53 protein-coding genes are annotated in these 57391 nt (G+C 39.5%); 22 read left to right on the top strand and 31 right to left on the bottom strand.

Features of this window, described 5'->3' with window-relative positions; translation table 11 throughout:
* Positions 1–414: 414 nt before the first annotated feature.
* Both H5160_RS17885 and H5160_RS17890 read right to left on the bottom strand, forming a co-directional pair.
* Positions 415–2208, bottom strand: coding sequence for a choice-of-anchor I family protein (locus tag H5160_RS17885; RefSeq protein WP_182692427.1), 1794 nt, complete (start codon positions 2206–2208; stop codon positions 415–417).
* A gap of 83 nt (positions 2209–2291) precedes the next feature.
* Positions 2292–3521, bottom strand: coding sequence for an acyltransferase family protein (locus H5160_RS17890; protein WP_182696218.1), 1230 nt, complete (start codon positions 3519–3521; stop codon positions 2292–2294).
* A gap of 144 nt (positions 3522–3665) precedes the next feature.
* Here H5160_RS17890 and H5160_RS17895 point away from each other — a divergent pair, with 144 nt between their 5' ends.
* Positions 3666–4508: a LytTR family DNA-binding domain-containing protein gene (locus H5160_RS17895; protein WP_182696217.1), complete on the top strand. Its 843-nt coding sequence runs from the start codon at positions 3666–3668 to the stop codon at positions 4506–4508.
* Between the two features lie 28 nt (positions 4509–4536).
* Here the strand turns inward: H5160_RS17895 and glmU are convergent, their stop codons facing one another.
* The 20 genes from glmU to rpmH all read right to left on the bottom strand — a co-directional run bounded on the left by glmU (position 4537) and on the right by rpmH (position 23618).
* Positions 4537–5895, bottom strand: a complete 1359-nt coding sequence (gene glmU / locus H5160_RS17900; protein ID WP_182696216.1) for a bifunctional UDP-N-acetylglucosamine diphosphorylase/glucosamine-1-phosphate N-acetyltransferase GlmU — start codon at positions 5893–5895, stop codon at positions 4537–4539.
* A 304-nt stretch (positions 5896–6199) separates the two neighbouring features.
* Positions 6200–6622: a F0F1 ATP synthase subunit epsilon gene (locus tag H5160_RS17905; protein WP_004335277.1), complete on the bottom strand. Its 423-nt coding sequence runs from the start codon at positions 6620–6622 to the stop codon at positions 6200–6202.
* 13 nt (positions 6623–6635) lie between these two features.
* A complete protein-coding gene (gene atpD / locus H5160_RS17910; protein WP_004335274.1) occupies positions 6636–8021 on the bottom strand; it encodes a F0F1 ATP synthase subunit beta in 1386 nt (461 codons plus the stop codon).
* Between the two features lie 33 nt (positions 8022–8054).
* Entirely contained in the window at positions 8055–8915 is an 861-nt protein-coding gene (gene atpG / locus H5160_RS17915) for a F0F1 ATP synthase subunit gamma (protein ID WP_024597176.1), read from the bottom strand.
* A 60-nt stretch (positions 8916–8975) separates the two neighbouring features.
* A complete protein-coding gene (gene atpA / locus H5160_RS17920) occupies positions 8976–10517 on the bottom strand; it encodes a F0F1 ATP synthase subunit alpha (protein ID WP_004335270.1) in 1542 nt (513 codons plus the stop codon).
* A gap of 14 nt (positions 10518–10531) precedes the next feature.
* Complete coding sequence (atpH, locus tag H5160_RS17925) at positions 10532–11065, bottom strand: F0F1 ATP synthase subunit delta (protein WP_182738224.1); 534 nt, start codon at positions 11063–11065, stop codon at positions 10532–10534.
* 16 nt (positions 11066–11081) lie between these two features.
* A complete protein-coding gene (atpF, locus tag H5160_RS17930; protein ID WP_004335264.1) occupies positions 11082–11552 on the bottom strand; it encodes a F0F1 ATP synthase subunit B in 471 nt (156 codons plus the stop codon).
* Between the two features lie 41 nt (positions 11553–11593).
* A complete protein-coding gene (gene atpE, locus H5160_RS17935; RefSeq protein WP_007585980.1) occupies positions 11594–11836 on the bottom strand; it encodes a F0F1 ATP synthase subunit C in 243 nt (80 codons plus the stop codon).
* Positions 11837–11897: 61 nt separating this feature from the next.
* Complete coding sequence (gene atpB, locus H5160_RS17940; protein WP_024597178.1) at positions 11898–12755, bottom strand: F0F1 ATP synthase subunit A; 858 nt, start codon at positions 12753–12755, stop codon at positions 11898–11900.
* A 14-nt stretch (positions 12756–12769) separates the two neighbouring features.
* Complete coding sequence (locus H5160_RS17945; protein WP_004335240.1) at positions 12770–13150, bottom strand: ATP synthase subunit I; 381 nt, start codon at positions 13148–13150, stop codon at positions 12770–12772.
* Between the two features lie 142 nt (positions 13151–13292).
* Positions 13293–14219 (bottom strand): ParB/RepB/Spo0J family partition protein, encoded by a 927-nt coding sequence (locus H5160_RS17950; protein WP_182738225.1) that lies wholly within the window; start codon positions 14217–14219, stop codon positions 13293–13295.
* Between the two features lie 20 nt (positions 14220–14239).
* Positions 14240–15025: a ParA family protein gene (locus H5160_RS17955; RefSeq protein WP_004335235.1), complete on the bottom strand. Its 786-nt coding sequence runs from the start codon at positions 15023–15025 to the stop codon at positions 14240–14242.
* Between the two features lie 14 nt (positions 15026–15039).
* Positions 15040–15660 (bottom strand): 16S rRNA (guanine(527)-N(7))-methyltransferase RsmG, encoded by a 621-nt coding sequence (gene rsmG, locus H5160_RS17960; protein WP_182738227.1) that lies wholly within the window; start codon positions 15658–15660, stop codon positions 15040–15042.
* Between the two features lie 15 nt (positions 15661–15675).
* Positions 15676–17565 carry a tRNA uridine-5-carboxymethylaminomethyl(34) synthesis enzyme MnmG gene (mnmG, locus tag H5160_RS17965; protein WP_004335230.1) on the bottom strand — a complete coding sequence of 630 codons (1890 nt, stop codon included), beginning with the start codon at positions 17563–17565 and terminating at the stop codon, positions 15676–15678.
* Between the two features lie 428 nt (positions 17566–17993).
* Positions 17994–18443, bottom strand: a complete 450-nt coding sequence (gene mioC, locus H5160_RS17970; protein WP_182738229.1) for an FMN-binding protein MioC — start codon at positions 18441–18443, stop codon at positions 17994–17996.
* Positions 18444–19503: 1060 nt separating this feature from the next.
* The gene (gene mnmE / locus H5160_RS17975; protein ID WP_007584209.1) at positions 19504–20868 is read right to left on the bottom strand and encodes a tRNA uridine-5-carboxymethylaminomethyl(34) synthesis GTPase MnmE; all 1365 of its coding nucleotides are present in this window, start codon (positions 20866–20868) and stop codon (positions 19504–19506) included.
* A gap of 134 nt (positions 20869–21002) precedes the next feature.
* Entirely contained in the window at positions 21003–22640 is a 1638-nt protein-coding gene (gene yidC / locus H5160_RS17980; protein ID WP_182738231.1) for a membrane protein insertase YidC, read from the bottom strand.
* Between the two features lie 8 nt (positions 22641–22648).
* Positions 22649–22924: a membrane protein insertion efficiency factor YidD gene (gene yidD, locus H5160_RS17985; RefSeq protein ID WP_004335219.1), complete on the bottom strand. Its 276-nt coding sequence runs from the start codon at positions 22922–22924 to the stop codon at positions 22649–22651.
* 129 nt (positions 22925–23053) lie between these two features.
* Positions 23054–23476: a ribonuclease P protein component gene (gene rnpA / locus H5160_RS17990; RefSeq protein WP_004335217.1), complete on the bottom strand. Its 423-nt coding sequence runs from the start codon at positions 23474–23476 to the stop codon at positions 23054–23056.
* 7 nt (positions 23477–23483) lie between these two features.
* Positions 23484–23618: a 50S ribosomal protein L34 gene (gene rpmH / locus H5160_RS17995; protein ID WP_004335215.1), complete on the bottom strand. Its 135-nt coding sequence runs from the start codon at positions 23616–23618 to the stop codon at positions 23484–23486.
* Positions 23619–24136: 518 nt separating this feature from the next.
* Here rpmH and dnaA point away from each other — a divergent pair.
* The 7 genes from dnaA to H5160_RS18030 all read left to right on the top strand — a co-directional run bounded on the left by dnaA (position 24137) and on the right by H5160_RS18030 (position 33824).
* Positions 24137–25519: a chromosomal replication initiator protein DnaA gene (dnaA, locus tag H5160_RS18000; RefSeq protein WP_004335207.1), complete on the top strand. Its 1383-nt coding sequence runs from the start codon at positions 24137–24139 to the stop codon at positions 25517–25519.
* Between the two features lie 13 nt (positions 25520–25532).
* Positions 25533–26636 carry a DNA polymerase III subunit beta gene (gene dnaN / locus H5160_RS18005; protein ID WP_004335206.1) on the top strand — a complete coding sequence of 368 codons (1104 nt, stop codon included), beginning with the start codon at positions 25533–25535 and terminating at the stop codon, positions 26634–26636.
* 15 nt (positions 26637–26651) lie between these two features.
* Positions 26652–27746 (top strand): DNA replication/repair protein RecF, encoded by a 1095-nt coding sequence (gene recF, locus H5160_RS18010; protein WP_182738233.1) that lies wholly within the window; start codon positions 26652–26654, stop codon positions 27744–27746.
* 12 nt (positions 27747–27758) lie between these two features.
* Positions 27759–30185 carry a DNA topoisomerase (ATP-hydrolyzing) subunit B gene (gene gyrB / locus H5160_RS18015; RefSeq protein WP_024597183.1) on the top strand — a complete coding sequence of 809 codons (2427 nt, stop codon included), beginning with the start codon at positions 27759–27761 and terminating at the stop codon, positions 30183–30185.
* 140 nt (positions 30186–30325) lie between these two features.
* Complete coding sequence (gene glyQ / locus H5160_RS18020) at positions 30326–31228, top strand: glycine--tRNA ligase subunit alpha (protein WP_004335201.1); 903 nt, start codon at positions 30326–30328, stop codon at positions 31226–31228.
* Between the two features lies 1 nt (position 31229).
* Complete coding sequence (gene glyS / locus H5160_RS18025) at positions 31230–33299, top strand: glycine--tRNA ligase subunit beta (protein ID WP_182738235.1); 2070 nt, start codon at positions 31230–31232, stop codon at positions 33297–33299.
* A gap of 75 nt (positions 33300–33374) precedes the next feature.
* Positions 33375–33824 carry a hypothetical protein gene (locus H5160_RS18030; protein ID WP_024599956.1) on the top strand — a complete coding sequence of 150 codons (450 nt, stop codon included), beginning with the start codon at positions 33375–33377 and terminating at the stop codon, positions 33822–33824.
* A 20-nt stretch (positions 33825–33844) separates the two neighbouring features.
* Here the strand turns inward: H5160_RS18030 and H5160_RS18035 are convergent, their stop codons facing one another.
* The 5 genes from H5160_RS18035 to fadB form a co-directional block, all read right to left on the bottom strand.
* Complete coding sequence (locus tag H5160_RS18035; protein WP_182738237.1) at positions 33845–34504, bottom strand: RloB family protein; 660 nt, start codon at positions 34502–34504, stop codon at positions 33845–33847.
* Positions 34504–35904, bottom strand: a complete 1401-nt coding sequence (locus H5160_RS18040; RefSeq protein WP_182738239.1) for an ATP/GTP-binding protein — start codon at positions 35902–35904, stop codon at positions 34504–34506. Before H5160_RS18040 ends, H5160_RS18035 begins: the two co-directional genes overlap by 1 nt.
* Positions 35905–35988: 84 nt before the next feature.
* Positions 35989–36237, bottom strand: a complete 249-nt coding sequence (gene tusA / locus H5160_RS18045; RefSeq protein ID WP_182738241.1) for a sulfurtransferase TusA — start codon at positions 36235–36237, stop codon at positions 35989–35991.
* Positions 36238–36529: 292 nt separating this feature from the next.
* Positions 36530–37699, bottom strand: a complete 1170-nt coding sequence (gene fadA / locus H5160_RS18050; RefSeq protein ID WP_024597185.1) for an acetyl-CoA C-acyltransferase FadA — start codon at positions 37697–37699, stop codon at positions 36530–36532.
* A gap of 4 nt (positions 37700–37703) precedes the next feature.
* Complete coding sequence (fadB, locus tag H5160_RS18055) at positions 37704–39863, bottom strand: fatty acid oxidation complex subunit alpha FadB (RefSeq protein WP_138489862.1); 2160 nt, start codon at positions 39861–39863, stop codon at positions 37704–37706.
* Positions 39864–40055: 192 nt separating this feature from the next.
* Between fadB and H5160_RS18060 the strand changes: the two genes are divergently transcribed.
* From H5160_RS18060 to H5160_RS18095, 8 genes are all read left to right on the top strand, one after another.
* Positions 40056–41942, top strand: coding sequence for a transglycosylase SLT domain-containing protein (locus H5160_RS18060; RefSeq protein ID WP_149601906.1), 1887 nt, complete (start codon positions 40056–40058; stop codon positions 41940–41942).
* Between the two features lie 317 nt (positions 41943–42259).
* Complete coding sequence (gene pepQ, locus H5160_RS18065) at positions 42260–43582, top strand: Xaa-Pro dipeptidase (RefSeq protein WP_182738243.1); 1323 nt, start codon at positions 42260–42262, stop codon at positions 43580–43582.
* 86 nt (positions 43583–43668) lie between these two features.
* Complete coding sequence (locus tag H5160_RS18070; protein WP_182734642.1) at positions 43669–44283, top strand: YigZ family protein; 615 nt, start codon at positions 43669–43671, stop codon at positions 44281–44283.
* Between the two features lie 96 nt (positions 44284–44379).
* Positions 44380–45831, top strand: a complete 1452-nt coding sequence (locus tag H5160_RS18075) for a TrkH family potassium uptake protein (RefSeq protein WP_004335179.1) — start codon at positions 44380–44382, stop codon at positions 45829–45831.
* 45 nt (positions 45832–45876) lie between these two features.
* Positions 45877–46536 (top strand): flagellar brake protein, encoded by a 660-nt coding sequence (locus tag H5160_RS18080; RefSeq protein WP_024597190.1) that lies wholly within the window; start codon positions 45877–45879, stop codon positions 46534–46536.
* A gap of 464 nt (positions 46537–47000) precedes the next feature.
* Positions 47001–47213, top strand: coding sequence for an EF-hand domain-containing protein (locus H5160_RS18085; protein WP_004335175.1), 213 nt, complete (start codon positions 47001–47003; stop codon positions 47211–47213).
* A gap of 140 nt (positions 47214–47353) precedes the next feature.
* Complete coding sequence (locus tag H5160_RS18090) at positions 47354–47566, top strand: calmodulin (RefSeq protein ID WP_004335174.1); 213 nt, start codon at positions 47354–47356, stop codon at positions 47564–47566.
* 75 nt (positions 47567–47641) lie between these two features.
* Positions 47642–47857 (top strand): EF-hand domain-containing protein, encoded by a 216-nt coding sequence (locus tag H5160_RS18095; protein ID WP_024597191.1) that lies wholly within the window; start codon positions 47642–47644, stop codon positions 47855–47857.
* Between the two features lie 81 nt (positions 47858–47938).
* Here the strand turns inward: H5160_RS18095 and trkA are convergent, their stop codons facing one another.
* The 4 genes from trkA to def all read right to left on the bottom strand — a co-directional run bounded on the left by trkA (position 47939) and on the right by def (position 52171).
* Positions 47939–49315, bottom strand: coding sequence for a Trk system potassium transporter TrkA (trkA, locus tag H5160_RS18100; RefSeq protein ID WP_154904167.1), 1377 nt, complete (start codon positions 49313–49315; stop codon positions 47939–47941).
* An 86-nt stretch (positions 49316–49401) separates the two neighbouring features.
* A complete protein-coding gene (rsmB, locus tag H5160_RS18105; protein ID WP_182738244.1) occupies positions 49402–50697 on the bottom strand; it encodes a 16S rRNA (cytosine(967)-C(5))-methyltransferase RsmB in 1296 nt (431 codons plus the stop codon).
* Positions 50690–51643 carry a methionyl-tRNA formyltransferase gene (fmt, locus tag H5160_RS18110; protein WP_182738246.1) on the bottom strand — a complete coding sequence of 318 codons (954 nt, stop codon included), beginning with the start codon at positions 51641–51643 and terminating at the stop codon, positions 50690–50692. Before fmt ends, rsmB begins: the two co-directional genes overlap by 8 nt.
* A gap of 21 nt (positions 51644–51664) precedes the next feature.
* Positions 51665–52171, bottom strand: coding sequence for a peptide deformylase (gene def / locus H5160_RS18115; protein WP_004335162.1), 507 nt, complete (start codon positions 52169–52171; stop codon positions 51665–51667).
* Positions 52172–52289: 118 nt separating this feature from the next.
* Here def and H5160_RS18120 point away from each other — a divergent pair, with 118 nt between their 5' ends.
* From H5160_RS18120 to hemF, 6 genes are all read left to right on the top strand, one after another.
* Complete coding sequence (locus H5160_RS18120) at positions 52290–53408, top strand: LysM peptidoglycan-binding domain-containing protein (RefSeq protein WP_182696205.1); 1119 nt, start codon at positions 52290–52292, stop codon at positions 53406–53408.
* Positions 53409–53439: 31 nt separating this feature from the next.
* Positions 53440–54531 carry a DNA-processing protein DprA gene (dprA, locus tag H5160_RS18125; protein ID WP_182738248.1) on the top strand — a complete coding sequence of 364 codons (1092 nt, stop codon included), beginning with the start codon at positions 53440–53442 and terminating at the stop codon, positions 54529–54531.
* A 1-nt stretch (position 54532) separates the two neighbouring features.
* Positions 54533–55006 carry a DUF494 family protein gene (locus tag H5160_RS18130; RefSeq protein WP_004335158.1) on the top strand — a complete coding sequence of 158 codons (474 nt, stop codon included), beginning with the start codon at positions 54533–54535 and terminating at the stop codon, positions 55004–55006.
* Positions 55007–55120: 114 nt separating this feature from the next.
* The gene (locus H5160_RS18135; RefSeq protein ID WP_182738250.1) at positions 55121–55696 is read left to right on the top strand and encodes a type I DNA topoisomerase; all 576 of its coding nucleotides are present in this window, start codon (positions 55121–55123) and stop codon (positions 55694–55696) included.
* 25 nt (positions 55697–55721) lie between these two features.
* Positions 55722–56285 carry an L-threonylcarbamoyladenylate synthase gene (locus H5160_RS18140; RefSeq protein WP_004335153.1) on the top strand — a complete coding sequence of 188 codons (564 nt, stop codon included), beginning with the start codon at positions 55722–55724 and terminating at the stop codon, positions 56283–56285.
* Position 56286: 1 nt separating this feature from the next.
* On the top strand, positions 56287–57237 hold the full coding sequence (hemF, locus tag H5160_RS18145; RefSeq protein WP_182716734.1) for an oxygen-dependent coproporphyrinogen oxidase: 951 nt from the start codon (positions 56287–56289) through the stop codon (positions 57235–57237).
* Positions 57238–57391: the final 154 nt, after the last annotated feature.

Below are 57391 nucleotides of genomic sequence, written 5' to 3' on the forward strand. Positions count from 1 at the left end.
GATTGCTTTATATTGTTAAAGAACGTTGCGATTATAAAGTTGAACTTTATCTCGCTAGGGCTGCGCATATTACGCTTTCCTATTTTTTTGTCAACACTTAAATTTAAACTTTCTAAAAAGATTCACTCTAAGTTTTACTTAACACCCTGAGTTGTTCGTGCCTCGCTATGCGTTGCTGTTTCCCGTCTCAGTGGGGTCGCATTATAGGGAGATTCGAGCGGGGGTCAATGTTTTATTTCAGCTTTTTGACAATTAAATGAATTTAGTATGAAAGCTATACAAATAAAGGGCTACAGGATACTTTTAGTTTAAAAAACACGCACAATATAAGTATCTATTGATGAGGTATTAGTAAGGTTTAAACTAAGCTGTATGTTAAACAAACAACACACAGCTTTATTTTAAATTAAAGGTTTATTTAGATGCTATTTCCCATACGGCAATAGAGCCTGATATTTCATTTCCAACGATTAAGAGTGGGTTTCCTGTAGCACTTTGCTCAGCTGGAACGAATACCATTCCTTCAGGCGCTAAATCGCCTGTAATATTAGCGTCTTTAATTAAGCCTCTATTATAGAAGTAGTCTTCAAACTGCACATTATATGGATTGGTAATATCATAAACCATAATCCCACCCATACGCTCAAGCCCTATAAAAGCAAATGTACGATCGTCAATTTTACCAATAGTCAGCGCTTCTGGCTCTGCGCCTTTATCATCTGAGCGTGAGTCACCTTTGTTTTCATCTTCATTGTTGTTAAATGCTTCACCATGAACCGATGCAGTAATTCGACCTATATCATCGCCTGAATCAAACACCACCAGCCCATTGCTGTCCCAAATGGTAAACGAACGTGCACCATAAGCATAAAGCGATTCGTATTGACCATCATTATTAGTATCGCCTTTTATTGTTGTTACTTTTAAGCGACCAATATCGTTATCGTCGTTATTTAAGTAATCAAAATTAGCTGCAAGCGTTAAGTCTTCAACGCGGCTCTCATCTATATAAGCTAAGCAGCCGTCGTCTTTATCGTAATCAAGTCCGCCCTTTGCTATACAGTCTGCTTCATCCGTTGTATCAAAAAAGTATTCTCTTGCGTCACCTTCGTTGGCAGTAACTATAAAGTTAGCGCCTTTCCAACTAAAGCTTGAGATAGTATCGGGCTGGTACATACCATAGAGCCCTGGGTATGATTTAAAATTAACGCCGCCATCTTTATCTGAGGCATCAAGTTGTAAGCTTGACCAATCTTTAAAGCCTAAGCCCTTTAGCTCAAGGCTGTTGTCTTGTAGGTTAACTATTGCAAGTGCATTGTTTTCTTGAATAGATACATAAGCATATTTGTTATCTTTAGAAATGCTAACGTACTCGGGCTCTAAATCCATAGCTACTGTGGTATTTATCAGATTACCGTTAATAGTACGACCATTTGGGTTTGCAAAAACGACCCCTTGCCCTTCTAGTTCCGTTTGTTTGTTGTTATAGGCTTTAAAATCAATATTTATTGCTGTATCGGCTATTACATTATTTGTTATATCGATAATACTAATAGAACCTTCAGGATCTACGCTGTAGTCGCCACTTGGTTCACCTTCGTTAGCAACCACTGCCTTTGCGCCATCATGGGTGAACGTCACCATGTCTGGTAAAAATCCGACTGTAACATTTTTAATAAATACAGGTGAGTCGCCGCTTATATCGTAAAAAGCAATTTGACCTGCATCACCCGTGCTTTTAGCAGCCATTGCGACCGCTAGTAAATTATTATTTTCATCAATAGCAATGCTGTTTGCATCGCCTTGGGTATGCTCGTTTAAAGACAACGTAATAACGGACGTTAAATTTGTGGCGCTGATAACCCCTTCGTTATCTTTAACGAGTGCGGCAGTATCAAAGGTGTCGGCGGGTAAAATATTAATAACAGCGTCATCGCCTGAACTGTTAATAGCGTAAATCCATTTTTTAGATGCTTGGTAAGCAACTATTTCAGCGGCACCTTCTGGACTTTGTGCATTTAATACTCCTCTTCCTACGAGGCTAATATTTAATACTGAATTAGCATTTACACCATTTATCCCATTAATGCCATTTGCGCCTTGTTCTCCCTGTAATCCTTGAGAGCCGTTTTGGCCATCGTCACCATCAAGTGAGCAACCAGTAAGAACAGATATAAGTGACAGCGTAATAATTGATTTTTTAAACATGTGATTTTCCTTAGTATTGTATTTGCTAAATATCAACACACAGGCATGACAAGATTATGGCAATTTTAATACAGCCCCTTAGCCTAAGTAATTAGCTTATACGCTAGCGGAGTTATTAAAATTAAAGCAGCCGTATAGCCAAGTATTTTTACAGTCGGGGAATAATCTCGTTTAATTGCAACCCCTAGCAAAGGTCTAAGTACATCAATACGTGTAATACCCCATGTAATAACACCGCAAAAAGACCAAGTCCCTGTAATAATGATGAATGGTTCAGCACCAGGCCCTAAACCTAAAGGCTGTAGTAAAAAACACAAAATAATCAAAATGCTTTGATGCAATAAATAAAAGGGAAACACCCATACATTGAGCTGTTTTAAATAGTAAGTATTAAAATTTAAGAATCGGTGAGCGAGCGCAAGTACAAAAAATACACCTACAACACGTTGAATATTGTAGCTAGCGCTTAAAATAAAATGAGGAAGAGTAAACACCTTCTGATAACTTAATATTATAAGTACAAACAAAACCGCAAAACTCAAAGCTAGTAATACTAATTTTTTATTTAAGCAGTTCCAAAAGTAAGTGTTTTTGGCAAGTATGTATCCTGTGAGTAGCAGTATTAAGCCATTAGTCTCTCTAATTGAATCGCCAGTTAAGTAATGGCTTGTAAATAGTACGGCAATAGTGAGCAAGGTAATTAAAAGCCCAAATGACATATCCCCTTTAACAAAGGTTTTTAAAGGCGTAATAAAAGGCAAGCGTGCAAAAAGAGTTAAAACAATAATGATCAGCATAAATTGCCACAACGAGCGCAAATACCATAAGTGATTTACATCCACATTCGGCCACACTCCAGACTGATAATTAATAAAAAGCGTATTGTTAGTCTCTATAAAAGCTAAATAAAATTGCCAATAGCTAATATCAATAACACCTTGCTGTGACATTTCTGCAAACAGCTGTAAAGGCACTATTAACCATAACCCCACCAGCAAGGGTAACAGTAAAAAAATAGAGCGGTATAAGGTGAAATGTAACCAAGACTTAAAGCTGCGTACTTTATCAATCATAAAACGCAGTGCTACGCCCGATATAAACCAAATGAGCAACATGCGCCAAGGTGAAAACACCAACATTAAATATTCAACATACTGTGATGTATAATTACTTTTAAAATGAAATCCCCAGTTTTCACTATACAACATGCCAATGTGATAAAAAATTAGCGACGCAAATGCGATTATCCTAAGCCAATCAAGATAATATTTACGCGAATTAACTAATGAAGGTTGTTGTACTTGAGTGCTCATGCTTTTACTACTTTATGTATGTTATGCGTTATTCATACCTAAAGCTCTCGCTAAAACTATCTATAAGTGCTTATATTACAAGCAATAGTGATAAAAGGTGGTATACAGGGATAAGCGTGCCACGTCAGCAATAAGCATATATTTATGAACCTACAGCACTTTCAACGTTTTCAAAGCATTTACGCATCAGTATTACTGTGTGCTTACGTATTAATTAATAATACAGTAAACGCTACAACCCAAATAATGGAAGCCCAAAGAGAAGGAGCTTTAACTTTTTTAATGTGGGAGCCATTTATTTGGGAGTATTCAAGTGCCTTGAGTACTTTGCTTATATTCCCTATTTTAATTTGGTTTTTAAGACACTTATCTTTTAATTGGCAAAATATTACGGCCTCATTAGGTATGTACTTTGCTGCCTCTATTATATTTAGCGTGTTACACGTTGGTATTATGGTAGGGGTTCGTAAATTCATATATTTGTTGAATGATGGGTCTTACAACTTTGGACTTAGCTGGTTTGAGCTTATTTATGAATACCAGAAAGACGCTATAAGCTTTGTGTTTTTCATCGTACTTATCAAAGTATATCAATATGTGGTGCAGCAGTTACTAGGTGAAGCCTCTTCAATTGAAGAAAGTGAGCAGCAAACAACATCGACCATAAACCGCCTATTAGTTAAAAAGCTCGGAAAAGAATTCATTATAAAAATAGAGGATGTTGATTGGCTTGAATCGTCGGGTAATTATGTAAACCTACATATAGGCTCACGTATATATCCGTTAAGGGCAACGCTTACAGCATTAAGTAAACAACTTGAAGTGCAGGGGTTTTGTAGAATTCACCGCAGCCATGGCGTAAAACTCGATAAAGTGGAGTCTATTACACCACTATCCAGTGGCGACAGTGAAATAAAATTAACTACAGGTAAAGTACTAAACCTATCTAGACGCTATAAAGAGCAATTTAAACTTCAACTAAAATAAAAAAGGCTACCTAAGTAGCCTCTAATTGTTATTTTTTAACTGGGCGTTTCCAACCCGTTAAATTACGCTGTTTAGAGCGTGCAATTGCTAATTGGTCATCTTCAACGGTACTGGTGATCACAGAGCCTGCACCAATTGTTGCAGTTGCACCTATATTTACTGGGGCAACAAGTGATGAATTAGAACCAATAAAGGCGTTATTCCCAATAATAGTTTTTGCTTTATTAACACCATCGTAGTTACAGGTAATAGTGCCAGCGCCAATATTCACTTTTTCACCAATTTCAGCATCACCTAAATAACTTAAGTGGTTGGCTTTAGAGCCTTTACCTAATCTGGTTTTTTTCATCTCTACAAAGTTACCAATGTGTGAGTCTTCTTCCATAACAGCGCCAGGGCGAAGGCGAGCATAAGGACCAAGCGTACATTTATCAGCAACTGTAGCATCTTCAATCAGAGTATTAGCTTTAATGACAACGTTATCGCCAATACTACAATTTTTAAGTACGCAGTTAGGGCCAATTTGTACATTGTTACCAAGCGTGACTGTGCCTTCAAAAATAACGTTTACGTCGATAAGTACATCTTCACCGGTAGTAACTGTTCCACGCACATCTATACGGGCAGGGTCGGCAAGTGTTGCGCCATTTAACATTAACTCTTCTGCTTGCCATGCTTGGTAAGCGCGCTCTAAGCCTGCAAGTTGTACGCGGTTATTTGCGCCTTCAACTTCCATTGCATGATCTGGTTGCGCTGAAGTGATCTCTACGCCTTCACTGTGAGCCATTGCAACGATATCTGTTAAGTAGTACTCGCCTTGTGCATTATTGTTAGATAAGTTACCTAACCATGTTTTTAATAGCTTACCGTTAACAGCCATAATGCCTGTATTTACTTCGTTAATAAGTAACTGCTCTGAGCTTGCATCTTTTTGCTCAACAATACCGACTAACTTACCACCAACACGAAGCATGCGACCATAGCCATTTGGGTTTACCAAATTTACCGTTAATACCGCTAAACCATTTTTAGGTGTTGCAGCTAATAAACGCTCTAGAGTTGATTGTTTTGTTAGCGGTACATCGCCGTATAAAATCAATACTGTGTCTTCATCGTTAATATGAGAGTTGGCTTGCGCTACTGCGTGGCCAGTACCGAGTTGTTCTGCTTGAAGTACCCAATTTACATCGTTATCGGCAAGTTGTTGTTGTAATAGATCGCCGCCGTGTCCGTAAACTAAGTTTGTAGTCGTTGCACCTAATGCCATCGCATTATCAATAACGTGCTGTACCATTGGTTTACCTGCAACATTGTGCAAAACTTTAGGTAGAGCAGAGCGCATACGAGTACCTTTACCCGCAGCAAGAATAACAGTTGTTAGAGCCATTAAAACAATTTCCTTTTTCCGTTGTTTTAGCTAAATAAGTATTATGTTTGTGCAGAAGATTACGTAAATCACTTCTTGTGCAGATACTCAGTAGGTTAGTTTATTCGTACTGAATCTTGACTGAAAAACACACTTAATTGGATGACGTTATTGTAGCGAGGATTGGTGAAGGATATAAGTGATAAAGCACAGATAATAGTCTGATAGACCTGTTATTTAACAATTATAAATAAGCGATACACCATGTTTAAATTACAGACACAAAAAAGCCCACATAAAGTGGGCTTTTCAAAACCGGATAGGCTTACTTGTGACGTAATTGCTGAATTACGCGTAACTGAGCAACTGCTTCTGCCAGTCGCGTAGCCGCTTGTTGATAATCAAACTCAACAGCTGACGAATTCGCCATATGTTCTTCAGCTTCACGTTTAGCTTTTTGTACAGAATCTTCATCTAAATCTTCACCACGAACCGCAGTATCTGCAAGAATCGTGATGTGATTTGGTTGAACTTCTAATGTACCGCCAGCAACATATAACACATCTTCGTGACCATATTGCTTAACTAAACGTACCATACCAGGTTTAAGGGCAGTTAGTAGTGGAGCATGACCTAGGTTTACACCCAGCTCGCCTTCACTACCAGATACTTGAATCGATTCAACAAGACCAGAGAACAAGCTCTGCTCTGCGCTTACTACGTCAAGATGTACAGTCATAGCTGTCATACTACCCTCCTAGTTACATGCCTTTGGCTTTTTCTTGAGCTTCTTCGATAGAGCCAACCATGTAAAACGCTTGCTCTGGAAGCTCATCAAACTCGCCGTTTAAAATGCCTTTGAAGCCAGCAATTGTATCTTTCAGTGATACGTATTTACCAGACGCGCCTGTAAACACCTCTGCCACGAAGAATGGCTGAGATAGGAAACGTTGGATTTTACGTGCACGAGATACAAGTTGCTTATCTTCGTCAGAAAGCTCGTCCATACCTAGGATTGCAATGATGTCTTTAAGTTCTTTGTAACGCTGAAGAACTGTTTGAACGCCACGTGCTGTATCGTAGTGCTCTTGACCAATTACTTGTGGGTCAAGTTGACGCGAAGATGAATCAAGTGGATCTACCGCTGGGTAGATACCAAGTGATGCGATATCACGTGAAAGTACTACTGTTGCGTCTAAGTGAGCAAAGGTAGTTGCTGGAGATGGATCCGTTAAATCATCCGCAGGTACGTATACCGCTTGGATTGATGTAATTGAACCCGTCTTAGTTGAAGCGATACGCTCTTGAAGCACACCCATTTCTTCAGCAAGTGTAGGCTGGTAACCTACCGCTGACGGCATACGACCAAGAAGTGCAGATACTTCAGTACCAGCAAGTGTATAACGGTAGATATTATCTACGAAGAAAAGTACATCGCGACCTTCATCACGGAACTTTTCAGCCATAGTAAGGCCTGTTAACGCCACGCGTAAACGGTTACCTGGAGGCTCGTTCATCTGACCGTATACAAGCGATACTTTATCAAGTACGTTTGAATCGTTCATCTCATGGTAGAAATCGTTACCCTCACGTGTACGCTCACCAACACCTGCGAATACTGAGTAGCCGCTGTGCTCGATTGCGATGTTACGGATAAGTTCCATCATGTTTACAGTTTTACCAACACCGGCACCACCGAATAAACCAACTTTACCACCTTTAGCAAACGGACATACAAGGTCGATAACCTTGATACCAGTTTCTAAAAGCTCAACTGAACTTGATTGCTCTTCGTATGAAGGCGCTGCACGGTGAATAGACATACGGTCTTCTTCGCCGATTGGACCCGCTTCATCGATTGGCTCACCAAGTACGTTCATGATACGACCAAGTGTTGCTTTACCAACTGGAACTTGAATCGATTCACCTGTATTCATAACTAAAGCACTACGACGTAAACCATCAGTAGTACCCATAGCGATAGTACGCACTACACCGCCACCTAGCTGTTGTTGAACTTCTAAAGTCAAACCAGCTAAATCGCCATCTGTTACTCTTAGTGCGTGGTATACCGCTGGCACGCTATCTTGTGGAAATTCAATATCCACAACGGCGCCGATAATTTGGACGACCTTACCTAAACTCATGTCTATTCCTCTCGTTAATCTTTACCCGAAGCATTAAACTGCTGCTGAGCCAGAACAAATCTCACTAATTTCTTGTGTGATTGCTGCTTGGCGAGCCTTGTTATAAACAAGCTGTAGCTCGTCCATAAGGTCACCTGCGTTATCAGTTGCAGCTTTCATTGCAACCATACGAGCAGCCTGTTCTGAGGCAGCATTTTCTACCACACCTTGGTATGCTTGAGACTCAATAAAGCGTACTAACAAAGACTCTAAAATAGCCTCTGGGTTTGGCTCGTATAAGTAATCCCATGTGTGAGCAGATACTTCTTCTTCAGCTTTTGGCAAAGGGAGTAACTGATCTATAATTGGCTCTTGCTTCATGGTATTAACGAATTTGTTATATACCAAGAATAAACGGTCTATTTTGCCTTCAGAAAATGCATCAAGCATAATTTTTACAGGACCAATAACGTCTTGTACTGAAGGTTTATCTCCTAGGCCCGCTTTTTTAGCGAGTAGTTGACCACCAAAACGTTGAAAGAAGCCTGCTGCCTTACTACCTAAAGTAGCAAATTCAGCATCAACACCTTTCTCTTTCCACGCTTTAACATCAAGTGCAACTTTCTTAAACTCGTTTGAGTTTAGACCGCCACACAGACCACGGTCTGTAGAGATAACAATATAACCAACTCGTTTCACTTCACGTTCTTTTAAGAACGGGTGAGTAAAATCAAGATTTGCTTGAGCAACACGACCAATTACTTCACGTAATTTATTAGCGTATGGACGGCTTGAAGCAACGCGTTCTTGCGCCCTTTTCATTTTAGACGCAGCAACCATTTCCATTGCGCTAGTGATCTTTTGAGTATTTTTAATACTCCCGATCTTGCTTTTAATCTCTTTTCCGCTGGCCATGACTCTCTCTCCGAATCAAGGTGTGCTTTAGTTTCCTAAAGCGCACCATTAATAACTAAATTACCAAGTTTGCGTAGACTTGAACTTCGTAAGAAGTTCTTTAAGCTGCGCTTCGATCTCGGCATTCAAGTTACCAGTTTCATTGATTTGAGCCACAAGCTCTGCGTATGTGCTAGTTGCATAAGAAAGTAAAGCTGCTTCAAAGTCACCGATTTTCGCGATTTCGATGTCTTGAAGGAAGCCTTTTTCAGCAGCAAATAACGATAAAGACATTTCAGCAACAGACATTGGCGCGTACTGTTTCTGCTTCATTAGCTCTGTTACACGCTCACCATGCTCAAGTTGAGCACGAGTTGCATCATCAAGGTCAGACGCGAACTGCGAGAACGCAGCTAATTCACGGTACTGAGCTAGGGCTAGACGAATACCGCCACCTAGTTTCTTAACGATTTTAGTTTGTGCAGCACCACCAACACGCGATACCGAGATACCAGCATTTACTGCCGGACGGATACCTGAGTTGAATAAGTCAGTTTCTAAGAAGATCTGACCATCGGTGATAGAGATAACGTTAGTCGGTACGAACGCAGAAACGTCGCCGCCTTGAGTTTCAATGATTGGCAATGCCGTCAATGAACCAGTTTTACCTTTCACTTCACCATTAGTGAACTTTTCAACGTAATCTGCGTTTACACGCGATGCACGCTCTAAAAGACGAGAGTGAAGGTAGAATACGTCACCTGGGTATGCTTCACGGCCTGGTGGACGCTTAAGTAGTAATGAAATTTGACGGTAAGCAACTGCTTGCTTAGACAAATCATCATATACGATTAATGCGTTTTCACCACGGTCACGGAAGTATTCACCCATAGTACAGCCCGCGAACGGTGCTAAGTACTGAAGTGCCGCAGATTCAGAAGCAGATGCAACAACTACGATAGTATTTGCTAGTGCACCATGCTCTTCTAATTTACGAACTACATTTGCAATAGTAGATGCTTTTTGACCAATCGCAACGTACACACACTTAACGCCTGTGTCTTTTTGATTGATGATTGCATCGATTGCTAGTGCAGTTTTACCTGTTTGACGGTCACCGATGATAAGTTCACGTTGACCACGACCAACTGGAATCATCGCATCGATAGATTTATAACCAGTTTGAACTGGCTCATCTACTGATTTACGCTCGATTACACCTGGTGCAATTTTTTCTACAGGTTCAAACCCGTCGTTATCTAAAGCGCCTTTACCATCGATTGGAGCACCTAGTGTGTTTACAACACGACCAAGTAGACCAGGACCAACAGGAACTTCTAAAATACGACCAGTTGTATATACTTTTACGCCTTCAGTAAGGTCAGCGTACGGACCCATTACTACTGCACCAATTGAGTCGCGCTCAAGGTTTAGTGCGATAGCATAACGGCTGCCAGGAAGCTCAATCATTTCACCTTGCATACAGTCAGCAAGACCGTGGATGCGGATGATACCGTCAGTAACAGATACAATAGTACCTTCGTTACGAGCTTCACTTACAACTTCGAACTTCTCAATACGTTGTTTGATCAGATCTGAAATTTCAGTGGAATTAAGTTGCATGCTCTTTTTCCCAATTACGATTGTAGTGTTGTAGCTAAGCGGCTTAATTTACCGCGAATAGTACCGTCGATTACAGTGTCGCCAGACCTAATAATAAGTCCACCAACCACTGACGCGTCTTCACTACAATTCAGCTTAACTTTGCGTGCGAAACGTTTTTCAAGTGCCGCTACCAATGACTCTTGTTGCGCAGCAACAAGAGGAGTTGCAGAAATCACATCTACTTCGATTTCTTTATCGTATTCTGCTTTAAATTCAGCAAATAACTCAGCAACGTCAGGTAGAGCTGTCAAACGTCCATTTTCAGCCATCACCTTAACTAGGTTCTGACCTTGTTCGTTGAGCTGCTCAGCACAAAGTTGAATAAATAATTCAGCTTGTGCAGAAGCTGTAGGCATACCTGCTAAAGCAGATGATGCTTGTTCATTGCTGGCTACGTGGCCTGCAAAGAACAACATATCATTCCAGCTTTCTAGAGTGCCTTTCTCAACGGCAAGTTCAAAAGCCGCTTTAGCGTATGGGCGAGCGATAGTAGTCAAATTAGACATGCTCATACCCTCCTAATTACAGCTCAGCGACAAGTTTTTCAACGATGTCACTATGTGCGGCTTGATTAATTTCACGCTCTAAAATACGTTCTGCACCAATCACTGCCAGAGTTGCTACTTGCTTACGTAGCTCTTCTGTTATGCGATTACGTTCAGACTCAACTTCAGAGTGCCCTTGAGCAATGATACTTTCACGCTCTTGCTGACCACGAAGTGTTTCTTCGTCAACAATTAGCACTGCACGCTTTTTAGCTTGATCAATGATATCAGCCGCTTGAGCTTTTGCATCTTTAAGCTGTTCAGCAGCTTTCTTTTGCGCAAGTTCTAAGTCTTTTTCGGCTCTATCAGAGGCAGCTAAACCATCTTCGATTTTTTTCTGGCGAGCTTCAATTGCACCGTTTAGTGGTGGCCATACGTATTTCATACAAAATAATACGAACACCGTAAACGCAATCAATTCACCGATAAGAGTGGCGTTTAAATTCACAACCGCTCCTCCTTAAATAGTAAGCTGTTCAAAAAATAAAATTAAAGTACGAACAACAATACCATAGCGATACCAACACCAATCATTGCTACAGCATCGATTAGACCAGCAAGAATAAACATCTTAACTTGTAGCGAAGGTGCAAGCTCAGGTTGACGCGCACATGCTTCAAGGAATTTACCGCCCATGTTACCAAAACCGATTGCTGTGCCGATTGCACCAAAACCGATTAGTAAAGCTACTGCGATGTATTTTAAGCCTGTTAATAATTCTAAAGCTTCCATTTATTTCTCCAAAGTTTCAATTGTAAAGTTAAAAGTAAAAGTAAAATTGTAAATCTAAAAATTAGTGATTATCTGAGCTTGCCATACTTAGGTATACAATCGTAAGCATCATAAATACGAATGCTTGCAATACAATTACTAAGATGTGGAATACAGCCCAAACAAAATGCAATGGTAATTGCATAAATCCGATAGCGCCGATCAAGATGAAAATCAATTCACCTGCATATAAGTTACCAAACAAACGTAGCGCTAATGAAAACGGTTTAGAAACCAGCGCAATCAGTTCAAGTAATAAGTTAAACGGGATTAAAAGGATTTGTAGTGCAGTATTATTTGAACTAAACGGGTGAAGTGTTAGCTCTTTAATAAAACCACCGATGCCTTTTATTTTAATTGAGTAGCCTATCATTAAAATAAATACACCCAGCGCTAGCGCTGCAGTCATATTAATGTCTGTCGTTGGTACAATTTTCATGTACACATCGTGTGAATCCATACCAAACGCAGTTTCACCAACAAAACCAGCTAATGCAGGTAAAAAGTCAACCGGTATTAAATCCATTAAGTTCATTAAAAATATCCAAACGAATATTGTTAATGCTAATGGTGCAATAAGCTTGCTTTTACCATGGAAAGTATCACGTACGTTGTCACCAACAAACTCTACTACCATTTCAATGAAACATTGAAATTTTCCAGGTACACCTAGTGTTGATTTTTTAGCGGCACTACGAAAGATCCATAAAAATATAAGACCTAAACCGATAGACCATGCGAGGGTATCTATATGCCATGTCCAGAAACCACTATCCGTACATGCTTTATTGAAGGCGAGACCTGTATCGGTCGAACACATCTTAGCATTGGTCAAATGGTGCTGGATATGGCCAGATAGAGTAACTTCTTCTGCTGCCATGTTATATCCCAAAGTTAATGTTTAAAAAAAACGGGTGCGAACAATCCAGTAAAGAGCGCCAGTATATAAGTACTAAAAAAGGGTAATAAAATTACCGGAAAATGCTTCAGTACTAGCGCAAACAATACAATTGTTAGCATAAATTTTAATCCGTTGCCGCGTTTCAACGAGGCATACGCTTGATTTGCTCGACTTGCACCCATATGTCGGAATGCATAAAGACCAAATACAAAGTGCGGAAGTACTGCGACAACTCCACCAGCGAGTGATGAAAGCGCTGCATTGACTCCCGAACTAAAACAAATAATTACAGCAGCAACTAATGCTACAACACCCTGAAGGCAAATTAACTTTAATACGGCAAGTCGATATGGACTCGCTAACTTATCAGTCACGTTTAGTTAACCTTTATTGCGTTCTAATTGTTAGGGTGTGAAAACTGGCGAAATTATACTTAATCCTGCCAGTTTTGCAACTTGAGTAGACGCTTTGTAACACGAAATAGCTACAAATGTCCCTTTTTAGACATGTAGAAAACTAATGGTGGGTATTGTCTTGATTAATGCGATTTAAAATGCCGTCAAGTTCGTCCAAATTAGTATAAGAAATAACAAGCTTACCTTTGCCTTTTTTGTTGTAATTTATTTCTACTTTGGCACCTAGGTTTTCAGCGAGTTGTTGCTCTAACTGTTTAACATCTGGATCTTTTTCAGCTATTTCTTTAGCTGGCACGGGTTCTAAAATTGAACGAACTAACTTCTCGGTTTCACGAACGGTTAGTGCTTTAGCAACAGCTAAACGAGCAGCATCTGATTGTGCTTCTCCCTCAAGGGCTAATAAACAACGAGCGTGCCCCATTTCAATGTCGCCATGTTCTAACAGAATTTTTACATCACTGTTTAAATTATTTAAACGAAGTAAGTTAGTTACTGTAGTGCGTGATTTGCCAACCGCATCTGCTACTTGCTGATGTGTTAGTTCAAATTCACTAAGTAAGCGATTTAACGCAACCGCTTCTTCCATGGCATTTAAGTCTTCACGTTGAATATTTTCTATTAGCGCAATAGCAACTGCAGCTTCATCTGGTACGTCTTTAATAATACAAGGTACTGTTTCAAGCTTAGCTATTTGCGCTGCACGCCAACGACGCTCACCGGCGATAATTTCAAAACTATTTTGTGCAATAGGGCGCACGACTATAGGTTGAATAATACCTTGTGAGCGAATAGAACTAGCAAGCTCTTCTAGTGCCTCTTCGGACATGTCTTTACGAGGTTGATATTTACCAGAGTGTAAAAACTCTATTGGGAGTTTTTGTAATTCACTGTTATTTGGCTCAGCCGCATTTTTTACAGCTTCAGTCACGTTTGATGTGTCTTTTTCCTTGCTTGCGCTCGGTGTAGGCTTTGACGAACTTAAAAGTGCATCGAGTCCTCGGCCTAAACCTCGTTTTTTAGCAGACATGTTATTTTTTTACCTCAAAGTTAGGCGACAACGGACGCTGTTTTTTCTTTTCTACGTAACATTTCACCAGCGAGTGCTAAATATGCTTTAGCGCCACTTGATGCCCGGTCATAATACATAGCAGGTGTACCAAAACTAGGTGCCTCTGCTAAACGAACATTACGCGGGATCACCGTACGGTATACTTTGTCGCCAAAATGTTGTTTTAATTGTTCTGATACGTCATTCGCTAAACGGTTACGCGGATCGTACATAGTACGAAGTATGCCTTCAATTTGTAAGCTAGGGTTTACTAACTTAGCAAGCTGCGTAATCGTATCCATTAATGCGGTTAACCCTTCAAGTGCATAATACTCACACTGCATTGGCACTAAAATAGAATCAGCTGCGGCCATTGCGTTAACAGTTAACATATTTAAAGAGGGTGGACAGTCGATAAAAATAAATTCGTACTGATCCTGAATTTTTTCAAGTGCGTTACGTAAGCGCACTTCACGGGCAAATAATTCCATAAGTTTAACTTCTGCAGCGGTTACATCACCGTTTGCAGCAATCATATGGTATTCGCCAGACGTTTCTTTGATAATAACGTCTTCTATAGGTTTATCTTCAATGAGTAAGTCGTAAATTGTTGGTACGTCGCCGTACTTATCTACGCCACTTCCCATAGTCGCATTGCCTTGCGGATCGAGATCAATTAACAGCACTTTACGTTTCGTTGCAGCCATAGACGCAGCGAGGTTTACAGCGGTTGTAGTTTTACCCACTCCACCTTTTTGATTTGCTAATGCGATGACTTTTGCCACAGTGTCTCTGATCCCTAGTCTTTAGAAAGAATAATTAAATGTCGTTGTGCATCTAACTTAGGTACTTCTAATGCAATTTTTTGCTCAAACTTAACGCCAGTAGGTAATGACTCTAGCTCTTCACTAGGGAACACACCTTTAAGCGCTATAAATTTACCCGAATGATCAATTAAGTGCGAACACCAGTCAACCATATCTTGTAATGAAGCAAATGCACGACTGAGTACGCCATCTAATTTAACACTTGGCTGATATTCTTCAACTCTTGACTGAACAGGTGTTACGTTATCAAGGCCAAGCTCATGTTTAACATGCATTAAAAAGCGAACGCGTTTACCTAGACTATCTAGTAACACAAATTGTGTTTTAGGTAATGCAATCGCTAATACAATGCCCGGAAGGCCAGGGCCTGTGCCAACATCAACATAATGATGACCGGGTAAGTGAGGTGCAACAACTAAACTATCCATAATATGCTTAATCATCATTTCTTCAGGTAAGCGTACCGAAGTTAAATTATAAGCTTTATTCCACTTATCTAATAACTCGACGTAACGAACTAGCTGTTGCTGTTGTTTTTCCGTTAGCGCAATATCAGTTTGCGCTAACAATGTAGTTAATTGTTGCTGTAACACTATGTACCCTTATCGTTACGCAGATTTGCGTAATAAGCCTTGCTTCTTCAGATACACTAATAATAGCGAAATCGCCGCTGGGGTGATACCAGAAATACGCGATGCTTGGCCAATAGTGTCTGGACGTGACTCAATAAGCTTAGCAACAACCTCATTTGATAAACCTGATACAGTTTTGTAATCAAACTCTTTTGGTAAAATTGTTTGCTCATGACGAAGCTGCTTATTGATCTCATCTTGTTGACGCGCAATATAGCCTGCGTATTTAGTATGGATCTCAACTTGTTCAAGTGCTGCTACGTTTGTAAATTCAGATCCTAAACCGTCAATAGCCATAAGATCGTTATAACGAATCTCTGGACGACGAAGTAATTCTTCTAAACTTGCTTCACGAGTTAATGGTGTTTTTAGTAATGCATTTACTTGATCAACAACGACGTGATCTTTATGAATCCACGTATCTTTAATGCGTTGTTTTTCTTTCTCAATTACTTCCATTTTTTCGTTAAATGCCTGCCAACGTTCGTCATTAACTAAACCCAGCTCACGGCCTTTTTCAGTTAAGCGAATATCTGCATTATCTTCACGAAGTAGTAAACGGTATTCGGCACGGCTAGTAAACATGCGGTACGGTTCTTTCGTACCTAGTGTTGCTAAGTCGTCAATTAATACACCCACGTAAGCTTCATCGCGACGTGGTGTCCAAGAATCTTTACCTTGCACTTTTAACGCAGCATTCATACCTGCAATTAAGCCTTGTGCACCCGCTTCTTCATAACCGGTAGTGCCGTTAATTTGACCCGCGAAAAATAAGCCTTCGATAAATTTTGTTTCTAAAGACTGTTTTAAGTCGCGTGGATCAAAGTAGTCATATTCTATTGCATAGCCTGGTCGACAAATATGTGCATTTTCAAAACCAGAAATAGATTGCACAATCTCAAGTTGTACATCAAACGGTAAACTAGTAGAAATACCATTTGGATATAATTCGTATGATGTTAAGCCTTCAGGTTCAACAAATATTTGGTGCTTATCTTTATCCGCAAAACGTACAATTTTATCTTCAATTGATGGGCAGTAGCGTGGACCAATACCTTCAATTACACCTGAGTACATAGGTGAGCGATGTAGGTTTTTACGAATAACATCATGTGTTTTTTCGTTGGTGTAAGTGATGTAACACGGTATTTGTTGTGGGTGATCTGATTGTTTACCCATAAATGAAAATACAGGTGTTGGCATATCACCAGGCTGTGCTTCCATTTTTGTAAAATCAACAGTACGTGCATCAATACGTGGCGGAGTACCTGTTTTTAAGCGATCCACTCTAAAAGGGTGTTCGCGTAAACGTTCAGCCAATGCAATTGATGGTGGATCACCAGCACGACCGCCTTTGTAATTTTCTAAACCAATGTGTATTTGGCCACCTAAAAAAGTACCCACGGTTAAAACAACACTTGGAGCACTAAAACGTAAACCCATTTGAGTTACTACGCCAGTAACACGATCGTTTTCAACAATAAGATCATCACATGATTGTTGAAAAATCTTAAGGTTATCTTGATTTTGTAATGTTGTTTGAATAGCTGCTTTGTACAAAGCGCGATCTGCTTGTGCTCGAGTTGCACGAACAGCAGGTCCTTTTGAAGAGTTTAGTGTGCGAAATTGGATCCCGCCTTTGTCAATGGCCTGTGCCATTGCACCGCCAAGCGCATCAATTTCTTTTACCAAATGACCTTTGCCAATCCCACCAATCGCTGGGTTACAAGACATTTGACCAAGGGTATCCATATTGTGAGTCAGTAGCAGGGTATTCATCCCCATACGGGCAGCTGCTAATGCGGCTTCAGTGCCAGCATGTCCACCACCTACTACGATAACGTCAAAATTTTCGTGAAAAATCATTAATGGGATCCTACTTAAATCAAACCGGTAAACTTCAAAAGGGAGCGTATTCTACCTAGAAATTGGCAGAAGATAAATGATTAAACAAAGAGCAAGATCTAAGTATGTGATCTCTAATAATATAAAGGATCTTTTAAAGAGATCTTTTATTACTATAACTACTACTGATCAGCTTTTCTGTTGATAAGGTTCAGATCTTCATTTAAAACATGAAATTAGATCAGATCTAAAGGTGTTAATATGATCGGATCATCCAGCAGATAAGCTCTGATCAAAAAGGCACCTTATGCACAGGGCTGAATCAGTTGGATCTTATCCCATGGATAAGCATGCTTTAAAAAGCAGTTTATTCAATCTTTATCCACAAAATCTATTAAATTATTAGTAAATTGTGGGTAACTTTATATATAACTTTTTACTTGATCTATCTATTTTAAGCCTGTTTTGGTTATCCAAGAGTCTAACCATGCTAATGCTGTGTCTTCTGGTAGTGCTTCATCGAGAATATTAAGCTCTAAGCGTTCTGCTACTTTTATAGCGCCTTTTTGAGATAATAAGGCATCTATATTACGTCCAGCTTGGTTGTAAGTGTCATAACTGGTATCACCTAAAGCGATTACTGAGTATTTTAATTCCGATAAATCATTAGCTTGAGTAACATCTTCAACAAAGCTAATAAAGTTTTCAGGATAATCACCTGCACCATAAGTAGATGTGCAAATTAACCAAATAGTATTTTGCTGATCAATATCGCTAAATTCAGGCTGATCATGTAGTTGTGTAGCAATACCAAGGTTATTAAGCGCGTCGCTTAGTTGCTCTGCAACATACTCGGCTGATCCCATTTGGCTGCCAACAATAAGATTTACTGAACTCATGAATATTAGTGATCACATTGGTTTTAATTGCTGCCTATGATAACTGAGTGTGAGTAACAGTAAAGTTAAGAGTGCTTTTTTGTATAACTATTTTTGTGCTAATTTTACTCTTATTTGAAAACGCCTCCTTAAGTTGTTGATATTATAGGAATTAACAAAATATCTTTAAATGTAATCTTCTGATCAAGTTGTTGATAACAGTGGGGAAAGCTCTGTTTAAACACACCTTTTAGGTTGTTTAATAATCGCTAAGTTATTGATATTACTATTTAGTGAGAGACTTAATTGTAAATCTAGGCATAAAAAGCACAAGGTGATCATAATGTGGATATAAAGGTTGTTGATAACCTTAAATTTAGATCGAAAATAATTTTATTAAATGATCTAATTGAGCTGATCTAACGAAATTAATTAAAAATAAGCTTATAAACAGATAATTTTTAATAGATCATTAGGTTTTTCTCTGCGAGGTGGCTCAATTTACTATTTATTTGAGCTAAAAATTAGGATTTGTGGATAAGTGATCTCAATATATTTAATTTAATGCGTATTTATAGCTGCTTTTTTATGTATTTTGCTGGTGGATTAATAGATCAAAAGTTTGATGCACTCAAATCTCGAGTCATTTTTATTAAAAAGCCGCAGTGATCGTCTGTCCATATGTTGTATAAAGTTGATTATTTAGAGTGTTTATCGTCACGTTTTAGCTCTTAAATTGAGCAAATAACATTAGTTTTTATGAGCTAGATAATTATAAAAAAGCTATTTATAACTAACTTTTGTGTGGAGGATAACGATTTTAAAACGTATTTTTGTTTGAAATATGTATCGGTTTTGACCTTAAAATGGGTGTTACTTGCGCTATTAATACCTTACTTAAAGGCTCTTTTCACTGTCTAATCTACATGATCTCGCTGGTAATAATTATCGCTTTGGGTATGATTTTATTGGCAGAACTGGCTGGGATTGACGGTATAAATACATATTTTATAGTGAATATTTTACATAAAAAAGAGCACCTAAGTGCTCTTATAATAAACATATATCTGTAATAAGGTGCTTATTTACCAATACAAAATGAGCTAAATATCTTGCCAAGTAAGTCGTCTGAGGTAAATTCACCGGTTATTTCGTTTAAATACTGCTGTGTTAAACGTAGTTCTTCAGCCAATATTTCACCAGCAATGTGCATTTCTAATTGTGTTTTACCTGTTTCTAAATGATACGCAGCACTCTCTAGTGCATCCAAATGACGACGGCGCGCCATAAAGCCACCCTCTGTTGCGCCTTGAAAGCCTATACAGGCTTTTAAATGCTCGCGAACAAGTTCAATACCGTCAGCATTTTTAGCACTTAAGCTGATGACCGGGTATTGTTGCTCTTGCTCCATTCCGACTATATCACCCGATAAATCAGCTTTATTTCTGATGACCGTAACCCCCATACCTTCTGGTAATTTGGCCATAAATTCAGGCCAAATTTTATGAGGGTCAGTATCTATAGTGTCAGTGCCATCAAGCATAAATAAAACGCGATCGGCTTGGTTTATTTCATCCCACGCCCGTTCAATACCTATTTGTTCTACGCGGTCAGGGCTCTCTCGTAGGCCTGCTGTATCTATAATATGCAGTGGCATACCATCTATATGTATATGCTCTCGTAGTACGTCGCGAGTGGTACCGGCTATTTCTGTTACGATTGCAGCTTCACGACCGGCTAGGGCGTTTAGTAGGCTTGATTTACCGGCATTTGGGCGACCAGCAATAACAACACGCATACCTTCGCGCATGATGCTGCCTTGCTTGGCTTGGTTGGTTACAGTGTTAAGCTGAGTAATAATAGCGTCTAAGTCGCCTGACACTTTACCGTCTGATAAAAAATCAATTTCTTCATCTGGAAAATCTATTGCCGCTTCTACATACATACGTAAGTGAATTACTTTTTCTACAAGCGTTTCTATGTGTTTAGAAAATTCACCTTGGAGAGACTGTAGGGCGCTTTTGGCAGCTTGTTCGCTTGTAGCATTAATTAAGTCGGCGATGGCCTCTGCTTGTGTTAAATCAAGCTTGTCATTCATAAATGCGCGTTCAGAAAACTCACCAGGCTTTGCTAAACGAACGCCCTCTATTTTACTAATTTCTTTAAGTAACATATCCAACACTACAGGACCGCCGTGGCCTTGTAGTTCAAGTACGTCTTCGCCTGTAAATGAGTTAGGACCTGCAAAGTAAATGGCAATACCTTGATCAAGTTGCTCGCCAGCTAGGCTTTTAAATGGCACGTAATCGGCGTAGCGAACTTTAGGAATTTTACCTACTACTTTTTCGGCGACACTTTTAGCAAGGCTACCTGAAACGCGAATAATACCAACACCACCACGTCCGGGGGCAGTTGCTTGTGCTGCAATTGTATCTTGATTGATCATGCTATTAATTTGCCAACGATAAGTAACTTTATGGCGGTATTGTAACCTATGAAATAAACACTCGCGAATACTCTGGTGAAAAACAGGCAATAAAAAAGGCGACCGAAGTCGCCTTTATATAAGTAGGAGCTTAGTTAGCCTCTTACTTTAATTCCTTTCTTTTCCATGCCACGGTAGATGATTAACATCTGGACAATAGAAATAAGGTTAGACACTAACCAGTAAAGAACTAAACCCGATGGGAACCATAAGAAGAATACAGAGAAGATAACCGGCATAAAGGTCATCATTTTTTGCTGCATTGGATCAGTTACCGTCATAGGCTGTAGTTTTTGCGTCACAAACATACTCGCACCAAATAAGATTGGTAATACGTAGTACGGGTCTTGTGCAGAAAGGTCTGTTAACCAAAAAATAAATTCAGCATGGCGAAGTTCAGTTGACTCTAAGAATACGTAGAACAAGGCTAAGAAAATTGGCATTTGTAGCAAAATAGGGAAACAGCCACCCATTGGGTTAACTTTTTCTTTTTTGTACATTTCCATAGTTGCTTGGCCGAACTTTTGACGGTCGTCACCAAACTTTTCTTTAAGAGCTGCCATTTTAGGCTGTAGGGCACGCATTTTTGCCATTGAAGTGTATTGCGCTTTAGTAAGTGGGTACATTAACGATTTAACGATAATAGTGATGGCAATAATTGCTACACCCCAGTTACCTAAAATGCTATGTAGCCATTTTAGCAATACAAATAAAGGTTGCGAAATAAACCATAACCAACCGTAATCTACAGTTAAGTCTAAGTCTGGGTGAATTGCTTCAAGAATATCTGACTCTTTCGGACCCATATAATAAGTAGCAGTTAGTGTTTGCTCACTACCAGCTTGAATATTTACAGCGGGATCTTTAGCACCAATAATAGCGGCATTACTTTTTGTAATTAAGCTATAAATTGTATTTGTTTGACCCTGCATTGGAACCCAAGCACTTACAAAGTAATGTTGTATAAATGCAACATAACCACCTTGCGTGTTTTTGTTTAGGTTTTTATCAGCCATATCTGAAAAACTATACTTTTCATATGGTTCTTCGTCAGTACCGTATGCAGCACCTAAATAGTTTTGATCAACCATGCTACCTTTTTCTTGTACGGTACGCTTAATTTGCGTGTATAGCTGTACTTGAAGAGGTGCGCTGGTAGTGTTGTTGATTTTGTATTCTAAGCCTACGTCATACTGACCTTTTTTGAATACATACGTTTTAGTAAAACTAACACCATTACTATCAGTAAACTGAAGTGGAACGCGAAGCTCATCACCCGTTAAGGTATATGATTTTTGTTCGGTACTATAAGTAGGGCGACCGTTAGCTGATGCGTCAGGGCCATTTAAGCCAATTAAGCCACTTTGTGAAAAGTATTGTTTGCCACTATCAAGCTGACCAAGAAGCATATAAGGTGTTTCACTTCCTTTAGTTTCTTCGTATTGAAGAAGGTCTGTTTCAACAATGTCACCGCCTTTGGTGTCAATTTTAACTTTAAAAACGTCAGTTGTGATTTCAATAACTGAACGTTTAGCTAAAGTTGCTGAAGCGGGTAAACCTGAATCTGACGATGAAGGAATATAATCATCCGACTCTGGTGAATTTGCTTGTAGTGTTTGTGTTGTGGCACTTGGATCGGCTTTAGGCTTGTTGTAATCATTATCCCATTCTTGGAACAATAAAAACGACACTAGCATTAGGCCAATTAATAAAAACGTGCGTTGCGATTCCATAACAGCTCTTATTTCTCGTGTTGGTGGTTAATATGGGTTAATTTTTCAGGTACGGGGTCGTCTCCACCTGAATGTAAAGGATGGCATTTTAATATGCGTTTTAAAGCTAACCAACTACCTTTTATAAATCCATGCAAATTAATTGCTTGAATTGCATAATGTGAGCAGCTTGGATTAAAACGACAATGCGGACCTAACAGCGGGCTAATCCACTTTTGATAACCGCGGATAAATAACACTAAACAAATCTTAGGAAAAGCAACAAGTGGTTTAATTAACCTCATGATGTTTATGCCCCTACTTAAGTTTAGTGAGATAGATATCATGTATTTAAAGACTCAATTAGAAATTTTAAATGCATGATTAAAAGGTGAGCTAAAGATACATTAATTAACCCTGCAATTCTATTGCAATTAGGTTTGTTTATTAGATTTAGCTGATTTGTTTGGGCGTTTCTTAAAAGGTGGCGGTTTAGGTGCACCTGGTTTACAGCGTTCGTTAATTTTTCGCCATAATTTAGTAAGTTGTTTGGTTAATTCTTCATTAGACTGTTCATCAATACCACTTTTCACCATAAGCACAATATCAATATTATCGATGCTGTGTTGATTTAAACGAAAACTTTCGCGAGCGAGACGTTTAATACGGTTTCGTTGGCATGCCTTTTTTACGCGTTTTTTAGCAACAGTAAGACCTAACCGAGGTTTTTCTTGGTCATTTGGTTTAGCTAATAGAGTAAAGAAAGGAGTTGCAGCCCGAGCGGGTTCATTAAATATGCGAGAGTAATGCGAGGGAGTTAACAGACGTAACTCCCTGCCAAAGCTAAAGTCTTCCACTTATAAATTAAGCAGAAAGAACTTTGCGGCCTTTAGCGCGGCGACGTGCTAATACTTTACGGCCATTTACAGTTGCCATGCGAGCACGGAAGCCGTGTGCACGTTTGCGTTTTAAAACGCTAGGTTGAAAAGTTCTTTTCATAACAATCTCATCCGATCGGTTAAAGTTAAAACATCCTATACAGGTCGCGATCCTGGCATAGGTGCCATTGCGAGCGCGAGATATTATAGAGTAAGTAACGTAAAGTCAATCATAATTACGTTCGCAGTATATAGCCCAGTTATGGCTCATAAAGAGATCATGTAGGGCGATCTGATAGGATCATCATAAATAAGAAGTTTTCCACAGCCCCTGTATAAAAAGTGAATAAAAGCGGGGGAAAAGAAAATTGGATCGTAAATTTGGTTCGCGATCTTGGTGTTATTTTGTTATGATCTCCTCTTCGGATCTAAAATAAAAACTGTTTTAAATCAGGTTGTTAATAATTTTATACATCGATATCAACAATTTTATAAAAATCAATCTTTTACTTGTGGATAAAGTGCCTTCATAATACGCGGTCTTGGGTCGCTTATTGGACCATTTGAACGCAATAAATGTATGATTTATAATCATTAATGATGTGCGGGAATAAAAATTATATCTCTGGGAGTTTAACTGTGTATCTGTCGGTTTGGCAAAGTTGTTTATATGTATTGCAAGATGAGCTGCCTTCGCAGCAATTCAGTATGTGGGTAAGACCACTACAAGCAGAAAGTACCGAAGATACCTTGACGATTTATGCACCTAATCGCTTTGTGCTTGATTGGGTAAGAGAAAAGTACCTAAATAGAATTAACGAATTATTAGTAGAAATTTGTGGTGTTGAAGCACCAAAGCTACGTTTTGATGTAGGTAGTAAGCCTTTATTAAATGCACAAGCTGCACCGGTTATAGAAACACAATCAGCACCACAAGCTTCTACAAAACAACAGCCTCGTGAGCAAAAGCCTGTTGTTGAACCTGCACCTAAGTCAGGTTACAAATCTAACATTAAAGAAAACTATACCTTTGACAGCTTTGTTGAAGGTAAGTCAAACCAATTAGCAAAAGCAGCGGCCACTCAAGTTGCCGATAATCCTGGCTCTGCTTTTAACCCTGTATTTATTTACGGTGGTACTGGTTTAGGTAAAACTCACTTATTACATGCAGTAGGCAACGGCATTATGGCAAACAAGCCAGATGCTAAAATTGTTTACATGCATTCAGAACGCTTTGTTCAAGATATGGTAAAGGCACTTCAAAATAATGCGATAGAAGAATTTAAGCGCTATTACCGCAGTGTTGACGCATTAATGATTGATGATATTCAATTTTTTGCTAATAAAGAGCGTTCACAAGAAGAGTTTTTTCATACCTTTAATGCATTACTTGAAGGCAACCAACAAATTATTTTAACCTCTGACCGTTATCCAAAAGAGATTGAAGGGGTCGAAGACCGTCTTAAATCACGTTTTGGTTGGGGATTAACAATCGCGATTGAGCCACCAGAGCTTGAAACTCGCGTTGCTATTTTGATGAAAAAAGCACAACAAAGTAAGATTAACTTACCACATGAAGTTGCCTTTTTTATCGCCAAAAAATTACGTTCAAATGTACGTGAACTGGAAGGCGCACTTAACCGTGTAATTGCTAATGCTAATTTTACAGGTCGTCCAATTTCGATTGATTTTGTAAAAGAAGCACTACGCGATTTACTTGCCTTGCAAGATAAGCTGGTTACGATAGATAATATTCAGCGCACCGTTGCTGAGTACTACCGAATTCGAGTGTCAGATCTATTGTCTAAGCGCCGCAGCCGCTCTATAGCAAGGCCACGCCAAGTTGCCATGGCATTATCTAAAGAATTAACTAATCACAGCTTACCTGAGATTGGTGACGCATTTGGTGGACGCGATCATACGACCGTATTACACGCATGTCGTAAGATAAAATCACTACGTGACGAAAGCCACGAAATTAAAGAAGATTACCAAAACTTAATAAGAACATTGTCATCTTAGGGCTGACTTTATTATGCAAATAACAATATCAAGACAACAATTTTTAAAGCCATTGGTGCAAGTGTCGGGTGCAATAGAGCGCAAACACACGCTACCAATCTTATCTAACGTTTTGTTAGTGGTAGAAAACGGACAACTTTCAATGACGGGTACTGACCTTGAAATTGAATTAGTTTCTGGCGTATTTGTAGGTGATGATATTGCCGATACAAAACTAACGTTACCCGCTAAAAAGTTACTCGATATTTGTAAAAGTCTACCAGACGGTTCAGACATTACTTTAAGCTTGCAAGAGCACCAATTACTTTTAACCAGTGGTAAAAGCCGTTTTTCATTAACGACTTTATCTGCTGATGATTTTCCTAATTTAGAGCAGTGGGATGGTGAGGTTGAATTTCAACTAACTCGTTTAGAGCTTCGTAAGTTACTTGAAAGCACGCATTTTTCGATGGCAAATCAAGATGTACGTTATTACTTAAACGGTATGTCGTTTGAAGTAGATAATACAGACATAAAAACAGTAGCAACAGATGGTCACCGTTTAGCTATTGCACAAAAGCAATTAACGCAATCGCTTAATACTCAACGTCAATTAATTATACCTCGCAAAGGTGTGCAAGAAATTATGCGCCTTATGGTAGCTGACGACGAATTGGTTACAATTCAGTTTGGTGCTAACCATATTCGTATCATTGATATTGAGTTTACATTTACAAGTAAGCTAGTTGATGGACGCTTTCCTGATTACCGTCGTGTATTACCACGTGGTGGTGACAAAGTAATTACAGCTAACCGAGAATGGTTACGAAATGCGTTTCAACGAGTGTCTATTTTATCGAATGAAAAATTTCGTGGTGTACGCTTAAACCTATCAAACGGTTTATTAAAAATTACTGCCAATAACCCAGAGCAAGAACAAGCTGAAGAAGTTGTTGAAGTAAGTTACGAAGGCGCAGACCTAGAAATAGGATTCAACGTGTCTTACGTATTAGATGTACTAAACACATTAAAAACAGAAGACGTACTATTTACATTAGCCGACTCAAACAGCAGTGCATTAATTGAAGGTGCAGGCGATGAAGAAGCAATGTACGTTGTTATGCCTATGCGTTTATAAGACTATAAATACATAATGAGCTTAAGTCATTTGAGCCTCAAATATTTTCGTAATATTGAGGCGCTGACGCTAGAACCAGTCAACGGCGTTAATATAATTTATGGTGAAAATGGCAGCGGAAAAACCAGCCTTTTAGAGGCTATATATTACCTTTCTCATGGCAAATCTTTTCGTACTCCAAAACACAAAAGTATTATTGCGCACCAGCAAGAGCAATTTGTAATTCACGGGCGTAAAACAATACACGATTTATCAATTCCAATTGGTATTAGTAAAACGCAAACGGGTGAGACCAATTTAAAAATTCAAGGTAAGGCGAGTCGCAGGATATCAGAACTCGCTCAACTTATGCCTGTACAAATTATTACACCAGAGAGTTATTCTTTGTTTTTTGGTGGACCTAAAGAGCGCAGAAAGTTCTTAGATTTAGGTTTGTTCCACGTGGAACATGAGTTCTTTTTTTTGTGGCAATCATTTAATAAAGTACTTAAGCAACGTAATGCATTGTTAAAAACTAAGCCCAAGAATTATTTTGACCAAATTAAGTTTTGGGACAAAGAATTTGTTAGACTGGCTGAAGAAATAAATAAATTAAGATTGGCGTATATAAGTAGGTTTAAGCAGCAATTTTTTGATAAAATGTGTGCAGAATTGACGCTTGTACGTGATTTAGAAATGACCTTTAGCGCAGGCTGGAAAGAGACTGAATCTCTTGCAGATGTGTTAGAGCAAAACTTTGAGCGAGATGCTCGCCAAGGGTTTACAAGTAAAGGCCCTCATAAGGCCGATTTTAGTTTTAGTGTCGCTGGCAACAGTGTGGAGAATACATTCTCACGCGGTCAATTGAAGCTATTATTGTATGCGTTGAAAGTTACGCAAAATAGCTTAATTGAGTCAGAGACAGATAAGCAATCTATATTGCTAATAGATGATCTACCTTCAGAATTAGGCGAAGATACAAAAGAGAAAGTGGGACAATTACTTGCTCACTGCAGTTCTCAAATTTTTATCTCTTCAATTTTATCTGAAAGTATTTCTGCTGTGGTGGAACCCATGCAACGAGAACTACAAATGTTCCACGTGAAACATGGCAACCTAATAACAAGATAAGTGGGATTAACCATGTCTGAGAATTATGACTCGTCGAGTATTAAAGTACTTAAAGGATTAGACGCAGTAAGAAAGCGTCCTGGAATGTATATTGGGGACACCGATGATGGCACAGGCTTACACCACATGGTGTTTGAGGTCGTTGATAACTCGATCGATGAAGCCTTAGCAGGTCATTGTGATGATATTTATGTAACGATTCACTTAGACGGTTCTGTCTCAGTTCGAGATAACGGTCGTGGTATCCCAACTTCTATCCATGAAGAAGAAGGCGTATCTGCAGCCGAAGTTATTATGACGGTACTTCATGCCGGTGGTAAGTTTGATGATAACTCTTATAAAGTATCAGGTGGCTTACACGGTGTTGGTGTTTCTGTTGTAAATGCACTTTCAGAAAAACTAAAACTGACTGTTCGTCGTGAAGGAAAGCTTCATGAGCAGTTTTATACTATGGGTGTTCCAGATGCACCTTTAGCTGTAATTGGTGACTCAGAAACAACTGGTACAGAATTACGTTTTTGGCCAAGCGCTGAAACATTCACAAATTTAGATTTTCATTACGACATTTTAGCTAAGCGTTTACGCGAGCTTTCATTCCTAAACTCAGGTGTGAGCATCATCTTAAATGATGAGCGTGAAGAAAATAAATCTGACCACTTTAAATATGAAGGCGGTATTCAAGCTTTCGTAGAATACTTAAACCGTAATAAAACACCTATACATAAAGGTGTGTTCCATTTTACTCACGAACGTGAAGAAGATGGTATTAGTGTTGAAGTATCAATGCAGTGGAATGATGCATACCAAGAAAACATTTACTGTTTCACAAATAATATTCCACAACGTGATGGTGGTACTCACTTAGCCGGTTTTAGATCAGCGCTAACACGTACACTTAATAACTACATGGAAAAAGAAGGCTTTAACAAAAAAGCTAAAACAACCAGCAATGCTACCGGTGATGATGCCCGTGAAGGCTTAACGGCTGTTGTTAGTGTTAAAGTTCCTGATCCTAAGTTCTCATCACAAACTAAAGACAAGCTAGTATCAAGTGAAGTTAAATCTGCGGTTGAACAAGCAATGGCTGAAAAATTCACTGAGTTTTTACTAGAAAACCCAACTGATGCCAAAATTGTTGTAGGTAAGATTATTGATGCCTCACGTGCACGTGAAGCGGCGCGTAAAGCCCGTGAAATGACACGACGTAAAGGTGCAATGGACTTAGCAGGCTTACCAGGTAAGCTAGCTGATTGCCAAGAAAAAGACCCAGCCCAATCTGAACTATATATAGTGGAAGGGGACTCTGCTGGCGGATCAGCCAAGCAGGGACGTAACCGTAAAAACCAAGCTATTCTTCCGCTTAAAGGTAAAATATTAAACGTAGAAAAAGCACGTTTTGATAAAATGTTATCTTCGCAAGAAGTAGCAACACTAATTACTGCATTAGGGTGTGGTATTGGTCGTGACGAATATAACCCTGAGAAATTACGTTATCACCGTATCATCATCATGACCGATGCGGACGTGGATGGTTCTCACATTCGTACGTTACTACTAACATTCTTCTATCGTCAAATGCCTGAAATTGTAGAACGCGGTTATATTTATATTGCTCAACCACCACTTTATAAAGTGAAAAAAGGTAAGCAAGAGCGTTATATTAAAGATGATCCAGCATTAGTAGAGTACTTAACGTCGCTTGCACTTAATAATGCTGCTTTATATCCAAGTGCAGATGCTTCTGCGCTAGAAGGTGAAGCGCTAGAGAAAGTCGTTCACGATTACCAAAATACAGTTAAAGTTATTGAGCGTTTAAAGCGTAAATATCCTAACACGGTAATGGAACGCTTAATCTACCAAACAGAGTTGAAAACTGATGACCTTTCTGACGAAGCTAAAGTAATTGCTTGGACAAAAGAGTTAGTTGATGACCTGATTGCACGTGATGAAGATGCAACTATTTTCCATGCAGGCACAGAGTTTGACGCTGAGCGTAATATGTATTACCCGGTTGTGAATATTCGTCAGCACGGTGTTGATAAAGCACATGTACTTCATTATGACTTTATTGCATCACGTGACTACCAACGCATTGCTGTGACTGGTACTAACATTGCAAACATCCTAAAAGAAGGTGCTTATATTCAACGTGGTGAGAAAACAAAACCTGTTGATAACTTTGTGGATGCTTTGGAATGGTTGATCACAGAATCTAAGCGCGGGATCTACATTCAACGCTATAAAGGACTGGGTGAAATGAACCCAAGCCAGCTTTGGGAAACAACAATGGATCCTAGTGCTCGTCGTATGTTACAAGTAACGATTGAAGATGCTGTTGGCGCGGATCAATTATTTGCCACCTTAATGGGTGATCAAGTAGAGCCTCGTAGAGAGTTTATCGAAACTAACGCTCTACGCGTAGTTAATCTAGACGTGTAAAAATATTACTTACACCGAAAAAGGAGCCTAATGGCTCCTTTTTTATTTTTTCAATTACACAAACTGCTTAAAACCTGAGTGTACACACGGTATACTAAGGGTAATTTTCACGCTACTTCTTAGATAGTAAAAAGCCAAATATGCAAAAATATGACGTAAAAACCTTTCAAGGTTTGATCCTGGCTTTACAGGATTATTGGGCGCAGCAAGGCTGTGTCATTATTCAACCACTTGATATGGAAGTGGGCGCCGGGACATTTCACCCGCAAACATTTTTAAAGTCTATTGGTCCAGAGCCAATGTCGAGCGCGTACGTTCAGCCGTGTCGTCGTCCTACGGATGGCCGCTATGGTGAAAACCCAAATCGCCTACAACATTACTACCAATTCCAAGTAGTTTTAAAGCCATCGCCAGATAACATCCAAGAGCTTTACTTAGGCTCATTAGCGGCAATGGGTATTGATACCCTTACTCACGAAGTTCGCTTTGTAGAAGATAACTGGGAATCACCTACGCTAGGCGCATGGGGCTTGGGATGGGAAATTTGGTTAAACGGCATGGAAGTAACGCAGTTTACCTACTTTCAACAAGTGGGTGGCTTAGAGTGCTCACCAGTAACAGGCGAAATTACTTACGGCCTAGAGCGTTTAGCAATGTACATTCAAGGCGTAGATAGCATTTACGACCTAGTATGGGCAGACGGTCCACTAGGGCGCGTAACATACGGCGACGTGTTCCATCAAAATGAAGTAGAGCAATCTACTTATAATTTTGAACATGCAAACGTAGAAGACTTATTTGCACAGTTTGATAAGTGTGAAGCAGAAAGCCAAAAGTTAATTGAAGCTAACTTACCACTACCTGCATACGAGCAAGTAATGAAAGCATCGCACGCATTTAACTTACTAGACGCACGCCACGCAATTTCGGTAACCGAACGTCAGCGTTATATTTTACGCGTTCGTGCGTTATCAAAAGCGTGTGCACAAAGTTACTATGACAAACGTGAAGCGCTTGGTTTCCCGCTGTGTAAGGATAAGTAAAATGTCAGCACAAAATTTATTAGTAGAAATTGGCACAGAAGAGTTACCACCAAAAGCATTGCGTAAATTAGCAGAAGCCTTTGCTGCAAACTTAACTCAAGAGCTAGAAACATTAGAATTAGCACACCAAGGCGTAAGCTGGTATGCATCGCCTCGTCGTTTGGGTTTACAAGTAAAAGCGCTTGAAGCTAAGCAACAAGACAAAGAAGTTGAAAAGCGTGGCCCAGCAACAAAGGCAGCGTTTGACAGCGAAGGTAACCCAACAAAAGCAGCAATGGGTTGGGCACGTGGTTGTGGTATTGAAGTAAAAGACGCACAAACACTTGAAACCGATAAAGGCGCTTGGTTATTGCACATTGCTAAAGTAGCAGGGCAAGAAACTAAAACCCTAATGACAGATGCAATCACAAAAGCATTAAGTAAATTACCAATCCCTAAACCAATGCGTTGGGGCGCGAATAAAACACAATTTATTCGCCCTGTGCATACAGTAACTATTTTATTTGGTGATGAGCTACTTGAAGGCGAAATTCTTGGTAAGCAAATAACTAACCAGCTTCAGGGTCATCGTTTTCATCACCCAGAAAAAATTAGCATTAACCATGCAGATGACGTTTTTGACGTACTTAAATCTGCTTACGTTATTGCTGATTACGAGCAACGTAAGGCGCAAATTCGAGCACAAATAGAAGAGGCTGCAAGCGCAGTTAACGCTGTTGTTGCAATGGATGAAGATTTACTAGAAGAAGTAACATCACTTGTAGAGTGGCCAGTTACTTTAACGGCAACATTTGAAGAAGCATTTTTAGATGTACCAGCCGAAGCGTTAATTTACACCATGAAAGACGATCAAAAATATTTCCCGTTATTAGATCAAAACGGCAAACTTTTAAATAAGTTTTTGTTTGTATCTAACATCGAAAGTAAAGATCCAAGTGTGGTTATTTCTGGTAACGAAAAAGTAGTGCGCCCGCGTTTAGCCGATGCACAGTTCTTCTTTGAAACAGATAAAAAGAAAACCCTAGAAAGCCGATTAGAGTCGCTTGATAGCGTATTGTTCCAAAAGCAACTTGGTACGCTTAAAGATAAGTCTGAGCGCATTAGTGAACTTGCAGGTTATATTGCTGAGCAATTAGGTGCTGATAAAGACCTAGCACAGCGTGCAGGCTTATTAAGTAAAACTGACCTAATGACTGAAATGGTTATGGAATTTACCGACGTGCAAGGTGTAATGGGAATGCATTACGCTCGCCACGATGGTGAAGCCGAAGATGTAGCCGTAGCGCAAAACGAGCAGTACATGCCACGCTTTGCAGGGGATAACTTACCAACAAACTTAATTAGCTGCGCAGTAGCGATTGCTGATAAGTTTGACACGCTGGTGGGTATTTTTGGTATAGGCCAAGCACCTAAAGGTGACAAAGACCCATTTGCTCTTCGTCGTGCTGCTATTGGTGCACTGCGCATCATGGTAGAAAAAGAACTACCACTTGATATTTTAGACCTAGTAGCTAAATCGCAAACATTGTTTGGCGAAAAGTTAACTAACTTAAATGTATCAACTGACGTATTTGAGTTTATGCTAGGGCGCTTCCGTGCTTGGTATCAAGACGAAGGTATTGAAGTAGACGTAATTCAAGCAGTGCTTGCACGTCGTCCGACTAAACCTGTTGATTTTGATCGCCGTGTTAAAGCCGTGAGCCATTTCCGCACATTAGACGCAGCAGAAGCGCTTGCAGCAGCTAATAAGCGTGTAGGTAACATTCTGGCTAAAAACGATATTACCAGCCAAGGTAGTGTTGATGAGAGCTTATTAAGCGACGACGCCGAAAAAGTATTGGCATCACAAGTAGCAAAATTTGCCACTGACCTTGCACCACTTTACGCAGATGGAAACTACCAAGAAGCATTAAGCCAATTGGCGGGTATTCGTGAAAGTGTTGATAACTTTTTTGACAACGTAATGGTTATGGCCGACGATGAAGCTGTTAAGCAAAATCGTCTTGCGCTATTAAGCCAGTTAAGCGGATTGTTTTTAGGTATTGCAGATATTTCTGTTTTACAAAAATAACACCGATTAGCAATTTTAAAAGCCAGCGTTTTGCTGGCTTTTTAGTTTTCACTGTATGCAAAGGAAACCCCATTGATGATTTCTATGAAACGAATTTTAACCTTAGCAATTGCTGGTTTACTTACTGCTTGTACAAGCCAAATTTCGATTAACGATGTATTGCCACAGCAAGAGCTAGATAAAACAATTTATCTAAGAGGCGACTTTACGCTTTGGGACGCTGAACCTCAGTATCAGTTTTCGCCAGTTGGTCCTGCGCTTTATCAAGCAGAAGTTAAATTTTCTAGCCCTGGTAAAGTGTACGAATTTAAAATAGCAGATGCCGATTTTAGCGAAGGTTATAACTGTGGTTATAGCGACGCACAACCAGAGGGGCAAAGCCTAACACTCGGCCAGCCAGCTATCGCAGACTGTAATACTATTTATAACTACTTTAGTTTCACACCAGCAATAAAAGGCACGTACATAGTAAGTATTGACTACAGTGACTACGACAAGCCACAAGTGACGATAACGAAGAAATAAAAACAAACAAGCTGAATCATTCAGCTTGTTACTAAATATGGTTGGATTAATTCAATTAATGATGACATTGAAGTGCCTAAATGTTTAGGGGGATCTGCTAAGTCGAAGTTCAGTTTTTTACTATTTTGAATTGCTATAGTTGTATTGGAAATTAAGAGAGATATCTCAGAATTATTATTAATTAAAACTTTCCTCATTCGTTTTTTAAGGAATTGTTTTTCATTTTCGAGTAATTTATTTAGGGTATCTTCTTCTATATTTACAACATCTTCAAAATGGAGAAGTGGCCATATATCAAAAGCAGGGTTGCTGATTATTAAATTGATGCCTTTTTGCTTTGCTTCCTTAATTGTAGCTTTTGTATTTTTTTGATGCTTTTCTGAGAAATAATGATCAACATCAAAAGCTATGAAACCATAGACGTTACCATCTTTAAGTTTATAGTTAAGTTGAGTTGCTTTACTTTCTAAATCATTTAAAACATGCTGTGGTGTACTATGGTGCACATCTGACTTTTCTACTGGTGTGAAGTAGACTAAATTTTCAAACCGTCTGCTTATAGCATTTTTCATACTCTCAAAGTATTTTCTTTCGTCTTCACCGCCTTCATAAGAGACTAAGAAATATAGAATGTCTATTTTTTGTCTATATCTACTGCCGCTTTTCTTCCTTGAACTCATTATTTAAACTTCCTTACAATATTTGGTATACCTCCAAAAGCACCATCCAAATAAGCCTTATGAATATCTTTGTCATGGCGAGTTGTATAATCATTTAGGCTATATAACTTAGTGGAACCATCAGTTTCTTTTTGAGTAAACCAAACTTCATCCCTTCGTAACAGCTCATTATTTAATAGCTCGGCCTCATGGGTTGTAGCAATAATTTGATCATTATTATCTTTTTCTAAGAAGGACTCTAAAAATCTATACGAAATAATGGGGTGTAGACTTCTATCAAATTCATCAATAATAAAGGTTTGGCTATAGCCTCTGTCTGATTCATTTTCAGAATTATTTTCTAGTGCTGGAATGAGGTCTAGTAACCTCCTCGTTCCATCTGATTCATCAATGATGTCAAACTGAACACTCTTACTACTATTCTTATGAATACTTGCAAGTTTAGTTATTTTAAGAGAGTTATTCACACTATCAATTTCAGCTAAGTGCTCAATATCGTTAAAATTGAAAGGGTACAGCTGACCAGGTTTTTTTATTTTCTTTTCTATACGTTCTAAATCACTTGATGAAAAGTCACTTAATGGCACATTTACTTCAATTAAAGATGAAATACCAGTGTCAAATTTTGAAATTAAATTAAGGTATTTGGCTCTGCCAGATCTAAGTTCTGGCAAAGAGCCTGAATATTTTGTTTCAGGAAATATAGTTACTAATGAAAATTTAAAAAAATAGAAAGCTTGTGTTAAGCGTATAAAAAAGTATCTTAGTGGGTTATTTTCTACTTCACTATCTTTAAGATTTTCGAATACTTTTTCAGATACTTCTGAAAGGAATGGTTTGTTTTTCGGAGTATATTTAGACAAAAAATTAAACTCAGTTTGAGCATTTTTAATATCTATATCGCTTAAATCTGTGTGCTTTTTTGTAATAAGATCTGAGCTATATGAATAAGAATCACCATCAAACCTACGATAAAACACTTGGTGTTCTGAATTAGGCTGAATTAAAGCTAATTCTTCCTCCAACACAATTTTATTATCTGTTTTCAGAAAATAGGCAAAGTAGCAATCACCGACAGTAAACTCAAAAGTGAAACTTCTGTCTTTCTTTTCTAATGGTGATAAAAGAAAATATGAACTACGTGTACGGTCACAGTAATCTAATTCAATATCACCAGAAATAAGCCTTTTTGCATATGCAATTGCTTTTATAATATTGGATTTTCCGCTCGCATTTGCTCCATATAAAACACTTCCTTTTAAAACCCTTAAATTTTTATTACCACCAATAGGCGTACGTACATGAGACTTTAGCCGTCTTAGTCTTGGGGCTGCTTTTAAATTTAATTCAATCGTTTCTGATATAGATCTAAAATTGTCAACATTAAAATAAACAAGCATATAATAAACACAAATATTCTTTGAAATTACTCTATATATACACTAAACGAGGGGAATGAAAAAGCTTAAAGTGATATTTTCACGTTAATTATTATGAACCCCTTTCTTCACCACATACCTATACGGTGCTTCTTCTGCATCTTTAGCCACCAGCGTGTGATCCATAAACGTACAAAAACTCGGAATGTCGCGAGTTGTTGATGGGTCATCAGCAGTTATTAATAACGTTTCACCGTCATTCATTTTACGAATAGCAGCACGTACCATCATTACTGGCTCTGGGCAGCGAAGGCCTATGGCATCTAATTGGTGATCGGGATTATCAAAGCTCATAATAAATTGGCCTGTTTAATTAAAGTGTTTGCTGTGTACGCGAGTGCTTAGGTATAGCAATTAATAAGTTTGGCAGTTTAACGCAATTTTATGTGTAATTTAACTATTTTACTTAATGCTTTTAGCAGTTTCAAAATGCTTTATTTAATAATACGCCCGATCACATAATTACGCTGTTACATACTTGTTTGATAAAGGGACGTTTTTATAAATGAAGCTAATAAAAAAGGCGAACTGAATAAAATCAGTTCGCCTTTTTAATCACCAAGATGGTTTTACATGTTTAAGCTAATTAGTCTTGAACACGTTCAAATACAGTTGCAATGCCTTGGCCTAAACCAATACACATAGTTGCTAAACCGTATCGTACATTTTTGTCTTCCATTAAGTGAATAAGCGATGTGCTAATACGCGAACCCGAACAACCCAGAGGGTGACCAAGTGCGATTGCGCCGCCATTTAAATTCACTTTTTCGTCAACAACATCCATTAACCCTAAATCTTTCATTACAGGTAATGATTGTGCTGCAAAGGCTTCGTTAAGTTCTACTACGCCTAGGTCATCAATTGTAATACCTGCTTGTGCAAGTGCTTTTTTACTTGCTGGTACTGGGCCGTAACCCATAATTGATGGATCGCAACCAGCGACTGCCATTGCTTTAATGCGCGCACGAATTGGTAAACCAAGTTCTTTTGCTTTTTCTTCGCTCATTACTAACATTGCAGATGCGCCGTCAGAAAGTGCAGAAGACGTACCGGCTGTTACCGTACCCGATGCAGGATTAAATACTGGGCGAAGCTTTGATAGACCTTCTACTGTTGTTTCTGGGCGAATTACTTCGTCGTCTTCAACTAAGATAAGCGAACCATCTGCATCGTGACCTTCCATTGCTAAAATTTCGCGACGGAAGCGGCCTTCAACAGTTGCAGCTTGTGCACGTTGATGTGAACGGTAAGCAAATTCATCTTGTTGCTCACGGCTAATGCCATGAAGCGTTGCAAGGTATTCTGCTGTTAAGCCCATAGAGCCAGACGCTTGTGCAATTGATGTTGCTAAGCCTGGGTGAAAGTCGTTGCCGTGAGTCATAGGTACGTGACCCATGTGCTCAACACCACCAATTAGGTAAGTGTCGCCAGCGCCTGTCATTATTGCGCGTGCTGCGTCATGCAATGCTTGCATAGAAGAGCCACATAAACGGTTAACCGTGACAGCAGGAACGCTGTGCGGAATACCGGCAAGCAATGATGCGTTACGTGCTACGTTAAAGCCTTGCTCTAATGTTTGCTGTACACAACCCCAATAAATATCGTCAATTGATGCAGGATCAACTGCAGGGTTGCGATCTAGTAAGCCTTTCATTAAATGTGCGCTTAAGTCTTCTGCACGTTTATGTTTGAATACACCACTTTTAGAGCGACCCATTGGTGTGCGGATACAATCTACAATTACTGGATTATTCATGATATTAACCTTCCACCTTATAGAAAACACGACCTTCTTCGGCCCACTTGCGAGTTTGTTCAGATACTTGGTAAATCGCACCTAGGTGAGCGTATTTGTCTGCTGCTGCAACAAAGTTAGCTAAACCAGTTTGATCTAAGTAACGGAACGCGCCGCCTCTAAATGGAGGGAAACCAACACCGTAAACTAATGCCATATCTGCTTCTTGCGGCGAGGCAACAATGCCTTCTTGCAAACACAGTAGCACTTCGTTAATCATTGGAATCATACAACGGTCGATGATTTCTTGTTTATCAAATTCTTTTGGTGCGTCTGTGATTGGGCTTAGTAGCTCAATTGCTGTCTCGTCATGAGACTTTTTAAGACGACCGCGACGATCTGTTTCGTATTTATAAAAACCGGCTTTGTTCTTTTGACCAAAACGTTTTTCGTTGGCAAAAATAGTCACAGGGTCTTTATCAGCACGCGCCATACGCTCAGGGAAACCGTCAGCCATTACGCCAGTACAATGAAACGCTGTATCAATACCTACGACATCAAGTAGGTAAGCCGGACCCATAGGCCAGCCAAATACGTTTTCCATTACTTTATCTACTTTTGCAAAGTTAGCGCCTTCAACCACTAATTTGCTAAAACCTGCAAAGTAAGGGAATAAAACACGGTTTACAAAAAAGCCTGGGCAATCGTTAACAACAATTGGCGATTTACCTAATTTAAGCGCGTAATCAACTACTGCATTAATAGTTTTATCTGAGGTTTTTGCGCCACGGATAATTTCTACTAATGGCATTTTTGGCACTGGATTGAAAAAGTGCATACCACAGAAATTTTCTGGCTTATCTAGCGCTTGTGCTAGTAAATCAATACAAATAGTCGATGTATTTGAAGTAAGTACAGTGCCTTCTGGCATGTTTTTTTCAAGATCAGCGAGTACTGCTTGCTTAACTTTAGGGTTTTCTACAACGGCTTCAACAATGATGTTGGCACTTTGTAGGTCTGACTCGTTAAGTGTTGGCTTAATTTTGCTAAGTGTTGCCAACATTTTTTCCATTGGCATGTGACCACGCTTAACTTTTGCACCTAATAACTTAGATGCTTCACCCATACCTAAATCAAGCGCATCTTGTTGGATGTCTTTCATTATAATAGGCGTGCCTTTATAAGCAGACTGGTATGCAATACCGCCACCCATAATACCAGCACCTAATACAGCGGCTTGTTTAATTTCTACATCGCTGTGCTTAGCAAATTTACGTGCTTTACCTTTAATGTATTGGTCAGCTAGGAATATACCAGTTTGTGCTGCTGCTTCTGGTGTACGTGCTAATTTAGCAAAGTTAGCGTTTTCGATTGCCATTGCTTCATCGCGAGTACAGTTTGCCGCTGCTTTAATAGTACGTACAGCCATAACCGGTGCAGGATAGTGGCCTTTGGTTTTACCCATTACCATACCTTCTGCCATAGCAAAGCTCATGCCTTGCTCAACACGGTTTAATTTAAGTGGCTGTAGTTTTACGTTGCGTTTTGCTTGCCAATCTAGCTTGCCAGCAATCGCCAGTTCAAGTGTTGATACACTTGACTCTAGAAGTTTGTCAGCACTAACTACCGCGTCAAACGCACCTACTTTAAGGGCATCTGCTGCGCGGTTTTCTGCGCCTGAGGTAATCCACATCATCGCGTTATCGGCGCCAATGATACGTGGTAAGCGCACTGTGCCACCAAACCCTGGCATTATGCCAAGTTTAACTTCTGGTAGGCCCATTTTAGCTGTTTCGCTTGCCACACGATAATCGGTAGCAAGTGCCCACTCACAACCACCGCCAAGTGCCATACCGTTTATAGCGCTTAGAGTTGGGAATGGTAAATCTTCAATTGCATCAAAAACGTCGGTTGCGTTTTTGATCCACACTACTAATTCTTCTTCAGGTTTAGTAAATGTAGGTAAAAATTCGAAGATATCGGCACCAATAATAAAGTGGTCTTTATCACTGGTAAAAATCATGCCTTTGATATCAGTATTGGCGGCTAATTCTTTTAATGCTGCTGCGCAATCTGAAAGAGTTTTTTGAGATAGTGTGTTTACAGAACCTGCAACACAAAACTTAAACTCGGCGATGTTTTCCTTCAGGAAGCTAACTTCAAAGGAATCGCTTTTATATAACATTATTATTCTCCCTAGTTGACGAACTAAGACTGGTACGATGAGTTTGCATTTCAATCAGTGTGCTTGCTTTAAATTAAAAATGCAACGAAAAATTTAACTCGGTTACAATCGACTGGTTAAAATATAGCTGGTTTGGTGCTAAGGTGGTTGAAAAGTTTTTATTCACAACTTTAATTTTTATTAAAGGACATTATGAAAAAATATTTACTAAGTGTTGCGGCAGCTGCATTCATTTTTCCTCTTCATTCTGCCGAGGCAAGTAACGATAACGATGCATTTTTAGATGCCGAAAAAAAAGTAAGGTACGGCAGTTACCAAGACTTTAAACAAGCGGTTAGTAACCTAAATCATCCGTTAAAACCTTATGTTGAAAAAACGTATTGGCAACGCCATCCGAGCATTAAACATCAGGCAGAAATAGAAGAATATTTAAATATATACCAGCATACGCCGCTTGAGTGGCCGGTCCGTAAAGCGTGGTTAGAGTATTTAAAAGATAACAACGAAAAGGCGGCGTATATCCGCAACTATCGTGAAACGTCTAATACGGAGCTTACTTGTACTTATTTAGATTTTCAGCTTGATTTAGGTGCGCCCGAAAAGGCAATTCTAAATCAGGTGACCGACTTATGGGCTGTAGGTAAATCGCAACCTAATGGTTGTGATAGTTTATTTTCTACGTGGCGTAAAAAAGGCTACATGAAAGAAGAAACGGTTTGGAAGCGTGTAACACTTGCTGCACAAGGCGGAACGCAAAGCTTATTACCTTACTTAAAAACTTTATTACCAAGTAAGGAGCGTTACTTAGCTGACTTATATTTAAAAGTGCGAAAAGATCCAAGCGCAGCCGCTGGATTATATAGATATAAAAACAAGTCGGCTAAAGAAGGGCAAATAGCTATTTATGGTGTTAAGCGTTTGGTTTGGCGCGATAAAGAGCTAGCTTTAAAAGCATGGGAAAAGCTAGAAAAAATATTTAAGTACAGCGATGAAGAAAAAGCGGATGTGTATTACACTTTTGCATTGTCACTTGCCTCTAGCGGGCATAAACAAGCGAGCTTTTGGCTAAATAAAGTGCCAAAAGAGCGACTAGACAGCAAGCTTATTCAGTGGCAACTGGGCAATATGCTCAAAACCCAAGATTGGGAAGGGATTGCTGCATTTTTTACAGGTAAAGAAAATTTAAGTCTTGGTCAGCAATATTGGTTAGCTTATAGCTATGCACAACGTGGCGAGCAACAAAAAGCAGACGACATTTGGAAAAAAGTAGCGGCTAATCGTGATTATTACGGCTTTTTAGCCGCAGCACGTTTGGGGTTGCCCGTTGATTTAAATAATCAGCCTTTAGCAGTCGATAAGGTACTTGTAGATAAAGTGAGTAATGCACCAGGCTTTAAGCGTGCAAAAGCACTTTATGATATTGAGCGCTTTACGTCGGCGCGCCGTGAATGGAATTACTTAACGGATACCTCTAGCGATGAAGAAAAGCTGGCAGCATCACAGTTATCTACCGATTTAGGTTGGCACGACAGTACTATTTTTACTTTAGCAAAAATTAAAGCATGGGATAATGTAGAGCAACGTTTTCCGTTTGCGTTTCAAGATGTTTTTGAGCGCTACAGTAAACGTAGCAAGATAGATGTTGCTTGGAGTATTGCTATTGCAAGGCGCGAAAGCTCTTTTGCGCCAGATGCACGCTCGCATGCTAATGCGCGTGGTTTAATGCAGTTATTACCTAGTACTGCTGAGTATGTAAACAAAGGCAGTGTGACAAGTAGTCGTTTATATCAACCTAAAACAAATATTAGGTTAGGTACGAGTTACTTACAGTACTTAAAAAAGAAAAACCATGGCAATGAAGTGCTGGCTACAGCTTCTTATAATGCGGGTTATCACCGTATAAAGCGTTGGTTACCTGATGACGCTATTCCGGCTGAGTTATGGGTAGAGCTTATTCCGTATCGCGAAACCCGCGATTACGTAAAAAATGTATTTGCGTACAGGCAGGTTTACCATACAAGAATGGGCCGAGAAGGTAATGTATTAGCGCCGCTACTCGAAATGAAAATGGGCGGTTGAATATATGATACCAATCGACCAATAACTTAACACGATAGGTATAGGTATAGGTATTAATAAGGGGGGATGTTTACATGTTAAATATCCCCCTTTTTTGAGCGCTTAGGGTAATACCAATTTTATTAAAAACATGATCATTCTAGCGTATTAAATAACTCAATAACTGCGTTAAAAATTATTTATATAGAACAACTATGTATCATAATTTTAGCCTTGTTATTAAGCTATTTTCTTATCGCTATAATAGATCATTAATTTAATGCAATTGGTATAAGTGATAGACTCATAGCAAGTTAAATTTAACAGATGGATTAACAATGGATAAATTAGCCGTTTTATACGCCGAACATATTGCAACACTGCAACAGCGTACTCGTACAATTTGTAATAGCGAAGGGTTAGAAGGATTAGTAATTCATTCAGGCCAAGCTAAGCGCCAGTTTTTAGATGATATGTATTATCCATTTAAAGTTAATCCACAGTTTAAAGCGTGGTTACCGGTTATTGACAATCCTCATTGCTGGATTGTGGTAAATGGCAGCGACAAGCCAAAACTCATATTTTATCGCCCGGTAGATTTTTGGCATAAAGTACCAGACGAGCCTCGCGACTTTTGGGCTGAGTACTTTGATATAGAGCTACTACTTCAGCCTGATCAAGTAGAAAAGTTATTACCATATGATAAAGCTAAATATGCTTACATGGGTGAATACATTGAAGTAGCGCAAGCACTTGGTTTTAGTATTATGAACCCTGAGCCTGTACTTAACTATTTTCATTACCACCGCGCTTATAAAACCCAGTACGAACTTGAATGTTTACGCAACGCTAACCGCATTGCAGTAGATGGGCATAAAGCTGCACGCGATACATTCTTTAATGGTGGTAGCGAGTTCGACATTCAGCAAGCGTACTTAATGGCGACACGTCAAAGCGAAAATGAAATGCCGTACGGCAACATTGTTGCGCTTAACGAAAACTGCGCTATTTTGCACTACACGCACTTTGATCCAAGAGTGCCACACACCCACAACTCATTTTTAATTGATGCCGGTGCAAACTTTAATGGTTACGCTGCTGATATTACTCGTACGTATGATTTTAAAAAGCAGGGTGAGTTTGCTGAGCTTGTACAAGCGATGACTGTTCAACAAATCGAGTTAGGTAAAGGTTTAAAGCCGGGTATGCTTTATGGTGATTTACACGTTGAATGCCATAACCGTATCGCACAAATACTCAGTGACTTTAAAATTGTTAACCTACCCGCGGAGGAAATTGTTGAGCGTAAAATTACATCTACTTTCTTCCCGCATGGACTAGGACATCACCTAGGTTTACAAGTGCATGATATGGGCGGTTTTATGAGTGACGAAAAGGGCACACATCAACCATCGCCTGAAGGGCATCCGTTCTTGCGTTGTACTCGCCTGATCGAAAAAAACCAAGTGTTTACTATTGAGCCAGGTTTATACTTTATTGATTCATTGCTTGGTGATTTAGCGCAAACCGATAATAAGCAGTTTATTAACTGGGAAAAGGTAGAGTCATTTAAACCATTTGGCGGCATTCGTATTGAAGATAACATTATTGTTCACGAAGATAGCCTAGAGAATATGACGCGTAATTTAGAACTCGATTAATTTCTATAAAGACGAGTTAGCGAATAAACGTTAAAATATGCATATGAACGGGGCCTTTAGGCCCCATTTTTAATTGAGCTTTTAATATGTCTGAATATAAATATCCTGCTGCTGACGTTTTTCATCAAGAAGAAATAAAAAAAAGTACGTTTATAGTCCACATTGCACACACCCCCGATTTAAATTCAGCAAAAACATTTATTAAAAGCATTGAAGAAAAGTATAGCGATGCACGTCATAACTGCTGGGCACATGTGGCAGGCAACCCCGGTGGCAGCCATGTTTATGGTTTTTCGGATGATGGTGAACCTAATGGCACTGCAGGAAAGCCTATGCTAAATGTGCTGGTGGGTTCGGGCCTTGGCGAAATTACTGCCGTGGTGACACGTTATTTTGGCGGCATAAAATTAGGCACCGGCGGACTAGTACGTGCTTATGGTGGCTCATTAAATAATGCACTAGTAAAATTGCAAACGGTGCTTAAAGTTCCCTGCGTTGAAATTACTGGGAGTAGTGAGTACAGCATGCAAGGCGCGATTGAGCAGTTATTAAAAACAAAGTATCAAGTGCTTAATATTGATAAGCAATTTACTGCTAATATTGAGTGGGTGATTACAATCGATAGCCGCGAAGCCAAGCAAGCAGTCAAAGATATTTTTGATTTAAGTCACGGCGCAGTTGAGTTAACTATTAAAGAGTAATAACCTACACAAATTGCATATAATGCATACTGACCCTATTTAATTTGGTTGATACTACTCAGCCTGAATTTACTAATAATAAAAGCGACAAGCTAAATGCAATTTCGTACCATCATAAAAATTCTTGGCCAACTTGTTGCGCTGTTTAGTATTACCATGGTGCCTCCGGCACTGGTGTCTTTAATATACAAAGACGGCGGTGGTGTTCCTTTTGTTTTAGCATTTATCTTTAGTGTTGTTATTGGCATGATGGCTTATTACCCAAACCGCCATGAAAACGGTGATTTAAAAGCACGTGAAGGCTTTTTAATTGTTGTTTTGTTTTGGCTGGTACTTGGGGCGTTTGCGTCCTTGCCGCTTATCTTTTTACAAGAACCTAACTTATCGCTCGCCGATGCGGTATTTGAAGCATTTTCTGGCTTAACAACCACCGGCGCTACGGTGCTTACCGGTATTGAGTATTTACCCAAGTCGGTATTGTTTTATCGCCAGCAACTCCAGTGGTTTGGCGGTATGGGTATAATCGTACTCGCTGTTGCTATACTCCCAATGCTAGGTGTTGGTGGTATGCAGTTGTACCGCGCTGAAATACCAGGGCCTGTAAAAGATTCTAAAATGACCCCGCGAATTGCCGATACTGCAAAGCACCTTTGGTATATTTATGTGTCGTTGACTATTACTTGTATGCTGGCTTATTGGGCTGCGGGAATGGAGTGGTTTGATGCTATATGCCATGCATTCTCAACGGTGGCGATAGGTGGTTTTTCTACTTACGACGCCTCCATGGGGCACTTTGACAGCCCTGTAATTAACTTTATTTGTGTGTTCTTTTTAATTATTGCCGCTGTTAACTTCTCCCTGCATTACGCCGCAGTGGCGAGCCGAAATATACAAGTTTATATTAGAGACCCAGAGTTTAAGGTGTTTTTGTGTATTCAATTAGCGCTGGTGGTTATTTGTTTTACCGTACTTTCCTCTAACGAAATATTTGCTAATGGCGATGAAACCCTCGATCAGGCGTTATTTCAAGCTGTTTCAATGAGTACAACAGCAGGCTTTGCTACTGATAACTTTTCAACATGGCCTTTGTTTTTACCTATTTTACTTATATTTTCGAGCTTTATTGGTGGCTGTGCAGGCTCTACCGGTGGTGGTATGAAAGTAGTGCGCGTATTTTTACTTTATTTGCAGGGCGTGCGTGAGCTCAATCGTTTAGTGCACCCACGGGCTATATATTCAATCAAGCTGGGTCGTAAGGCGTTGCCAGACAAAGTAGTAGAAGCCGTGTGGGGATTTTTCTCTGCATATGCGCTTGTATTTATTATTATCATGTTAGCGCTTATGGGCACGGGTATGGATAACATAACTGCGTTCTCAGCCACTGCGGCTTGTTTAAATAACTTAGGGCCTGGCTTAGGAGATGTAGCGTCGCATTATGGTGCTATAACCGATGGTGCTAAATGGTTGCTTACTATTGCAATGGTGTTTGGTCGCCTAGAAATATTTACTTTATTAGTGTTATTTACGCCTACTTTTTGGCGTGGATAAACGAGCGGCTTAAGTTTTAAATTACAAAATATTGGAAAAAGGGATATGCCAACAAATTTAGAAAAGCTAAAGCATATAGGTGTAGGCAGTTTAGTTGACCTAGAAATATTAACACCTACAAGCAGTAAGCGTGTTAAAACTGAATTAGTTGGTTTACTCGATAAACAGTTTATTATTTTAAATTATCCCAATGCTAAGCGTTTACCTGCAGCGAGTGACTATTTACGTGATGGTGTAATGGTTGTTGTAAGAGCACTGATTGAAGGCAGTGGCGGGCAAGTTATTGCGTTTCGCCAGCAAATTATGTCAGTAGCCTCTCATCCCGCTAAACTCGTCTTTATTAATTTTCCTAAGCAAGTGCAGCTATTTGCGCTACGCTCGCAAACACGCATACCTACCTTGTTACCTGCAAAGCTAAAACTAAGTGACGATAGAGTGCTTGAAGGCCTTATTAAAGACATTTCACTCACTGGTGTAATGTTTGATATTAGAGGCGATCAGCAAGCTGAAGGTATTAAAGATATGCAATGCACTGTCGTACTCAATAGTAGTGATAAAGATTTTGAAGGTGAAATTTGCAGTGTTAAAGAGCATGTCGCAGGTGTGCACTGCGGAATTAAGCTATTAGCAAGCGAGGATGAAATGAAAACCTTTATGAAAGAGCATTTTATAGACCCATCTGCGCTTGAGCCCACCGTTGACTAAATCGTTTTTCGCTTATTTGCAACAAAATGTCGTTTTACGTGAGTATTTATAAAGTGTTTTTTTGTTTTTATATAATTAAAAATATTATTCATATAAAACAATGTGTTATGTATTTTTGTTATGGCTTGTTTTTTGTTGTTATAGCTACTTCGTTAAAATTAACCTTAATTATTTTTTAAAATCCCTCCTTTTATAGCTCTACATTTTAAAATGTATCTTTTTATATAAACATAACTATTTGTTTTTAATGACTTTAGTTTTTCACCTCTAAAGCGTGTTGCGAAAAGGCAACAGTAATGACTCTGAAAATTCCTCCTTATTGTATGTTTTGTTTTTAACTTGTTGAAAGTTAATGGCTTTTCAATGTTGGCATTTAAGTTGTAATAGTCAGGGTGTACTGAACGAAATCGTGATTCAAAGTGAAACACTTAATCGCACACACATAAATTTGAAGGATACATATTATGAAAAGCATTAATAAAACTTTAGCACTTATCGCTATTGCATCTTCTTCAGCCGCTTTTGCAGCAACAGATTTTGACACACTTGATGTAGACGGCAGTGGCACAATTAGCCAAGCAGAAGCATCAGTAGACGCAAAATTAATGAGCATGTTTTCTGAGCTTGATACTGACCAAAATGGTGAGTTATCAAAAGAAGAATTTTCAGAAGCTTAATTAAAAAGTATTTATCCTGAGTTGCCAAAGACAACCTAAGTAGGCAAGGGAGCTTACGAAAGAGGATAACAAGGAAGTGAAAAATTACGTTTTAAGTTAAACGAAGCAATTTTTTTGATAGAACATTGAAGGATTAAGTTATGAAACATTTAAATAAAGCATTAGCACTTATAGTACTAGCATCTTCTTCAGCTGCATTTGCAGCATCAGATTTTGACAGCCTTGATATCGATGGTAGCGGCACAATTAGCCCAAGCGAAGCGGCTGTCGATACCGATTTAATGGCTGAATTTATTGAGCTAGATACCGACGGTAGCGGCGAGCTTTCTAAAGAAGAATTCGCTAATTACTAATCTTTTTTCAGATTAAACATTTTTCACAGTCAGGGATCTTTGAAAAGGACTTCCCATATTACTAGGAATATTATTATGAAAACATTCAATACAACACTTGCAGTTATCGTTTTAGCATCTTCATCAGCAGCATATGCTGCAGTAGATTTTGCCTCTTTTGATGCAGATGGCGACGGTGCGATTACAATGGAAGAAGCGAAGGTTAACCCTCAACTTGTGAAGATTTTTGATGATTTAGATACTGATGGAAATGGTGAAATCTCTAAAGAAGAGTTTTCAAAGGTACAGTAATCAATATTCGAAGATACTCCACTAAAGCCGCCTTAGTCAGCGGCTTTTTTGTATTTTAAATTAACTAATTAGCGTAACTAGTTAAAGGAATATAGCACTTACTTGGAATAGTTTTTCTACAACGGTAATATGTTTTTTGTCGATTAAAAACATAATGACATGATCGCCCGACATAATAATTGTATCATCGTGAGCTATCAGTACATCGTCATTACGTACTATTGCGCCAATAGTTGTACCCGCAGGAAGTTTTATGTCGGCAATCGCACGACCAACCACTTTAGATGTGCTTTCATCACCATGAGCTACCGCTTCTATGGCTTCTGCTGCGCCTTTACGCAGTGAATACACGTTAACAATATCACCACGGCGTACGTGCGTTAATAACGCTGATATAGTTGCTTGTTGTGGCGATATGGCAATGTCTATTTCGCCGCCTTGTACCAAATCAACGTAAGCTCCACGCTGGATAAGCACCATGGTTTTCTGTGCGCCCATACGTTTTGCAAGCATGGCCGACATAATGTTTGCTTCATCGTCATTGGTTACGGCAATAAACACATCTACTTGTTCAATATGCTCTTCTGAGAGCAGTTCTTGATCAGATGCGTCACCACAAAAAACGACCGTGTTATCGAGCATTTCTGAGAGTTGCTCAGCACGTTCTTTACTGCGTTCAATTAGTTTAACGGTGTGGTTTTTTTCAAGTGAGCGGGCAAGGCCTGCCCCAATGTTACCGCCACCAGCTATCATAATTTTTTTGTACGAACGCTCAAGTTTTTGTAGCTCGTTCATTACTGCGCGTATATGTTTTGTAGCGGCAATAAAGAATACTTCGTCATCGGCTTCAATAACGGTGGTACCCAATGGTTTTATTGCTTTACCTTGACGATAAATAGCGGCAACACGAGTTTCTACATTAGGAATATGTTCTTTAAGTGCAGATAACGCATAACCTACAAGTAAACCGCCATAGTAAGCTTTTACGGCTACTAACGAGAGCATGCCATCAGCAAACTGCAATACTTGCAGAGCACCAGGGTAGTCAATTAAACGGCGAATATACTTAGTGACCAGTGCTTCGGGAGCAATGTAATGATCGATTGGTAAATCATCGTTTTGAAAAAGTTTTTCGCGGTATTTTAAGTATTGCTCTGAGCGAATACGAGCAATTTTAGTAGGCGTTTTAAAAATACTGTATGCCACTTGGCATGCAACCATGTTCACTTCATCTGAACTGGTTACCGCTATAATCATATCGGCATCTTCAGCACCTGCGCGGCGTAATACATCAGGATGCGCGCTGTGGCCCATAACCCCTTGTAAGTCGTACTTATCTTGAAGTTCACGTAATCGGTTACCGTCTATATCAACAACGGTAATTTCGTTTTGTTCGCCAACTAAGTTTTCAGCAAGCGTAGCACCAACTTGCCCGGCACCGAGTATAATTATTTTCATTATTTACCCGTGGTATTGATCATAATTTAATTAAAAAAATAGCCATTTAATGTTTCATAAATGGCTAACTATTTAGTGTACGGCTATTAGGCTTTTTTAACTAGCTTAGCGTAATAAAATCCATCACTTTCACCGGGCAGTAACTGCAAACCTGGCGTTGTTACGGTATCGTTTTCGTGTAGAGGTATATGTTCTACATCATCGTTATTAGCTAAAAACTTAGCAACTTGCTGTTGGTTTTCTTGTGGAAGAACCGAACACGTAGCATATACCAATGTGCCACCTGGTTTTAACAGTGGCCAAATGCTATCAAGAATATCGCTTTGTAACTTGGCTAAGTCTTCGATATCTGATGCGCGACGTAACCATTTTATGTCAGGGTGACGGCGAATTACGCCAGTGGCCGAACAAGGCACATCAAGTAAAATACGATCAAATAATTTTTCATCCCACCAGGTATGTGGTTGCGATGCATCGCCACATTGTAGGTCTGCACCTAAGCCAATACGAGTTAAGTTTTGCTTAACACGTTCAAGGCGAGTTGAGTCGCTATCAAGTGCAAGTACATCAGCATCAGCAAGCTCTAAAATATGACATGTTTTACCGCCAGGGGCTGCGCAGGCATCCAAAATATAGTCGTCTGCTTTAGGTTCTAAAAAGCGGGCTGCCAACTGTGCTGCAGCATCTTGTACTGAACATGCACCTGTATCAAACTCAGGTAACGAAAATACATCACGTGGTTTGGCAAGCTTAATCCCATCAATAAAATCAGGGTTTAAGGTGTGTTCAATATCGTTAGCGCTAAGCATGTCACTGTATTCTTGCGTGCTAAATTGGGCTTGATTGACACGAAGCCACATTGGCGCTTGTTGCTGGTTTTCTTCAAGTAGTGCTTCCCAGCTATCTGGGTAGGCTGTTTGCACCTGTTTAATAAACCAATTTGGATGGTTGTATAAACATACCGGAATAAGCTTCGCTTTTTCTTCAAGCTCAGCTTGTTGACGCTGAAAGCTACGTAAAATTGCGTTTATCAGTCCTTTTAATCCTAAAGCGCGTAGTTGAGCCAGTGCGTTAACCGTTTCTGAAATGGCAGCATGAGGTGGTACGCGCATATGCTGCAGTTGATAAATACCTACGTATAATAAAAACTGAAATATTCTACGTTTACCTTTTAATGGCTGCTCTACTAAGTGTTGGCAGTAATTTTCAAGGCTCGGTAAGTAGCGTAAAACGCCATAACAAATTTGCTGTAGCAACGCTTTATCTTTAGGCGGCAAGCCTTGGCTTGCAAATGGAAGTTCTTGATTAAGCGATGCGCCTTTATCAACTACGTTATATAAAGTTTCAGCGGCAAGCGCTCGTATGTTTGGAACATTACTCATTGTTTTCGCCTAATATTGTGCCAGGAGTAACCCAGTCACTACGACCATTTAAAAAGTCGTTAATTGCCATTGGTTTTTTACCTTGCGGCTGTAATTGCGTAATACATAAAGCGTGTTCGCCACACGCCACTACTACGCCATTTTTGTCGCTTGATAAAATTTGCCCAGGATCACCTGATTGCAGCATAACCTGCGCTTGATGAATCTTTACTGTTTGCCCACCCATTTGGGTAAAGCACATTGGCCACGGGTTAAAAGAGCGAATGTTTCGCTCGATTTGAAGCGCACTCATGGACCAGTCGATATCAGCTTCCTCTTTAGAAAGCTTTTTAGCGTAGTTAGCAAGTTCATCGTTTTGAGGTTCAGGGGTGATCTCACCATTAGCTAATTTATTAATGGTTTCAATTAACGCATCTGGACCTAGCTCAGCAAGCTTTGTATATAAGCTTGCGCTAGTTTCTGTTGTGCTAATAGGGCAGCGGCTTATATGTAGCATATCGCCGGTATCTAGCCCTTCATCCATTTGCATTATTGTTACGCCGGTTTGTTCATCACCTGCCCAAATTGCGCGTTGAATAGGTGCAGCACCGCGCCAGCGCGGTAATATAGAGCCATGCACATTTAAACAACCTAAACGTGGCGCTTCTAAAATAGCTTTAGGTAAAATTAAGCCATATGCTACAACAATCATAATGTCGGCATTTAAGCTTGTTAGCTCAGCTAGTGCTTCATCATTTTTTAATGACTGTGGCTGAAAAACCGGTAAGTTGTGCTCAAGCGCTAGCTCTTTCACTTCACTGGCTTTTAATTTTTTACCACGACCTGCAGGGCGATCTGGCTGGCTATATACACCCACTATTTGGTGTTCGCTTTGTATCAGCGCTTGTAAATGACGTGCGGCAAAGTCCGGCGTACCGGCAAATATAATGCGTAATGGTTGAGTCACTGAGTTTTCCTAAGGTGCTTATTACTGTTCTGCAAACTTGGCTTCTTTTTCAAGCTTTTTACGAATACGTTGGCGCTTTAATGGAGATAAGTAATCAATGAATAGCTTACCTTGAAGGTGATCTAGTTCATGTTGAATACAAATAGCCAATAATTCATCTGCATCTAATACAAATTCTTCACCGTTTTCGTTAAGTGCAGCGACTGTTACTGTTTCTGCGCGATCTACTTTTGCATACGAGTTAGGTACTGATAAACAGCCTTCTTCGCTAACGGTAGAGCCGTCTTTTTTTATGATTTGTGGATTAATTAATACCAGTGGCTCATTGCGCTCTTCTGATACATCAATAACAACGATTCGTTGATGAATATCTACTTGCGTGGCCGCAAGACCAATGCCATTTTCATCGTACATTGTCTCTAGCATGTCTTTTACAATTTGGCGTACTGTGTCATCAACTTGTACAACATCTTTTGCTACAGTACGTAAACGTTCATCTGGAAATCTTAAAACTTCTAACCTAGCCATAGTTACCTTTTTCACTTGTGCTTAATTTAGGGTATTGTATGCTCTTATTTTAGCCATTCGCGTTCACCTTTAACAGGTTTTGGGCAATAATAATGAAAAAACAATACAAGGAAGCTCGATGAAATCTCCACTACTTGCAATCATGCTTACGTTAAGCGCTGCGTTTCCCGCAGTTGCTGATGTACTTAAAATAAAAAAAGACGCACCAAAACAGTATGTTGTAAAAAAAGGCGATACACTTTGGGATATTTCTGGCATCTATTTAGATGAGCCTTGGCTATGGCCTGAACTTTGGCAAATGAATCCACAAATTGACAACCCACACCTAATTTACCCCGGTGATGCATTAGCGTTGATATACGATGCAGATGGAAACCCACGTTTAGTGATAAATAAAGGATATAGAAAGCTATCTCCTCAGGGTCGTATTACACCAAAAGGGCGTGATGCTATTACTACTTTGCCGCTTGAAATGATCAAACCTTATATCAGTTACGAGCAAGCAATGAACAGTGACGATATTAAAGGCAAACCTTATATTTTAGGTGCAAACGAAAATACTAAAACACAAACGCTAGGCCATATTTTATATGTTAAAGGCGACTTACAAGTACATAAAGCATATGCTATTTACCATAAAGGTGACCCCTACACTGATTTAACCGGTGAAGTGTTAGCAACGCGTGCATCTTATGTGGGTATAGCACGTGCTTTTAGAGCGGGCGATGAGAAAAATGGCGTGCCTTCGTCATTACGCGTTGAGTCTGTTAAACGAGAAATTCAGCAAGGTGATTTTTTAATGCCGGCAATGGAAGGCCAAATGCTTCCTGCGTACTTTGATATACACCGTCCTTTAGAACCTGTAACAGGTAATATTATTGCTTCACCACGCGAAGTTAGAGAATTCAGCACAATGGATGTTGTGGTGCTAAACTTAGGCAGTGAACACAATATAGAAGCGGGTCATGTATTAGATCTAGAGCGTCAATCACCAACGGTTATTGATGGTCCTCGTGGCCCTCGTTATCCAGAAGATTCTAGTAAATATGAGAAGCTTTTATCTGATGTGAGCCAATTATTTGGTGATGAGTCTGACGAACAAAACACAACGTGGACCATGCCTAAAGAAAAAGTTGGTGAGCTAATTGTCTTTAAAGTGTATGACAAAGTAAGTTATGCATTAATAACTAAAAACCAGCACCCAATTCGCATTGGAGATATTGCAGTTATTCATTAAGAAGTAGCGAGTCGGTGCTCTAGGAGAGAGCATGGATCAGTCATCTGGCAAGCTAGCCCACTGGCTTGCCTTTTATATGTGTAAAGGGTTGGGTATAAAAACCCTTTTAGCACTATCTACAAACTATTCCCTTGGGTCGTTATTCGACTTATCTCATGACAAGCTTTTACAGCTTGGGTTAACCGCTAATCAAGCGAGCAATTTACTCAACACCAATTGGCAACAAGTCAGTCATTATGAGCAATTAATAGCGCTGAACAACATTACTGTTGTCTGTATTTTTGATCCGCTTTACCCAGAAGATCTCCGGCAGATTGCCAGTGCGCCTTTATTACTATTTTGCAGGGGAGATGTCTCGTTATTATCAACTCCACAGATTGCAATTGTAGGCAGCCGTAATGCTACACCTACCGGGCTTGAAATAGCCTCAGAATTTGCATACGAGTTAACTTTGGCGGGTATTACGGTTACTTCAGGTATGGCGCGGGGAATAGATGGTGCAGCACATAAAGGCTCTCTTGCTGGTACAGGTAAAACCATAGCGGTGCTTGGTACTGGGGTTGATATTTACTATCCCAAACGCCATAAACTATTAACAAACCAAGTTTTAGAAAGCGGTTTGCTGGTGAGTGAGTTTTTACCAGGCACAGCTGCTCATGCGCACAACTTTCCGCGCCGTAATCGTATTATTTCTGGATTATCGTTAGGAGTGCTTATTGTTGAAGCTGAAATTAAAAGTGGTTCGTTAATTACAGTACGCTATGCGCTTGAACAAAATAAAGAGGTATTTGCAGTACCGGGTTCTATTAAAAACCCGTTAGCGCAGGCTAGTCACTTTTTAATAAAGCAAGGTGCTAAGCTGGTAGAAAACGTGGCTGACATTCTTGATGAGGTGAGTTTCACTTACGACAATAATGTATGTAATAAAGAGCAGCCGATTCAAGCCAATTCTCAATGTGAGGTTTTAAATAGTATTGGCTTTGAAGTAACCAGTGTAGATGACATTGTGCGTCGTGCGCAGTGGCCAATAGATAAAGTACTCAGTAGGTTGCTCGATTTAGAATTAGACGATCAGATTGAGCGAGTGTTAGATGGTTACATCAAGTTAAGCGCAGGAAGGTAATATGTTTGATATTCTTTTGTATCTTTTTGAAAATTACATTCATAGCGAAGCGGATATATTTGCAGAGCAAAATGAGTTAACCGATGAGCTACTGCGTGCTGGCTTTAATAAGCCTGAGATATTTAAAGCTCTTGATTGGTTAGAGCAACTAGCCGATTTACAACACAGCGATGAGTCTCCTTATCTTATTGCTAACCCTAAAGATGCTGTGCGTATATTTACCGATAGTGAATGCCAAAGGCTCAGCGCTGAGTGTCGTGGCTTTTTAATGTTTATTGAACAAATAGGCGTAATTAACAATGTAACACGTGAAATGGTAATGGACTGTTTAGCCTCTCTCGATAAACCAACTATAAGCCTAGAAGACTTAAAGTGGATTGTACTTATGATCTTGTTTAACGTTCCTGGCTCTGAAGAGGCATATGAGCAAATGGAAGATTTGATTTTTGATGAACCCAGCGAACTTCTTCATTAGAGATAATTATCTTGATTGTACTCAAATTACTTAAAAGGATAAGCACGGCATTGCTTGTATCTTTAAGTGGTTTGGGTATATTAGGCGAAAATTCACCAACCTATTAGGATCACCATGAGTAAAATCGACCATTCGCTTTTCTCGGCGAACAAGCACGCCCTCGAAAAAGAATACGAGATATGCCCACAGTGTGGTTCAGAGTTAGTGATCCGCAATAGTAAATCAGGCCCTTTTTTAGGATGCGCAAGTTATCCCAAATGCGACTTTATTAGGCCGCTGGCACATCACGACAGTAACGAAATCAAAATATTAGAAGATTCAGCATGTCCTGAGTGTAGCAAACCGCTGGTGATTAAAAATGGCCGCTATGGTATGTTTATTGGGTGTACGGGCTATCCAGAGTGTCATTACATTGCTAACGAAAATGAAGAAAAGCAAAGCGAAGATACTTTGCCTAGTTGCCCTAAATGCAAAAAAGGTCATTTAGTCGCGCGCAGTAATAAGTTTGGTAAAGTATTTTATTCTTGTGATTGCTACCCAAGTTGTAAATACACGCTTAATAATAAACCGGTTGAACATCCGTGTCCTGAATGTGACTGGCCTATCGTCATAGAAAGAAATATGGCAAACGGCATATTATTGCAATGCCCACAAAAAAGCTGCATGCATAAGCTCACCCCAACTGAATAACGTTTAATTATATCTGGAGACTACTTTGTCAGACCTTTCAAATACGCCCACTGCAATAACATGCTTAACGCAAGGCGAAGTTATTTTATACCCAACAGAAGCTGTATATGGTTTAGGTTGTGATCCAGATAATCAACAAGCCGTTGAGGCACTATTAGCTATTAAGCAGCGCCCGGTTGAAAAAGGGCTTATTTTAATCGCTGATAACTACGGACAATTATTAAAATACGTAGATGATGCAAAAATACCAATGGATAAACGCGCTGATATTTTTTCGAGTTGGCCTGCTGCAATTACATGGGTTATGCCTGCATCTAAAAATACGCCTAAATGGCTCACAGGGCAGTTTGATACCATCGCGGTAAGAGTAACAAACCATCCAACAGTAAAGCGTTTGTGCCAAGAGTTTGGTAAGCCATTAGTATCAACCAGTGCAAACTTAACCGGTCAAGAAACGGTAATTAGTATTGAGCAAGCCAAAGCGCAATTTGCAGAACAAGTTGGCTTTTACGTTGACGAGCCGTTAGGTGGTAATACTCAACCAAGCACAATAAAAGACGCCATGACTGGCAAAATATTTAGAGGTTAATATGCAAAGCGAATTATTAAATCAAGTAAAAGCATACTTTATGGCTTTGCAAGACACTATTTGCCAAGGTTTGGAGGCTGCAGATGGCAGTGCTAAATTTATAGAAGATAACTGGCAGCGAGCAGAAGGCGGTGGTGGTCGTACACGCGTAACCACTAATGGCACTGTAATAGAGCAAGGCGGAGTTAATTACTCTCATGTATTTGGCGCTTCAATGCCTGGTTCGGCAACAGCACACAGACCAGAGCTTGCAGGGCGCAGCTTTCATGCGTGTGGTGTGTCGTTAGTTATTCACCCTAAAAACCCTCATGTACCAACAAGTCATGCCAATGTGCGCTTTTTTATAGCCGAAAAAGAAGGCGAAGAGCCAATATGGTGGTTTGGTGGCGGGTTTGATCTCACTCCTTTTTATCCAGTATTAGAAGACGTACAACATTGGCATCAAGTTGCTCACGACATTTGTGCGCCTTTTGGCAGCGACGTTTATCCAAAATACAAAACCTGGTGCGACGAGTACTTTTATTTAAAGCACAGAGATGAGACTCGCGGAGTAGGCGGTTTATTCTTTGACGATTTAAACGAACTTGGTTTTGAAAAGAGTTTTGCGTTTATGCAATCGGTGGGTAATGGATTTTTAGATGCCTATTTACCTATTATTGGACGTCGCAAAAATGACGAATACACAGAGCAACAACGTGATTTTCAGCTTTATCGTCGCGGGCGCTACGTTGAGTTTAATTTAGTATGGGATAGGGGCACTTTATTTGGATTACAAAGTGGCGGGCGCACTGAGTCTATATTAATGTCTATGCCACCACTTGCACGCTGGGAATATAACTATAAACCAGAGCCAAGTAGCCCAGAAGCTAACCTATATCAGTATTACTTACGCCCGCAAGAGTGGTTAACGAGTCAACCAAGTGAGCTGATAGCCAGAGAGTGGCAATTATAAAAATTAAACAATAATCAAAAAGGCGCTAATTAGCTGTCTCTTATACACAAATCCCTGCTAAGAAATTAGCGGGGATTTTTTTGAACTAAATCTCAATGTCATGATCAGATCTTCAAATCTTGTTTGAGGGCACATTATGATTAACGAACATACT

This window comes from Pseudoalteromonas sp. SG43-4, from assembly GCF_014164325.1.
In the GTDB taxonomy this organism is placed as follows: Bacteria; Pseudomonadota; Gammaproteobacteria; order Enterobacterales; family Alteromonadaceae; genus Pseudoalteromonas; species Pseudoalteromonas distincta.

What these genes read in the sequence shown, in the direction of transcription:
- H5160_RS18080 (WP_024597190.1), top strand. Translation starts at nt 45,877, where the DNA reads ATGCCAACAAATTTAGAAAAGCTAAAGCATATAGGTGTAGGCAGTTTA.
- H5160_RS18135 (WP_182738250.1), top strand. Translation starts at nt 55,121, where the DNA reads ATGAGTAAAATCGACCATTCGCTTTTCTCGGCGAACAAGCACGCCCTC.
- yidC (WP_182738231.1), bottom strand. Translation starts at nt 22,640, where the DNA reads ATGGAATCGCAACGCACGTTTTTATTAATTGGCCTAATGCTAGTGTCG.
- fadB (WP_138489862.1), bottom strand. Translation starts at nt 39,863, where the DNA reads ATGTTATATAAAAGCGATTCCTTTGAAGTTAGCTTCCTGAAGGAAAAC.
- tusA (WP_182738241.1), bottom strand. Translation starts at nt 36,237, where the DNA reads ATGAGCTTTGATAATCCCGATCACCAATTAGATGCCATAGGCCTTCGC.
- trkA (WP_154904167.1), bottom strand. Translation starts at nt 49,315, where the DNA reads ATGAAAATAATTATACTCGGTGCCGGGCAAGTTGGTGCTACGCTTGCT.
- atpH (WP_182738224.1), bottom strand. Translation starts at nt 11,065, where the DNA reads ATGTCTAATTTGACTACTATCGCTCGCCCATACGCTAAAGCGGCTTTT.
- mnmE (WP_007584209.1), bottom strand. Translation starts at nt 20,868, where the DNA reads ATGATCAATCAAGATACAATTGCAGCACAAGCAACTGCCCCCGGACGT.
- glyS (WP_182738235.1), top strand. Translation starts at nt 31,230, where the DNA reads ATGTCAGCACAAAATTTATTAGTAGAAATTGGCACAGAAGAGTTACCA.
- H5160_RS17905 (WP_004335277.1), bottom strand. Translation starts at nt 6,622, where the DNA reads ATGACAGCTATGACTGTACATCTTGACGTAGTAAGCGCAGAGCAGAGC.
- atpG (WP_024597176.1), bottom strand. Translation starts at nt 8,915, where the DNA reads ATGGCCAGCGGAAAAGAGATTAAAAGCAAGATCGGGAGTATTAAAAAT.
- H5160_RS17890 (WP_182696218.1), bottom strand. Translation starts at nt 3,521, where the DNA reads ATGAGCACTCAAGTACAACAACCTTCATTAGTTAATTCGCGTAAATAT.
- H5160_RS17895 (WP_182696217.1), top strand. Translation starts at nt 3,666, where the DNA reads ATGAACCTACAGCACTTTCAACGTTTTCAAAGCATTTACGCATCAGTA.
- H5160_RS18130 (WP_004335158.1), top strand. Translation starts at nt 54,533, where the DNA reads ATGTTTGATATTCTTTTGTATCTTTTTGAAAATTACATTCATAGCGAA.
- recF (WP_182738233.1), top strand. Translation starts at nt 26,652, where the DNA reads ATGAGCTTAAGTCATTTGAGCCTCAAATATTTTCGTAATATTGAGGCG.
- glyQ (WP_004335201.1), top strand. Translation starts at nt 30,326, where the DNA reads ATGCAAAAATATGACGTAAAAACCTTTCAAGGTTTGATCCTGGCTTTA.
- H5160_RS17885 (WP_182692427.1), bottom strand. Translation starts at nt 2,208, where the DNA reads ATGTTTAAAAAATCAATTATTACGCTGTCACTTATATCTGTTCTTACT.
- H5160_RS18030 (WP_024599956.1), top strand. Translation starts at nt 33,375, where the DNA reads ATGATTTCTATGAAACGAATTTTAACCTTAGCAATTGCTGGTTTACTT.
- yidD (WP_004335219.1), bottom strand. Translation starts at nt 22,924, where the DNA reads ATGAGGTTAATTAAACCACTTGTTGCTTTTCCTAAGATTTGTTTAGTG.
- H5160_RS18095 (WP_024597191.1), top strand. Translation starts at nt 47,642, where the DNA reads ATGAAAACATTCAATACAACACTTGCAGTTATCGTTTTAGCATCTTCA.
- atpB (WP_024597178.1), bottom strand. Translation starts at nt 12,755, where the DNA reads ATGGCAGCAGAAGAAGTTACTCTATCTGGCCATATCCAGCACCATTTG.
- mioC (WP_182738229.1), bottom strand. Translation starts at nt 18,443, where the DNA reads ATGAGTTCAGTAAATCTTATTGTTGGCAGCCAAATGGGATCAGCCGAG.
- dprA (WP_182738248.1), top strand. Translation starts at nt 53,440, where the DNA reads ATGGATCAGTCATCTGGCAAGCTAGCCCACTGGCTTGCCTTTTATATG.
- fadA (WP_024597185.1), bottom strand. Translation starts at nt 37,699, where the DNA reads ATGAATAATCCAGTAATTGTAGATTGTATCCGCACACCAATGGGTCGC.
- H5160_RS18120 (WP_182696205.1), top strand. Translation starts at nt 52,290, where the DNA reads ATGAAATCTCCACTACTTGCAATCATGCTTACGTTAAGCGCTGCGTTT.
- mnmG (WP_004335230.1), bottom strand. Translation starts at nt 17,565, where the DNA reads ATGATTTTTCACGAAAATTTTGACGTTATCGTAGTAGGTGGTGGACAT.
- atpA (WP_004335270.1), bottom strand. Translation starts at nt 10,517, where the DNA reads ATGCAACTTAATTCCACTGAAATTTCAGATCTGATCAAACAACGTATT.
- H5160_RS17950 (WP_182738225.1), bottom strand. Translation starts at nt 14,219, where the DNA reads ATGTCTGCTAAAAAACGAGGTTTAGGCCGAGGACTCGATGCACTTTTA.
- H5160_RS18090 (WP_004335174.1), top strand. Translation starts at nt 47,354, where the DNA reads ATGAAACATTTAAATAAAGCATTAGCACTTATAGTACTAGCATCTTCT.
- gyrB (WP_024597183.1), top strand. Translation starts at nt 27,759, where the DNA reads ATGTCTGAGAATTATGACTCGTCGAGTATTAAAGTACTTAAAGGATTA.
- H5160_RS18035 (WP_182738237.1), bottom strand. Translation starts at nt 34,504, where the DNA reads ATGAGTTCAAGGAAGAAAAGCGGCAGTAGATATAGACAAAAAATAGAC.
- H5160_RS18070 (WP_182734642.1), top strand. Translation starts at nt 43,669, where the DNA reads ATGTCTGAATATAAATATCCTGCTGCTGACGTTTTTCATCAAGAAGAA.
- rsmB (WP_182738244.1), bottom strand. Translation starts at nt 50,697, where the DNA reads ATGAGTAATGTTCCAAACATACGAGCGCTTGCCGCTGAAACTTTATAT.
- atpE (WP_007585980.1), bottom strand. Translation starts at nt 11,836, where the DNA reads ATGGAAGCTTTAGAATTATTAACAGGCTTAAAATACATCGCAGTAGCT.
- H5160_RS18040 (WP_182738239.1), bottom strand. Translation starts at nt 35,904, where the DNA reads ATGCTTGTTTATTTTAATGTTGACAATTTTAGATCTATATCAGAAACG.
- hemF (WP_182716734.1), top strand. Translation starts at nt 56,287, where the DNA reads ATGCAAAGCGAATTATTAAATCAAGTAAAAGCATACTTTATGGCTTTG.
- pepQ (WP_182738243.1), top strand. Translation starts at nt 42,260, where the DNA reads ATGGATAAATTAGCCGTTTTATACGCCGAACATATTGCAACACTGCAA.
- H5160_RS18060 (WP_149601906.1), top strand. Translation starts at nt 40,056, where the DNA reads ATGAAAAAATATTTACTAAGTGTTGCGGCAGCTGCATTCATTTTTCCT.
- rpmH (WP_004335215.1), bottom strand. Translation starts at nt 23,618, where the DNA reads ATGAAAAGAACTTTTCAACCTAGCGTTTTAAAACGCAAACGTGCACAC.
- def (WP_004335162.1), bottom strand. Translation starts at nt 52,171, where the DNA reads ATGGCTAGGTTAGAAGTTTTAAGATTTCCAGATGAACGTTTACGTACT.
- H5160_RS18075 (WP_004335179.1), top strand. Translation starts at nt 44,380, where the DNA reads ATGCAATTTCGTACCATCATAAAAATTCTTGGCCAACTTGTTGCGCTG.
- glmU (WP_182696216.1), bottom strand. Translation starts at nt 5,895, where the DNA reads ATGGCTCTAACAACTGTTATTCTTGCTGCGGGTAAAGGTACTCGTATG.
- dnaN (WP_004335206.1), top strand. Translation starts at nt 25,533, where the DNA reads ATGCAAATAACAATATCAAGACAACAATTTTTAAAGCCATTGGTGCAA.
- atpD (WP_004335274.1), bottom strand. Translation starts at nt 8,021, where the DNA reads ATGAGTTTAGGTAAGGTCGTCCAAATTATCGGCGCCGTTGTGGATATT.
- H5160_RS18085 (WP_004335175.1), top strand. Translation starts at nt 47,001, where the DNA reads ATGAAAAGCATTAATAAAACTTTAGCACTTATCGCTATTGCATCTTCT.